This window comes from Paenibacillus sp. HGH0039, from assembly GCF_000411255.1.
Classification (GTDB): Bacteria; Bacillota; Bacilli; order Paenibacillales; family NBRC-103111; genus Paenibacillus_F.
The window spans coordinates 2673238-2730908 of the sequence record NZ_KE150413.1 but is presented as its reverse complement, the minus strand read 5'-3'; the positions used below and the strand labels follow the sequence as shown (position 1 = coordinate 2730908).

Genomic DNA, 57671 nt, shown 5'->3' with positions numbered 1-57671 from the left:
CGTACTCGTGGACAATCTTTGAAAGCTTACCCCCGCATGACCTTCCAATTAACGATACAAGGAGGAAGCGAAATGAATTATCGTTTGGTAGAAAAGGATGCATTCCGGATCGTCGGGTTGAAAAAAAGGGTACCCTTGATCTATAACGGGGTTAACCCGGAGATCGCCGCTATGTGGGGAAATTTGAATATGGAAACGATCACGCTGCTGAAATCATTGTCAAACGTGGAGCCTTCCGGGCTCATCAGCGCATCCGTAAACTTCTCGGAAGGACGCCTGGAATCCGGGGAACTCGATCATTATATCGGCGCGGCAACGACGAAGGACTGCCCGGATCACTTGACACAGTTGGAAGTTAAAGCTTCCACCTGGGCGGTATTCGAAGCGGTCGGACCTTTCCCGGAGACGCTTCAAAATGTTTGGGGCCGTATTTATTCCGAGTGGTTTCCATCCTCCGGCTATGAAAGTACAGAGGGACCGGAACTGTTATGGAACGAAAGCAAAGACACCAGTTCCCCGACCTACCGAAGCGAAATATGGGTCCCTGTTGTGAAACAGTAAGATTTAATTAAGAACGATGCAAAAAGAGGCCAATAATTTGGCCTCTTTTTTGTGTCTATATAAGTTGAACTACTGTTTTTTCACATTCCGATATACAATCGAACGAGCGTCAAAGCGACGGCTGCATATTTGTTCTCGGTTCTATACCGTAGAGCGATCGCCAATTTGTCAGATAAACAGTTCTTTTATAGCATGGACAGCACGGCTTTGGGAACTTTACAAACGACGCTGTAGGCGGAGTTGAACACATTGGCCACCTCGTATTCCACAGCCTGACCCATGAGCAGGCTTGCTTCCGAGACAGTCAGGCCGTAGTCTTTCGTCAGCATAGCCAGCATTTCCGTCGTTGCATGCTGCAGCGCTTGATCAAGCGGCCTGGCGTTGCCGATGCAAAACCAGTGCGTGTCCGATTCGCCTCGCGGCCAACCGATCGTTTTCCCCTTCAATACCTGAACAGTGAAGCGGACGTCGAGCGATATTTCCACACCGGTGCCTACAATTTCCCCGCAGCCTTGAGCGGCATGCCCGTCCCCAAGATGGAAGAGCGCCCCCTCCGCAAAAACCGGAAAATAGACGGTAACACCGGCTATAAGGCCTTTATAGTCCATATTCCCCCCGTATTCCCCGCTCGTTGCCGTTGAAATCGCCTGATCTTTCGGAGGAGCAACGCCAAAACAGCCCAGAAACGGGCGCGCTTCCAGCTTCAATCCGGCCAAGCCGGACGTTGGCTTTTCCAAAACAACCAAAGCTTGCTCAGCATCCACAGACCAACGCACAATGTCGAATGGCGGCAAAGCTGCGGCAGCTATCGGATCGACGACGTTCGGCGCCAGCACGTTGAACGTCCAGCCCCAATCCCGGCTCGGCACCATCGACTCAAGCCGTACGGCAAGCGTATCGCCGGGCTGCGCCCCTTCCACATAGAATGGTCCCGTCATCGGATTGCCGCGCCCGGCCACGCTTTCCCCTCTGTAGTCCCAGCCTCTGGCGTCTACTGTGGATGTCACGACGGAATCGCCGTCGGCAATTTTGAGTACGGGCTCGTGTGCCCCTATGGTGTTATGGTAATGCTTGGGTTGAAAGTGGTGTACAGCCATCGTTTCGCCTCCTTTAGATCGAGGAATTTTCCTTGGCTTTCACTTTGCTTGAGAGCATCGACAATTTCGGTGTTTTCAGTATAAGGGCAACCGCTAACAGCATGCAATCGTTAATGGCGAACATAATCGTGATGGACATTTGCGAAGATCGACTTTGCGTCAGACTTTCATGTAAAAAAACCATTCGTTCAACTTATATAGTTACCGCCCGTTTTTTTCCTCAAACAATTCCAATCTCCAGTCCGTATTCGTATATCGCTTCCCGATTACTGTTCTGACAAGCGTCAATTTATCCGGGATGGGATTTAAAGCAAGATAACGAAATTCATACGAGTCGAAACTATTTTTTGCTTAAAAAAAGAGCCCCGTTTAGCAACGGGGCTCCTTCACGTCCGGTTTGCGCCATAAGAGCGCAGCGGGTGCGATTGATATAAATAAGTGCGATTAGATCTTCATGACGCCGCCAGTACTGGCGTTGGTTACCAGCTTGGAATAACGGGCCAGGTAGCCGGTTTTCACTTTCGGCTCGAACTCTTTCCAGCCTTTGCGGCGCTCTTCCATTTCTTCGTCGCTGACCTTCAGCTCGATTTTGCGCTCGATCAGATCCAGTTCAATGATGTCGCCGTCCTGAACGAAGGCGATCGGTCCGCCTTCGGCCGCTTCCGGCGAAATGTGGCCGATGCTGATTCCGCGGGATGCGCCGGAGAAACGGCCGTCCGTGATCAGGCCGACTTTGGCACCGAGGCCCATGCCGACGATCTGCGAAGTCGGAGCAAGCATTTCCGGCATGCCAGGGCCGCCTTTAGGTCCTTCGTAGCGGATGACCACCACGTGGCCTTCTTTGACTTTGCCGTTAGCGATGCCGTACAGCGCATCGTCCTGGGAGTCAAAGCAGATGGCCGGTCCGACATGGCGTCCGCCTACGGAAGGGTCCACCGCGCCGACCTTGATGATGCTGCCGTTCGGCGCCAGGTTGCCGAACAAGACGGCAAGGCCGCCACGCTCGGAGTGCGGGTTATCCAGCGTGTGGATAACATCCTGGTTCAAAATCTCCGCGCCGGCCACGTTCTCGGCAAGCGTCTTGCCGGTTACGGTGATGCAGTCGCCGTGGATAGCGCCCGGCTTTTTGAGAAGCTCGTTTATAACCGCGCTTACGCCGCCGGCTTCGTGGATGTCCTCGATGTGCCAGTCCGATGCCGGAGCGACTTTGGACAGATGCGGCACACGGTTCGCCACTTCGTTGATGCGCTCGATCGGATATTCGAATCCCGCTTCATGAGCGAGAGCAAGTGTATGGAGAACGGTATTCGTCGAGCCGCCCATTGCCATATCCAGCGCGAACGCGTTGTCGATGGCTTCTTTCGTGACAATGTCGCGCGGCTTCAGATCGAGCTTGATCAGCTCCATAAGCTGCGTCGCGGATTGTTTCACGAACTCTCTGCGCTCGGGAGATACGGCGAGAATCGTGCCGTTGCCCGGCATAGCCAGTCCAAGCGCTTCACACAGGCAGTTCATGGAGTTCGCCGTAAACATGCCGGAACAGGAACCGCATGTCGGACAGCCGTATTGTTCAAGCTCAAGCAGAGCTTTATCGTCGATTTTACCTACCTGGTAGGCGCCGACGCCTTCGAATACGGAAGTCAGGGAGATCGAACGGCCGTTGCTGTCTTTACCCGCTTTCATCGGGCCGCCGCTTACGAATACGGTCGGAATGTTGACGCGAAGAGCGCCCATCATCATGCCCGGAGTGATTTTGTCGCAGTTCGGGATACACACCATACCGTCGAACCAGTGCGCGGAAACGACCGTCTCCAGAGAGTCCGCGATAATCTCGCGGCTCGGAAGGGAATAACGCATGCCGATGTGGCCCATGGCGATGCCGTCGTCCACGCCGATCGTGTTGAATTCAAATGGCACGCCGCCCGCTTCGCGGATAGCTTCTTTAACGATTTTACCGAATTCTTGCAGATGAACGTGACCCGGTACGATATCAATATAAGAGTTGCACACCGCGATAAACGGTTTGCCGAAATCCTCTTCCTTGACTCCAGCCGCGCGCAGCAGGCTGCGGTGCGGCGCCCGGTCGAACCCCTTCTTGATCATATCGCTTCTCATGCCTTGTTTAGCCATCTATGATTCCTCCCGCTTCTATCAAGTGCATTGCCGTTTTACTGCATTAAAAGGAATTGTATCACGGATAATCCTTTTTTGCCTATCTTTTTTACAAAGGAATGTCGAAAAATATCAATCGAAAATTTTTGCGCGCTCCATTGAGGAGAGCTTGCGGCCCGCGATGTCCAGAACGATCTTCCCTCCGGCGAGGCCCCAAATGCGGCTGGCATACCGCTCCGCGAACTCCACGTTGTGCAGGGAGCAGACGACCGTTACCTTCTCCCGCTTGCATAGCTCGCGCAAATCTTTCAGCACGCTGTTGGCGGCTTCGGGATCGAGACCGGATACCGGCTCGTCCGCAATGACAATTTTCGCGCCCTGCACGAGCGCTCGCGCGATCGAAACTCTCTGCCGCTCTCCCCCGCTCAAATCCTCGACCTTTTTCTCGGCTTTATCGAGCAGGCCGACTTTCTCCAGATAGTCCATGGCAAGCACATGCTCGTCCCGGGCATTCGTGCCGGTTAACACGCGCATGACGGACTTTTCGTAAAACCGTCCTTTCAGCACGTTCTTGACGGCCGTCTGCTTCCGGTCCAGCGCCGGGCTTTCTTCGATAAACGCCCAATCCCGCTTCAGCTTGAACTTCTCGGCGATCCCGAGCGACGTAATGTCCCGGTCGTTATAAATGAACTGGCCGTCGTCCCATTTTTCTTGCAAAGCGATGCACTTCAGCAGGGTCGTTTTTCCGCTCCCGCTTGCGCCGACAAGCCCGATCAGCTCGCCTTCGTCGATTTGTAGCGATATTTTGGAAAGGATCTCCTGTCCCGTGGTCAGCTTCTTGGTCAAATTGCGTATCGTCAACATCAGCCGTATGCTCCCTCGTCTCCGTTAGGTGCACACGCTTACAACTGCGTGCGTCAGCCTTTGCTAGTTTCACCTATTATAGCAAAAACACGGTCGATGAGGAATCGTTTCGTCAGGCGGACGTGCGAAACCCTCCCGCCGGTGTCCGAAAGATGACATCCGCAGAAGGGTCCGCAGCTACCACTTATGAACATTTAGCTTCCCGGATTAACCGGCCGGATCGCCGGAATATCACGGAAAACGTACTTCTTCCTTTACTTTTTCAAACTTGCGTTAAGCTGATCGCATTCGGCGGCGGTAACGTTCTGGCCGCACACCGCAATCTGATCTTTCGGCTTGCCGTCCGAAACATCGCTGACCAGCTTATTGCCCAGGATATGGTTCAGCGCGTTGAGGTTATAGCCGTTGTCCTGCTCAAGCTGCCATCCGAAAATACCGGCAAGCCCGTTGTCCTTGGCATACTGCGTCTTAAGCGCGACGGTGCGCGGCGTTTCGACGGTGATGAACGAGCCGATCGGATTCACGAGATAATCGGCATTGGCCGCTTTGTCGGTGTAAAGCTTATAGCCGTTCTTAGGCTTCAGATCTTTATCCAGGTAATTCTGATAAAGGTCGTAACCTTCGACGACTCCGGCTTCCCATGAGCCTACGCCGGCGATGCCGAGGATCAGGCTTTTGCCTTTCCAGGCCAGGTCTCCGAACGTCGATTTACCGATTAAACCGTTCGTGTATTCCGTAATGTCTCCGTTTTTCATCGCTTTGGAGCGGTGATAGTTGGCGATGCCGATCATGATTTTATTGGCCGGAACGCCGTATCCTTTAAGCAGCTTGACGGTTGTATCCAGAGAAAGATCCACATGCTTGCCCGTTGCGGGGTCCTTGGAATTCGGGTTGGGATACAGCGGCGTGTGATGGCCAAGCTCCCGTTCCCAGGCTCCGCTCAGATCATAGGTCATTGCATAGAGACGGTTGAGGTATTTGCTCGCTTCGGCCCAGTCGATCTTGGCCAGTTTTTCTTCCGTAGCCGGAATCGCGCTCGACAGGCGGTATTCTTTGCCGGTTTTCTTAGTGAGCCAGTCGAGACCGGCCCGCAGTTCTTTCAGAAGCTTGATGTAGTTCTCGGGATCGTCCTTGCGTGCCATCCCTATGACGGCACCGTCGGAAGCGGGATATTCCCAGTCGATGTCGACGCCGTCAAAGCCGAATTGTTCCAGGAAGCGGACGACGGAATCGACGAACGCTTTGCGGCGCGTCGTATCGGAAGCCATCCACGGAAAGCCTTCGCTCAGCGTCCAGCCGCCTACGGAGAGATCCAGCTTCAGGTTCGGGTTCGTTTTGCGGAGCTGGTAGAGCGCGCCGAAGACACCTGCGACATCGTTCGGATCGAGATCGTACATGCTCTCGGTTCCCGTAATTTTGCCGCCTGTCTGACCGGGAAGCGTCCGCAAGAAAGCGGCTTCAAAATCCGCGATAGCCATCGCTCCGTCAGGCAGGTTGCTCTGCTTGCACGTCCGGTTGACCGATGCCGGCGCCGTGGTCGGGAAGCCCGGGTCCTGCGTGTTCTGGGCAGCCGGGAAGCAGACGCCCGCGAAGCCGTAGACAAGCCGGTTCACGTTCTTCACCGGAAGCTTGCTGAAATCGAACCGGCGGCCGTAAATGGCCCAGTCACCGAGATACTCGACGACTTCCTGGCCGGCGCTCATTTCGTAGGTGTTGTGCTGCAGCGGCAGGGTGCCGGACGGAAGCTTGGCGACACGTCCGCCCGTATCGGCGTCAAAGCCGGGATGGTTGCCGCCGGGATCGGTGGCGGGATCGATGCCGCCTTTGGTGCCGCCCGTTCCCGTGCCGGAGACGGGATGTCCGGCGCCGATTGCGCCCGTCGGGTTAATTTTGCCGGCGTTGGTGTTGCCGGTTCCCGGGTTCGCCGTGCCGTAATCTATGTTGTTCGGGATGGACACCGGACAAAGATCGTTGCTGATTTTGCCGGCTACTTCCCACATGTTATAGATGGTGTCGTCCGGCGCAATGCCGTGTACATCGGAAATGGCTCTGTATGCCTTTCCTTTATAACCGACAATTTTGCCTTTGGCGTAAATTTTCGAAGCGCTCCAATCCGGCGCGCAGAAAGGCGTCGTCGGTTCAGGCTTGGTCGGATCCGTCGTATCGAGCTTCCAGAGCGTCGGCGTCGTAGCCGGCTCCCAGCCCACAAGAGCGGTATGAGCTGCAAGGGCTTTATACGTCTTGCCGTTGTAAGTGACGAGGTCGCCTACTTTATAGGCGGTTCCGGCCTGCCAAGCGGGTGCTCCCGTACCTGGGCTAGGACTTGGACTCGGGCTTGGATTAGGGCTTGGATTAGGGCTAGGACTTGGGTTAGGGCTGGGACTCGGATTGGGACTTGGACTTGGGCTGGGACTCGGTGTAGGGTCCTCCGATTTTTTCCACAGCGAAGCCACGTTCGGAGGCTCCCAACCGTTCAAGGAAGTATGAGGCTGCAGGCATTCATACGTAACACCGTTGTAGGAAACAAGATCTTTCGCTTTGTAAGCCGTGTTCGGCGCCCATTGGGCGGCCGCTCCCGATGATGTCGAGGGGTAGAGGGGAAGTAAACTGAGCAATAAAGTGACCAGCAGCAGCAATGGGAGTAATTTCTTACCGTACGCTTGCGTTGCGTGCATAAAATAACTCCTTCCACTATTTAAGTTTTGTGCGGTCCTTGCCTTCCCTGGCAGGCGTAAAGATTCTTCGTCTCCTTTCCTGTAAATTGTATAAAAACTCCCGGAATTTAAGGAGCTTATACCGGTGTGGGCGCAGAAGCCATGATCCTATTTTTAAATATGGAAGCGTTTTCCACAAGGGGGACATTCGCATCATGGAGGGGGAATTATATCCATTTTACTGGAAATTAAAAAGAAGCCCGGAAGGCTCCTTTTTATAAAGCGGATATACGGATCGGATTCGGCCGCATCAGGAAGAACTTTCTATTTGGCAGCGGGATTCGGCCGCCCGGTTTCTTCTTGTTTCATCACATGAATGCCGGCCAGAAAAGCGGAGATAAGCAGCTTCTGGCTCACCTCCACCGAAAGCGCGATTCCGAAGCCTCCGGAACGCTCGATGGACGAGAAGCCGTGCAAAATGCTGCGAAGCCCTCTTGTCGCGTGGATAGCCGAATCCCCTTCCAGTCCGTAGTAGCCGAGTACTCCGACGATAAGGCGGACAATCTCGGCCGAAATACGCTCCAGCTCGCTCTCCTTCCGGTCGGGTGCGCGGAGAGTGGCTTCGTAAAGGCCGGGATGTCTGCGGGCAAAGGCCGCATAAGCTTCCCCGAGGGCAAAGACGGCCTCATCGCCTGCCAATCCTTCGACGGCAGCGGCCAAGTCGCCGTGAAGAATCGACAGACTGTAGAGAGCGAGTTTGGCTCTCAGTGCGCCAAGTCCTTCAATATGATTGTACAAAGAAGGCGAACGCACATGGAGCTTCTGTGCCAGCGAAGCCAAGGTGACGGCTTCAAAACCTTGCTCGTCGGCCAGCTCGGCAGCCGCTCTGAGAAGCGTTTGTTCATCGAGACCGATTCTAGGTGACATTTTAATGAGAACTCCTTCCATTTAGCGAGACGGCGAGATTGCGTTCGGCAGCGGCAATGGCCAGATCCAGCTTGGCGGCCGGGTCGGACAGCATTGCTCCATGACCGACCGCAAGCAGAGCCGGCGAATAGCCGCGAAGCTTTTTGACGCTTTCCAGCGCTTCGTGTTTGTTCCAGGTAGCGAGAGCCGGAAACGGGAAAAGCAGTTTAAGTTGACCCGAAACCGCTATCCCCGCTCTGAGCTGCAGGGCATCGCCCGCGATGACGGCATTGCTGCGGACATCGAGGAAGCTCATGGAACCCGGCGTATGACCCGGTGTGAACAGAGCAAGCAGGGAACCGATTCGGTCGCCTTCCTTCAGCAGCACGTCGGGGACGGTCGTCACTTTCTTCGGAACGGCCCCGCGCACCGGCATCTGAGGCTCATCCGGATCAAGAGTCGCGTCTCCCTTGAGCAGGCGTGCGTCACGGGCGGAGATAAACACCTCCGCTTGAGGCAGTAGACGCTTAAGTTCGTCGAGAGCGCCGACATGATCCTCATGCGCATGTGTCAGGACGATCCGTTTAATCGGTTTGCCGATTCCGCCGGCCGCTTTCATAATGCCTTTGGCACTGAAAGGCATCGCCGCGTCTATGAGCGTTAATCCGTCCTTTTCTTCCACCAGGTAACAGTTTACCGGAAACATCCGGGGTAAAAAAGCCAGTTGGTAAAGATCGCCTTCACGAGTTATTTTCATTGAAATGTTCCTCCGCTTCTCAAAACTAATCTTGTTAGTTTTATAATAACTAATGCCATTAGTTTTGGCAAGCGAAAATTTTAATTCCATTATCCGCCTGACAATTAAAAGCAAAAAGACCCCTGAATTATCAGGGGTCTTGCAAGCTAGCCTTGCCGAAGCTGAGCTTCCTTCGCCTTACTTCGCCTGCGATTGCAGGCTGCGGTTCCAATGGCGGTGCTGGGCTACGGCTGCCGCGAAATCACGGCTGAAGCCGGCTGCTTCATCCGCGCGATCTGCCGCCAGCACGCCCGGCTGAATTTCCGGCGTGGCCGTTGCCGGCGGACTACCGGCAGCCGATCCGGCGATTCCCGCTGCGGCGAGAAGCTCTGCGCCTTCACCAACAGCACCGATGGTCTTGTAGTGCTGGAAGGCTTCTTTGATGAAGTCCGCCGTTTTGGAATCCGCCAGAAGCTCATCGGCGCTTTGGCGTCCCCCCGGTATATAGACGGCATCAAACAGCACGGAATCGGCCGTGAGAAGGGAATGATCCACTTCCAGCGGATTTCCGCCGTCGCAAACGATCGTGCCGAGCTGCACGCTGACCACTTCCGGCACGAGACCGGCCGCCTTCAACGATTGGAGCATGCCGCTCACTTCTTTGCCCCGGAAGCCGTTGCCGGCCAGCACGGCCACTTTGCGGGTCAGAGGCGTTTTTACCGTATTCATCTGGCTAAGTGCCGGAGAGGACAGCGTCACGCCGGTGTCGGAAGTGTCTTCCGGCGCTTTGGCACCGATTCCTGCGGCAATCTGCTTCGCCAGATCCACACTCACCTGACCGAACATATCAACGGCCCGCTGGCGGATTTCTTTGGTTTTCACTTTGCCGAGCTCAAACCGGAACGCGTTCACGATATGCTGCTTTTCCACATCGGACATACTGTTCCAGAACAAGGTAGCCTGGCTGAAATGGTCCTTGAAGCTGTCGCTGCGCGCCTGGATCTTGCGGCCTTCCACCTTTTCCGCGTAGTGAGCGTAACCGCCTTCTTTTTCCGATGCGGGCTCGGGAGAATTGCCTGCCAGCGAGTTTTTATGATAGCTGACCGGACCGCGGTTGATCGTCATCCGGTGCATGCCGTCGCGCTGGTTGTTATGCACGGGAGCAACCGACCGGTTGATCGGGATTTCGTGGAAGTTCGGACCGCCCAAGCGGGAAAGCTGAGTATCCGTATAAGAAAACAGTCTGCCCTGAAGCAGAGGATCGTTCGTAAAATCAATCCCCGGAACGACATGGCCCGGATGGAAAGCGATTTGCTCGGTTTCCGCGAAGAAATTGTCGGTATTTCGGTTCAGCGTCATTTTACCGATGATTTTCACCGGAACCTGTTCTTCCGGCCAGATCTTGGTCGGATCCAGGATATCGAAGTCAAACATGAATTCGTCTTCTTCTTTGATAATCTGAACACCGAATTCGAATTCCGGGTAGTTGCCCGTCTCAATGGCGTCCCACAAATCCCGGCGGTTGAAATCGGGATCTTTACCCGCCAGCTTCTGCACTTCGTCCCACACCAGGGAATGTACGCCCAGCAGCGGTTTCCAGTGGAATTTGACGAAATGCCCTTTGCCCTGTTCGTTTACGAACCGGAACGTATGTACTCCGAAGCCCTCCATCATCCGGAAACTGCGCGGAAGCGATCGGTCCGACATCGCCCACATCACCATATGAGCCGTCTCGGTATTGGAAGTCACGAAGTCCCAGAATGTATCGTGCGCAGATTGAGCCTGCGGAATTTCATTATGAGGCTCCGGTTTGACGGCATGGATAAAGTCCGGGAACTTCATGGCGTCCTGAATAAAGAAGACAGGCATGTTGTTTCCGACGAGATCGTAATTGCCTTCTTCCGTGTAAAATTTCGTAGCGAAGCCGCGGACGTCTCGGACGGTATCGGATGAGCCCCGGGACCCGGCAACCGTCGAGAAACGGACAAAAACGGGCGTTTTTACGGAAGGATCCTGCAGAAATTTCGCTTTTGTATACTCCGTCATAGGTTCGTATACCTGGAAATAACCGTGTGCTCCAAATCCCCTTGCGTGTACGATGCGCTCCGGAATACGCTCGTGGTCGAAATGAGTCATTTTTTCCCGGAAATGAAAATCTTCCATCAAAGTCGGCCCGCGCACCCCGGCCTTCAAGGAATGCTCATCCTCGCTGACCCGAAGTCCCTGGTTGGTCGTCAACTTCTGCCCGGTGTCGTCCACCCTGTAGGGTTCAAGCTGTTTATCCTTGCTTTGTTCGTTTACAGGCTTGCGCTGATCGTCTTTTTTCATCGGACAACCTCCTTTGATTTGTTCAGGAAATGAACTCTTCTACTTAGTAACCTGTTTCAGATAAAGCCAAACCGAAATCGCGATGAGAAAATATGACATAACCTTCCACATCGATCCTTCCTACAGAAAGCTTGCGCCTAAAGTTACAAATAAAAAAATCCCTGCCTGGTCAGCAGGGATTCCGATCACTGAGTTTCGTCTAGTACAAGAAAGTGCGGGAGATAATGACCAGCAGAATGAAGAGAACCAGAATAGCCGCTGTGCTAGTACCGAGGCCGAAGCCGCCTACTCCTCCACCGTAACCCATTCGTCAACACCCTTTCTTTGTTTGGGATAGGATATCTTATGCAGCAAGTAACTTTTGTTTTGGACTCCTCTCCCGGTTCCCGGAAATTTCCGCAGGAACTTGGCGAGCCGGGATCGGTATTCCGGCCAGGTCGGCATCAAACTACCAGAAATGGTCATGACATTGACCTACTAAGAGGGAGGCTCTCCTTTTACAATAAAATAAATTCGCCCCGCAGCGGGCCCGTCAACCTGGAGGTTACATCTTGATGAAGCTGTCTTTAAGTATGTGGAGCATGCACCGAACAACTCGTGAAAATCAGGGGACCGTTTTGGATTTTCTCACTTTTTGTCAGCAGGAAGGCATCGGCCAGGTCGAACTTCTGGATGTCTTCTGGAAAGACAAAGAAGCCGAAATTCCGGCGGTTCTTGCCTTCTTGGAAAAAAACGGAATAACCTTGTCCAGCTATGCCGTCGGCAACGATTTCGTAAAAGGAACTCCCGGCGAAAGAGCCGAAGCGCTGCGCGTTGTAAAAGACGGGATCGAGACGGCAGACAGGCTGGGCACGTCGGTTGTCCGAGTTTTCTCGGGAAATATGTCCGACGCCTATACGTTTGATTCCGCTCTTGAGTGGATCGTATCCGGACTTGGGGAAGCGGCGGCTTTAGCTGAACAAGCGGGCATTACCCTCTGTCTGGAAAATCACGGCAAGCTGGCAGGTAAAGGGGATCAGGTCCTGGAGATTTTAAAACGAGTCGGCTCGCCTGCCCTGAAATCGACCTTCGATACGGGAAACTTTCTGCTCGTAGATGAGAAACCGCTCCATGCGCTGGATGTTCTTCTTCCTCACATCGGGCACGTACATATTAAGGACTTTGCCGAGACACCCGAAGGACGATATAAAGCACTGAGCGGTAAAACGTATGAAGGCGTCTTCGCCGGTGAAGGGGACGTCCGACTCGACGTGATCGTTTCGAGGCTGAAGGAAGCCGGGTATAACGGCGCCTATGTCCTCGAATACGAAGGAACCGGAGACGAAGCCGAAGGAATCCGTAAAAGCTACGAAAATTTCAACCACCTTGTCCAAACCAAAGGAGATTAAACCCCATGACACCCATTCAACTAGCTGATGTCGTCATTATAGGCGGAGGAACCGGCGGCTTCGCTGCAGCGCTTGCGTCAGCCGAGTCGGGTAAAAGCGTTATCCTGACCGAAGAAACCGTGTGGATCGGCGGACAGCTCACTAGTCAGGCGGTCCCCCCCGACGAACACCCGTGGATCGAAAAATTCGGCTGCACCCGTACATACCGCAGGTTCCGCGAAGATGTCCGCAATTATTACCGGGATTATTTCCCGATGAAGCCTGAAGCCAAAGCGATAACGGAGCTTAATCCGGGCAGCGGCTCCGTAAGCCGGTTGTGCCATGAACCGAGAACGGCACTGGCCGTTCTCCAGCAGATGCTGGCGCCTTATGTTCACAGCGGTCAGGTGACCATCCTGCTCCGGCACATTCCGGTAAATGCGGAAACGGACGGGGACGCGATTACATCGGTTGAAGTAAAAAGCCTGGACAGCGGTGCTCTGACCATCCTGAAGGCCCCCTACTTCCTGGATGCAACGGAATGCGGCGATCTGCTGCCGCTAGCAAAGGCAGAGTATGTGACCGGCGCGGAATCTTACGCGGAAACCGGAGAACCGAACGCGGTAGTCGGAGATCCTCTTCCCGGCGATATGCAGGGCTTTACGTACTGCTTCGCGGTGGATCATCTGGAAGGCGAACATCACGTCATCGAGAAGCCCGAGATGTATGACTTCTGGAAAGCGTACAAAGCGGATTTCTGGCCGGATCGCCTGCTTAGCCTAGTAGGTGTCAAGCCTGCCACGAACGAGCCGGTCCGGTATGAAATTTTTCCGGGGACGGAACACTTCTCCCTCTTCCGGTACCGGCAGATCGCGGACATGGAGCACTTCCGTGAAGGAACCTACCGCAGCAGCATTTCGCTCGTCAACTGGCCGCAGAACGATTACTGGCTCGGTTCCATTATCGACGTCCCCGAAGAAGAGAAGCAGAAGCATCTGTACCAGGCCAAGCAGCTATCGCTCTCTTTCCTGTACTGGCTGCAGACGGAAGCGCCCCGTCCGGACGGCGGCATCGGCTACCCCGGCCTGCGTCTGCGCAAAGATGTCGTCGGCACGGAGGACGGCCTGGCGATGTATCCTTACATCCGCGAGTCGCGGCGGATCAAAGCGGAGTTTACCGTGCTGGAGCAGCACGTCGCCACCGCCTGCAGACCCGACGGCCGGGCCGAAGCGTTCGCGGACAGCGTAGGAATCGGCTGCTACCGCATCGACCTGCATCCGAGCACGGAGAACCGTCCGTATATCGACGTCTCGTCCCTGCCGTTTCAAATTCCGCTCGGCAGCCTCATTCCGGTACGCGTGCGCAACCTGCTGGCCGCGGGCAAAAACATCGGCGTCACGCATATCACGAACGGCTGCTACCGGCTTCATCCCGTCGAGTGGAATATCGGCGAAGCGGCCGGGTACTGCGCCGCCTATTGCATCGACAACGGCATGACGCCGAGCGAGCTTCGCGGCAATCCTGACGAACTGGCCAAATTCCAGTCGCACCTGGCCAAAGCCGGCATTGAGCTGGAATGGCCTGCCCTTCGGCCGGTCTAATTCCCCCTGCGAGTCCGACCCGACCTGATCGGGCAGGATGATCTCCCGCTTGCATTTTATGATGAGAGCCTTGGGGAGATTAGTCAGTCCGCCAAATTCGGTAAGCCTTCAGATCTTTCTGGAGGCTTTTTTTGGTAAGATAAAACACTGAACTCACGTTTTTTTGTTATAATCGAAAAAAAATGATTTTCCTTCAGGAGGTTAATGAATGGCCGGCTCTCTTTCCGATGATTTATTCATCGGCTCCATTATTTCCCTGTTAATCTGGGGATGCACCAGCGGCATTTTTACGAGGTTTAATCTGACCCATACGGAGGACAGGTACATACAGCCTCCGGACGCCGAGGAGTACTTCTCTCCCAAACCCGACAAAAAACCTCTCCTGCACGCTTTCCGTTCCTTCTATTTTATTACGGCCGTACTCGGTTTTGCCGCCTCCGTTGTCGTTTCGTACTTTGAATTTTAACCCTTCACAGCTTCTTTTTTTCTCTGCACGCGCGTTTTCGATGCTGATTACTCCCCGGATGAAAAGGGTAAGCTGAAAATTGGGAGTCCATGCATCCTAATGGGATCCCTACAACGAAAGCCCGATACGGAGGTACGACCATGAGCCGCCGGAAACTGCAGGAAAGACTCAAAATGAAAAGCGTGGAACCCCAGCACGGAGAACAGTTCAACCATTTGCTCCGCTATGTGTTCCAGGTTACGAACCATGATTTACAAACGTTCGGCTGGGAAGACCGCGAAATCGCCCAGGCGAAGCTTCCGGTGCTGAAGCAAGCCGATGTCCTCGGCTGGTTTGATGAAGACAAGCTGATATCACAGCTGGCCGTGTACCCGTTTCAAGTGAATATTTTCGGCCGGATATACGATATGGGCGGTTTGACGGGCGTCGGCACTTATCCCGAATACGCCAATATGGGGCTTATGAACCAACTGATGCGGCAGGCTCTTACGAACATGCGGGGACGCAGGCAGTCTATCTCCTATCTGTACCCGTACTCCATCCCGTACTACCGCCGCAAAGGCTGGGAAATTATTTCCGATAAAATTTCGTTCGAAGTCAAAGACACGCAGCTGCCGAAGCTGAAAACCGTCCCCGGCAATGTGGAACGGGTGACGATCGAACACCCCGATATCCAAACCGTGTATCAACGCTTCGCTTTACAAAACCACGCCGCCATGCTGCGGAATAATTTGGCCTGGGAAGAATATTTGCGCTGGGATCTCGACGACATGACCGTAGCCATTTATTACGATGCGGATCATGAGCCTTCCGGGTTTTTGCTGTATTGGATTGCGGGCGAAATTTTTCATATGAAAGAAATGGTTTTTCTCGATGAAGAAGCCCGGACGGGCCTGTGGAATTTCATAAGCGCTCATTTCTCCATGGTCACCTATGTAAAAGGCCATACCTACAAGGACGAACCGATGTCCTTCCTCTTGGAGGACGGGGATATCAAAGAAACGATTGCGCCTTATTTCATGGCGAGGATCGTGGATGTGAGCCAATTCATTGAACAGTATCCGTTCCAGGCGCAAGGGGAAGAATGCAAGTTAACCTTCAACCTGCATGATCCCATGCTGGAATGGAATCAGGGTACGTTCACTTTGACAGTGGACAAAGAAGGTCAAGGCCGGCTGGCCGACGGGGGCGGAACTCCTTCCGCTTCCTTCGATATCCAGACGCTGACCACGATGCTGATGAGCTACAAGCGGCCTTCTTACCTGCAGCGGATACGCCGGTTTCACGCGGACAGAGAGTCGGTTCAGCTGCTGGAAAAGCTGATTACGAACGAGCAGCCTTATTTCTCGGATTACTTCTAAGTGTCACGGTTCCCGCCGCAAGCTTCTATAAAAAAACACGCCAAAAAAGCCGCTCCTTGCCGGAGCGGTTTTTTTGGCATTCCGCCTTCTAATCATCCAGTTCCACTTTCGCCAGCGGCTTCAAAGCCGGCCCCTCGATAACTTCACCCGTGTAGGCGAAACGGGAGCCGTGGCAGGGACAATCCCATGTCCGTTCGGACGCGTTCCAGTCCACTTCGCAGCCCAAATGCGTACAGGTCGTGTCGACCACGTGCAGGCTTCCTTCGCGGTCGCGGTAAGCGCCCGCTCTTTTTCCCCGGACCCGTACGACGGCTCCTTCATCCTCACGGAGTTCGCCGGCTTCTGTCGTGGGAAATTCGAGCTTGCCGGCGATTAGCTCTTTGGCGACGTTCGCGTTTTCCACCACAAAGGTTTTAATCGACGGGTTCGCGTGAAACCGGGAGGGCGAGAACAAGTCCGTGTAGGGGCTCTCTTCCCCGAGAATGAGCTTCGCGTTCAACTGGGCGGCGGCAATGCCCGTGCTCATTCCCCACTTCTTATAGCCCGTGGCGACGTACAGATTCGGAACGTCATCCAGCTCCTGTCCGATGTACGGGATCGTATCCAGCGTGTACAGGTCTTGAGCCGACCAGCGGTACGCGATTTCTTTCACCCCGAAGGTTTCTCTCGCGAATTTCTCGAGCGCTTCGTAATACTGGAACGTGCAGATGCCCTGGCCCGTCTTGTGGCCTTCTCCGCCCACGATCACCATCGGCTCGCCGTTAATCAGCACGGACCTCAGGGAGCGCTTCGGCTTATCGGCACTGAGGTACATGCCTCCGAGGTAACGCTTGTCCGTTTTGACGGCGAGCACGTAAGAGCGCTCTGCGTAAAGGCGCGCAAAATACAGCCCGTGCAGGTTGTTAAAAGGAAAGTGAGATGCGGATACGACATGCGAGCTGCTGACGGTAAACCCGCCGCTTGTTTTGAGAACGGAGGGACTCCCCGGCTCGTATCCGGTAACGGTGGTTTCCTCGTAAATCCGCCCGCCTTTGCGCACGATTTCTTCAGCCAGATGAGTCAGAAACGGGACCGGGTTGTATTGGGCCTGATTTTTCATCACGACCGCCCCTTTCGTTTCGAAAGGGAGATCGGTTTTTTCTACATAGCTGCCGGGGATTCGCAATTTCTCGTAAGCTTCGTATTCTTTGAACACTTTGTGCAGAGAAGAATCCGTATCGGTGTACACAAAGGCATCCTGTTCTTCAAATTGGCATTGAATGTGGTGTTCCTTGACCAGATGACGGACGAACTGAAGAGCGTCTCGGTTCGCCTCGTAGTACAGCCGCGCTTTTTCTTCGCCAAAGTCGGAAATGTACTGATCGTAGATCAAATCGTGCTGGGCTGTAATTTTGGCGGTCGTATAACCGGTCGTCCCGTGTAAAATACGTCCCGCGTTCAGAACCGCGACTTTTAAGCCTTTCATGGCCAGCAGGTAGGCCGTCGTCAGACCGGTTATTCCGGCGCCGACGATAGCGGCGTCTACCCGGATATTTTCGTTCAGCCTGGAATAGGAGGGGATTTGGGCGGAAGCCAGCCAGTACGATTCCGGAAACTGGGGGAAAGCGGCGGCTGATCTCGAGTTCGTTTCGTTCACGTGGATTAGCTCCTTTTACCAATATTCTCCTAACCTCTCCAGAGTGACCTCATTCTATTCGTTCCCGCACAAAGTAAAAAAGCACCCTGCCGGATGCTTCTAAGGCTAATCAGGCGTTATCCACCTGCATAATGTCCATAAAAGGAACTTTCGTCAGCTGTTCGCCGTCCTGAACGTGTACGAGTCTCGTCCGGGGATCCATGACCGTAATTCTGCCGTAGACCTGCTCCTCCCAGCCCCATACCGTGAGAAGAATTAAAGAATCCTCGTCCTTCGCTTCCACCAGCCGGTTACCGAGTTCTTCCAGCTCGAACTCATCCCGGGTCGGACGTTTTACTTTTGCCTTTGCCATTATACCTCCTGAATGACGGTCTTACCTTCTGCCGTTTATCTTTCTATCTTACCATGTTTATGGGTTTCTTCCAACGGTTTGGAAACTCACGTTCCTATTTTCTTCTCGCGCTAATGTAAAAAAAGCCTCTGCCCGGTTTGCACCGGACGAAGGCTCGGATTGTTGGACGGCTTATGTTTATCGGTCCGTAAGCATCTGCAGCCAACCTTGATCTGCTCGGTTAAGCTTGAGAAACGGCCATTGTTTCCCGGCACTGTTTGGCGGCCGCAACCATGTTGCGCAGGGCGGCCACGGTTTCCTCGCCGCCTCTCGTTTTGAGTCCGCAATCGGGATTGATCCAGAAGAGCTGCGGGTCGAGTACGCGCAGCGCCCGCTCGATCATGCTTACCATCTCTTCGACGGAAGGGACCCTCGGACTATGAATGTCATAGACACCGAGTCCGATTCCCTTCTCGTACGTGTGCTGTTCGAAGCTTTCGATCAGCTCGCCATGGCTGCGGGAAGTTTCGATGGATATGACGTCGGCATCCATATCGCGGATAGACCCGATCATGTCGTGGAATTCGCAGTAGCACATGTGGGTATGAATTTGCGTCGTGGCCCGCACGTTCGCCGTTGTGCTGCGGAAAGCGTTGACCGCCCAATCGAGATAAGCTCCGTGCTCATCTTTCTTAAGAGGAAGGCCTTCACGGACAGCGGGCTCGTCGATTTGGATCATTTCGATTCCTGCTTCTTCGAGCGCTTGCACTTCTTTCTCCAGCGCAAGCGAAATCTGATAGGCGACCACGTCTCTGGACAGATCGTCCCGGACGAATGACCAGTTGAGAATCGTAACCGGTCCGGTCAGCATCCCTTTGACGGGACGTGTCGTGAGCGACTGCGCGTAGACGGTTTCCTCGACAGTCATCGGCTGCGTAAACGCCACATCGCCGTAAATGACCGGCGGTTTCACGCAGCGCGAGCCGTAGGACTGCACCCAGCCGTTGCGCGTAAAGGCGAAGCCGTCCAATTTTTCGCCGAAAAATTCCACCATGTCCGTACGTTCGAATTCCCCGTGAACGAGAACGTCCAGATCCAGTTCCTCCTGAAGCTTGATCCATTTATCGATCTCACTGCGGATAAACGCTTTATACTGCTCGTCCGTCCATTCCGCTTTTCTCCATTTGGACCGCGCTTGTCTGACTTCCGCTGTCTGCGGGAAGCTTCCGATCGTCGTCGTCGGGAGAAACGGCAGCTTCCACTTCTCGCGCTGAAGGGTCCGTCGCTCGCCGAAGCCCTCGCCGCGTGCCGCCGGCACCTTTTGAAGCTGCAAAGCGGCCGCCTGGACGGCTTTGTTGCCGCGAGCTTCGGAAGACCGGAGGGCGGCAAGCGCTTTTTCGTTCCGCTGAAGCGCTTCGGCCGTTTCCGCCGTTTGGGATACCGCCGCCTTGGACAGCAGGACGATTTCCTCCAGCTTCTCGTCGGCGAAGGCAAGAGCGTCTCTCAGCACCGGATCGAGCTTATCTTCGTGAACGGTGGACACCGGCACATGCAGAAGGCTGCTGGACGTCTGGAGGATCACCCGCTCTTCCGGCACCACGGCTAAAATGTCGCGAAGCGTATTCAGCTTCTCCTTCAGATCGGAACGCCAAATATTCCGGCCGTCCACGATACCCGCTCCCAAAATTTTGCCTTCGGGAAATCCTTCGCTCTTCAAAAGCTTCAGCGTCTTCTCGCCGCCGTGTACGAAATCAAGCCCGATCCCGCTTACGGGCAGCTTTACGACTCTGTCGTAATGTTCCACGGATTCGAAGTAGGTCTGGAGCATAATTTTCAATCCCGGCGCCGCCTCTGTCAGCGTTTTGTAGATCGCTTCGATCCGGTTCATATCCTCTGCGGATACGTTTGTCGAAAGCACCGGTTCGTCCACCTGCACCCATTCGGCGCCTTCCTTTTCCAGCTCGCGCAGCACTTGGCCGTACAGCGGAAGCAGCCGGTCGATCCAGGCATCGGTTTCCGTCTCGGCGTACCCTTTGGACAATTTCAAAAACGTAAACAGTCCGAGAAGCACGGGCTTGCCCTGGATTCCGAGCGCTTCTTTGGCTTCGCGGTAAGCTTTGAGAGGCTTGTTCTCGACCAGTTCGGGCCTCGCGCCCTGCAGTTCCGGCACAATATAATGATAGTTGGTGTTAAACCATTTCGTCATTTCGCATGCGGCCGCCCCGTCCTCACCTCTAGCCATCGCATAGTAGGTGCCCGGAGATACTTCACCGCCCTCGTATTGAAACCGTTCCGGGACGATTCCGAACATCGCGGAAGTATCCAGTACGTGGTCGTATCCCGAAAAATCGTTGACCGCGATAAGCTCAATGCCCTTCTCCAGCTGAATGCGAAGATTTCCCAAACGGACTTCGGCCAGCTTGTCCGTCAGCTCCCGCTCCCCGATTTTACCGGCCCAGAAAGACTCCAGCGCCTTCTTCCATTCACGTCCCGCTCCGATCCTCGGGTACCCTAAACTGCTGCTTTTCAATGCGTTCATGATCTTGACCTCCTGATAGTCGCTTGAATTGGATGTTTGCATAAGTTCTCTGTTTCATTTGCTTGTTTGTACGCGAAAAATAAGAAAAGGACGTCATTACCCCTGAAGCATGCAAGGATAAAGACGCCCTCTGTTTGTATAATCAGCGGCTCGTACTTTAACACCTCCCTATCTCCCGTAGGTAAAGCAGTGCTGTCAGAACAGGCAGGTCTCCTGGCTCCAGAATCATCATCTTCGGCTGCCTTCCCGGTCTAAGACCAGTGGCATAATCGCCTTGACTCCTCTGTTACAGTGGCGGGACCGCGCCGGTTTTTCACCGGACTTCCCTTTTAAGCTCCAGTTCCCCCGAGGGGCTGGGCACCTATTCCCAACATATTCAATTGGTTAACTTAGAAATGACTATACACAACGCGGCATGTTTATGCAAGCTTTATTCTGACGGAATGCCGAAATATTTAAGCAGAGCTTCCTTGTAGGCCGCGTCGTTTTCAGGCACGAACGTGCGTACGCCTTCGGGCGTAAACAGCTTAAACTCCTTGCCGGAGACCGAATTGCGCCCCTCACGGGTCCGTACGGCAACCATCGCATCCTTCGTGAAAATAGAGTCCGGGCTGTGCTCGCACCAGAAGCTGGCCATGACAAAATCTTTGGGCAGCTGCGGCTCCTCGGTAAACGAGTAAATGCGCCTCCAACTGCCGTGATGCTTCTCGCTCAGCACCCAGCCGAATACGGGGTCCCGCTCCATGGCGTATAACTCCTCGCCCTGCCGCTGTTCGAGCTTCTCGGCAAGACGGACGGGTCTCCGGGGCACGATGCCCCCGACACCTACGTCGCATAAGTAGCTGACTCCCTCCGCCTCCACTTTCAATACGTGATGGCGGCGTTTGGGCGGCAGCTGCGTCTCGTCTCGCCAGAACCGGGCGACATAATCGGTCACGGGGTATCCGAGCTGGCGCAGCAGCCAGCCGAACAGGGCGTTCAGCTCGAAGCAGTAGCCGCCCCTCCGCCGATCGACGATTTTGTGGCGCAGACGCTTTATGTCCAGAGACAGCGGAACACCGTTCAGAATATCCAGATTTTCATACGGAACGGTATGCAGATGCTGCTCCTGCAGCAAAGCCAGCGCTTCGTAACTGCCGTCCAACGGCCCTTCGTAACCGATTCGGTTGAGGTAAGCCTCCACTTCAGGTTTCAAAGCTTCTCTATCCGTCCTCACGAGACATCCTCCTTTACGGCAGGTTCACAGACCGTGATTTCTTTGGTGCGGAGATCCACAACACGGCTGCGCACATCGCATTTGGAAATGAACAGAGGCTCGCCGTCCCGGTCTATCCAATACGCGATAGGCAGTGAAACTTCGCTGCCGCGAAAGGATCCGTCCGCATGACTCGTCCCGATGACCATGGCATGATGCCGGGAGGCGATTTCTTTCGCTTTTGCAACCCATTCATCGAACTGCTCTTCACTGAACATGCCGACGCCGATCGGCTGAACAAACAAATCGGTCCGGGGGCTGTTCGCTTCCTCCACCTCCCGCAGAACCAGCTCGTCACACAAAATCGGGGTGATGAGTAGCCCTTCTTCCTTTACGGATTCATATCCGCTGTATTTGGCCCGGTCCATCACGATTTCTCCTTCCCGGTTAATGATCACGGCCCGGTCTTTCGGATTTTTCGATCCGCTTATAACAAGAGTGCGCGTACGGGCCGCAAGCTCACACGCCAGAGATAGATTCGTATGTAAGTATCCTTCGGGAAAAACTGCCGCAGTTATGTCGGGATACATCATAAATTCCGCTTGCAGTTGCTCCAGGTTCCGCTCCAGCTTAGGCTGACTGACGAGAATTTTCAATCGCACCACCTCCGGCTTATTCTTAAAGATTTCAACAACTTGGTGAAATATTCCTCCATGTTCACCAAGTTTTGATGAGTTTCCGCTCAATTGGCATCATTATTTATTGCATTATCTGCCAGAGAACTCCATAATAGGAATCTGAGTTCTTTTTTCTTTTAGAAAGAGAGTGCGGCCCGTGAAAGATATCCTTGTCCATTTATTCATCATGACATTTCCCCCTCATATTTACCAGATTTTTATGCTTACGCGTTTTTACAAAAGAGAAAAAAAACGAAACCGATTTCTGATGGGAATCCTGATGGGGTTTTCCGGCCTTTTCAGTATAAGCTATCCGGTCATGTATCTCGTTCCTGATTTTTATTGGGATTTAAGAGGCGTACCTCTTCTGCTCGCTTTTATATACGGAGGGTATTACGGAGGGTTTACGGCGCTCGGGATGATGCTGATCTTTCATGGGATTATGTTCCCGTCTTTCGGAGTTTCGGACGTCATCCTCTATGCGGCAGGTTTTCTGCCCGTCCTGTTCAGGGCCCGTGACTTCCACCAGTATCCTTCGCGCAAAAAAATCGCCCTGTCGCTCTTGTACACAAGCATGGGCGCTGCCGCGCTGCTTATCTGGCTGTCTTATATCGTTTCGCATCACGGTTTTATATGGAAGGATCTGCTGCCGCAAGTAAGTCTTCTCGTGACCGCACAGCTTCTGCTGCCGGTGCTGCTCATCCTATGGTTTCAGCATATGCTCCGGCATGACCAGATGAGTATCGAAATCCAGAAAGCCGAGAAGCTGCAGCATCTCAGCGATCTGGCCGCCAGTGTCGCTCACGAGATCCGAAATCCGCTTCAAGTTACGCGCGGGTATATCCAGATTTCCCAGAAAGAAGCCGACGAGAAGCTCGGCCGTTATTTAAACATCGCCATCGGAGAACTCGATCAGGCCGAGAAGATTATCTCGGAGTTTCTGCTCTTCGCTAAACCCGAATTGACGGAAACGGGCCTCATCCATCTCGGCGATTCGCTTCAGCAGGCCGTGACGATGCTTGAACCTTATGCCAGCATGTCGGGAGCCGTAATCGAGCTTTCCTGCGAAGACGATATTTTTATAGAGGGAGACTCTTCCAAGCTCAAGCAGGCGTTCGTCAATCTGATCAAAAACGGAATCGAATCGACCCAAACTGACGGTCTGATCCGCATACACGGTTATGTCCGGAAGCACAAAGCCATTATTACCATCACCGATAACGGCAGCGGTATGACCAAGGAAGAAATCGAAAGACTGGGGGCTCCCTTCTATACGACGAAAAGCAAGGGGACCGGGCTCGGCCTGATGGTCACGACCCGTCTGATCGATGCCATGCGCGGCAAAATGCGGTTCTCCAGTGAAGTCGGCACCGGGTCGGAGGTCATGATCACCTTCCCCCTGACAACAAAAAACAGAGTATCTATTTCCGGAGAATAGATACTCTGTTTTTTTATACGTGCGCGAGATGCTGGAGGGTTTGGCGGAAAATTTCTTTCACGTGATCGTCGTCCAGGGAGTAAAAGACGGTTTTACCGCTTTTGCGCCGCTTAACGATCCGGACATTCCGTAAATACCGGAGCTGATGGGAGACGGCGGATTGTCCCATTTCAAGCACGACACTCAGATCGTGGACGCACAATTCCTGCTGGGAAAGCGCATATATGATTTTGACGCGCGTAGGATCTCCGAGAGCTTTGAACATCTCCGCCATGTTGACAGCCATAGATTCGTTCATTTTCGCATGCTCCAGAGCAGTCCCGTCCGTTTCCGTCCCCGCGCAGGATTCGTCGCAGAGGTCTTCGATTGGTTTTTGCATGATCCATTCACCGCCTTCGTTTCCATACGGCTTATTATATCAAAAACATTACGGTTAAGGGAGTCCCTTCTCCGCTATGCAAGAAGAAAGTGCCCCGCACCCGGTGCGGAGCACTTTCTTCTATTGGTTAAGATAAAGAAGAGGGCTTCTTCTCGATAAGAACGGTCAAGCTGATCAGCGTTACGAAAATGGTGGCTCCCATATCCGACAATATGGCGATCCACAAGGTCAGCAGACCGGGAATAGTCAGAAGCAGGGCGATGGCTTTCAATCCGAGCGCCAGGCTGATGTTCATCTTGATCACCCGGTTCACCTGCCGTGCCACAGAGATAGCTTCGGGCAGTTTGCCGAGGTGATCCTGCATCAGCACGATATCGGCGGTTTCCACCGCGCTGTCGGTTCCTTTGCCCATCGCAATGCCGAGCTGGGCGGAAGCGAGTGCCGGAGCGTCGTTGATGCCGTCCCCGATCATGGCAACCGTACCCTCGGCGGCGAGCTCCTTGATTTTGTCGACCTTTTGTTCGGGGAGAAGACTGCCGTAATATTCGCTTACACCGACAGCTTTGGCGACTTTCTCCGCGGTTTTCTGGTGATCTCCGGTCAGCATAACCGTTTTATGAATGCCCGCTTTATGCAGGGCGGCGATCACTCCGCGGCTTTCCTCCCGGATCTCGTCGGATATTCCGAACATACCGAGCACCTTTTCGTTATCGGCGACTATAACTAAAGTAAGTCCTTCTTCCTTCAGCGAGTCGATTTGCTGCTGGATATCCGCCGGAATCCGCAGATGTTCCATGCTCTTCTCGTTGCCGAGCCAGTACCGCTCTCCTTTGAAGCTCGCCACGACTCCCCTTCCGGATACCGTCTCGATAGAGTCGGCTTCTTCGGCCCGGATGCCCTTCGCCTCTATCTCCTTCATGATCGCTTTGGCGAGAGGATGCGAGGAAGATTTCTCGATAGCCGCGGCGGCGAGGTAAAACTTGCGCTCATCCAGAACCACGGACTTCTCCACGTGCGGCTCCCCTTTGGTCAGCGTGCCGGTTTTATCGAACGCAAGCGTATCGATTTTGCCCAGCTGCTCCAGGAACACGCCGCCTTTGATCAGAATGCCGTGGCGGGCATTGCGGGTAATGCCGGATACGATGGCGATCGGCGAGGACAAAATCAGGGCGCACGGACACCCGACGATCAGAACGGCCAGCCCCTGATAAAGCCATGTCGACCAGCTTCCCCCCAGGAAAAGCGGAGGGATGACGATAACGAGCAGCGAAATGATCATGATGAGCGGCGTGTAATACTTGGCGAAGCGGTTGATGAACAGCTCCGTCGGCGTTTTCGTCTCCTGGGCTTCTTCGACCAGATGCAGGATTTTCGCCAAGGAAGAATCCTGATACGCCTTCTCGATGCGGACTTTAAGCAGCCCTTCGTTGTTGATGCTCCCCCCGAACACCTTCTCGCCGGGCGCTTTTTCCACCGGGAGGGATTCGCCGGTTATCGCGGCTTCGTTGACCGAGCTTCTGCCTTCTTCCACGATGCCGTCAGAAGGAATTTTCTGTCCGGAGCGAACCTGAACGAGATCTCCGATCTTCAGAGACGCGATCGGGACGACCGTTTCTTGGCCGTCCGTCAGCAGCACCGCTTCTTTCGGAGCCACCTGAAGCAGCGTTTCCATGGACCGGCGCGCTTTCTCCATGCCCATTCCTTCCAGCAGCTCGTTCAGTCCGAACAGGATGGCGACAAGCGTCGCTTCCTTCCACTCGCCGATCACGATGGCTCCCACGAGCGCGATGGTCATCAGCGTATCAATATTGAATTTCAGGCGGAACAAGTTTTTAGCGCCTTTGATGAACGTCATGTAGCCGCTCAGTGCCATAATGATCAGATACAAGGGGATGGATACATAGCCCGGCACCCGTCCGTCCGTGAAAAACGCGATCGCGAAAAGCACAGCCGAAACGATAAGATTACGGGTAATCGCCCGGTTGGATTGCCCTCCATGATCATGATCGTGCCCATGATCGTGACCGTGCGAGTGGCCGTGATGGCTGTGCCCATGCCCCTCGTGCGCATGCCCGGCCGCAGGCTGGGATTTGACCAGATAAGCCCCGTCATTGCCCAGAATTTTCTCGACGGCAGGCATGGATATGCGGCTGTCCACGGTCAGCTTGCCGCTGTTATAGCTGAGTCTGGCTTCCGCCCCGTGTTCCAGCTTCTGAATCTGTTCTTCCAGCTCGCGTGTACAGTTGGCGCAGGATAAACCTTTTACGCGGTGCTCCTCCATCTCCATTCCTTCTTTCCAAACAAACGTTTTTTATAAAGTATGCAAAATATGAGTATATGTTCATATAATAAATTTCCGGAAACGTAAAGTCAAGATGCTGGAAGTTCGTGGGATAAAAAAGAGTTGCCGAGCCCGTATATCGACTGCTGCGGTCATGTCTATCCTAGAGACTGAAATCCGCAGAGATGGTAGGATAAGAAAAGAACAGGTCATGAGGAAAACGGAGGGTAATGTTCCATGACGGAAGCCTTGTACAAGCAGTACCATTCTCTTCTTTATTCCATCGCTTACCGGATGCTCGGAACCCTGAACGATGCTGAAGATATCATCCAGGATGTTTATCTGGAGATCCAGCAGCAGGATCTGGTCCGTATCGGGAATATGAAAGCTTATTTATGTAAAGCGGTAACCAACCGCTGTATCAACTTTCTCCAATCCGCGCGCAGCCGCAGAGAAATCTATACCGGCGAATGGCTTCCGGAGCCTGTATCCGCCCTGCCGGGTCTTGACCCCGCCGAACGGATAGTGCAGGAGGAAACCGTCTCCTACGCGCTGCTCGTCATGATGGAGCGGCTCAATCCGGTCGAGCGTGCGGTGTTCATCCTGCGTGAAGCGCTCGAGTACAGTTACCGCGAGATTGGAGATACCCTCCAGAAGTCCGAGGAGAACTGCCGCAAGATTTACAGCCGTGTCAAAGCGAAGCTTGTCCGGAAGGAGGCGGAGCCCCTTCACAAAAGCGAACGGGAGGAACAATTTGTGAAGCTGTTTCTCGACGCGGCCAAAACAGGCGATTTCGCAGACTTTATCGCTCAAATGACTGCGGACGCCGTTCTGGTTACGGACGGCGGCGGCAAAGTCCGCTGCGCGCTGCGTCCCATTTACGGCTCGCACCGGATCCGGGCGCTGTTCGAAGGCATATGGCCGCGCGGTTATTTCAGCGGCTCCCTGCTCCCCGCCCGGATCAACGGAGAACTGGGCTTCGTCCTCATTCGCGACGAACGTCCGGTTCTTGCGATCAGCATGACGTGGGACTGGGAACAGAGCCGGATAGATCGCCTGTTCATAGTCAGCAATCCGGATAAGCTGCACGGAATCCGTCTATAGAGTTACCCTTGAGGAAGGAGGCGAAAAACTTTTTTTGTCTCCTTTCTTTTTTTTGTCACAAAACGGCCTCCTTATCTGTTATAGGTCTGAGTGCAAATAGGAGGAGGAATATAAGATGAAAACCCGTCTTCAAATGGATCAGCTGATTCCGAAAGGTTATGCCGCCATGGTGGGGCTGGAGCAGTACTTGGGTTCCACAAGCTTGGACAAATCGCTGAAAGAACTGATCAAAATACGCGCATCCCAGCTGAACGGCTGCGCCTTCTGTATCGACATGCACGCGAAAGACGCGCGTAAACACGGGGAAACCGAGCAGCGAATTTACGCCTTGAACGCCTGGCGCGAAACGCCGTTCTTCACGCCGGAAGAACGTGCGGTGCTCGCATTGACGGAAGCCGTTACGCTCGTTGCCGAGACCCATGTCCCGGACGACGTTTACGACGAAGTCCGTCTTTATTTCGACGAAGTTCAGACATCCGAGATAATTATGGCCATCGTCGTCATAAACGCCTGGAATCGGCTGTCCGTATCGGCCAGGAAGATGCCTGCCGCGGACTGATCCCCAGCACCTGCCTTCCTTGAAGGCGACTACCCAGACTCCCTTGTTTCTATGACAAGGGAGTTTTTGCTTTGCGCAGGCGCCTCGATAGCAGGCTATCGAAACCTTTTGTCAGCCTCCCCTTCCTTAAGCTTGTCCGGCTTTCCTGCATAACTTGCAGATATTTCCGCATTCTAAAGAAAAAGGATACCGGACGAATAAAAAGGAGGGGTACGCGTGGAAATGAAAGGTCTGATGTACGAAAATATACAACAACTTCTCGTGGGAAGCGAGGATACGATTTATCAGCCTTTTCTCCTATACGAACGCTCCTGCGTGCTCATTTATATCCAATCGATTGTCGATGTGAAGACACTTCAAGAGAAGGTCGCTTCCGCTCTCATTACCGAAGCCCAGGGCGACCATGATTGGGACGAATTCCTTCAACTGCTGGACGAAGGGACTTTGTTCCCGCTGCCCGCGAAGCTGGTTTACGCCTCCCAGGATGCCGTCCGGGAAATCGTGCACGGAAAGGCGGCGCTCTGCATCGAAGGCCTGGGCTGCGCTTATGTGTTCGATGTGGTCAAGTATCAGAAAAGGGCGGTTTCCGAGTCCCAGAACGAGCTTGTCGTTATCGGGCCCCAAGAGGCGTTTATCGAAGATATCGTCAGTAACTTGTCCCTGCTCCGGCATAAAATCAAGCACCCGGATTTGAAAACCGTTAAATATATCGTGGGCACTTATACGCAGACGACTGTCTATATGATTTATATCGAAGGACTCTGCAAGCCGGAAATTTTAACAGATCTCGATAAGGGAATCCGAGAAATTTCCATCGACGGGGCACTCGGGATCAGCTACCTTTCGGAGCAGATGAAGAAAGGAAACAAAACGCCCTTCCCTCAATTCCAATATACGGAACGGCCGGACTCCGTCGCCGCTTCCTTGCTGGAAGGCCGTGTCGCTCTCATGCAGGACGGGACACCGTCCGCGCTTCTCGTACCCGTGACGCTCTTCTCCCTGCTCCAGTCTTCCGAGGATTACTACCAGAGCTATTTATCGGCAAGCTGGATACGGCTGGTGCGGATCTTCTTTGCCATGATTTCGATGCTCCTGCCTTCGTTATACGTGGCGATCACTACGTTTCAGCCCGAAATCATCCCGTCGGATCTGCTGCTTACGATTTCGGCGGCCCGTGAGAATATTCCGTTCTCCGCATTGACGGAGGCTCTTATCATGGAGCTGACCTTCGAAGGGCTGCGCGAGGCCGGGACGCGCATTCCGAAGCCGGTCGGCCAGACGATTTCCATCATCGGCGCTATCGTAATCGGACAGGCGGCTGTACAAGCGGGGATCGTATCCGCTCCCATGGTCATCGTCGTGTCCATCACGGGGATCGCGTCCTACATCATTCCCCATTTCGAGCTGGGCCTGGCCTTTCGGCTGCTGCGTTTCCCTCTCCTGCTGCTCGGAGGGACGACGGGCCTTATCGGTGTTTTCATCGCCACCTTCATCGTGTACGGTCATCTCACGAGCCTAAGGTCGTTCGGTGCCCCTTACCTGAGTCCGCTGGCGCCTCAGGTGCTCAGAGACTGGAAGGACATCTTTATGCGTGTGCCTTCGCCTTTTATGACCAAGCGTTCCAAAGCGTACACCGACAGAAACTTCAGGAGGCAGAAATAACATGAGCCGGATAAGGATTCTCCTTGCTCTGCTTCCCCTGCTGCTGACGACAGGCTGCTGGTCGAAGGTCGAAATCGACGAACAAACGTTTATTTTTGCCATATACATCGATCAGGGGGAAACTCCCGATAAGGTAGAAGTTACAATCAGCAGCCCGCTGCCGAACCGCCTTACATCCGGTCAACAGGCCGGCAGCGGCACTTCCCAAGGACAACCATACGCCATTATCAGCAAGCAAGGCACTTCGATTCCGCAAGCCCTCATGCTCATTCAGCGAGATCTGACCAGGAAAATTAACTTCGGGCACACCCGGATCGTTACTGTCGGTAGACAATACGCGGAGAACGGGATCAAAGATCTGCTGAGCTGGATGCAAAGAGAACCTACTTTTCATATCAGCACAATTGTGAATACAGCCCCGGGCAAAGCAAGAGAGATAGCGGAACTTACGCCCGTTTACGAAAAAATGCCGGCGGAAGTGATGCTCAAAATGTCCCAACAACGAGCGATGCTGGATACGAACGCCAAGGAGTGCTTGATAGCGGAAGCTTCCGGTCAGGGGGTCGCAACCAATTACTTGTCTATGGGCATAATGAAAATGGCTAGCGAGAACGAAAAGGCCGAGCCTTGGGCGGGTATTCAAGGAGTAGCCTTATATAACAACGATAAGCTCACGGGGGTACTTCCGAGTGCGGAAGGGAGAGCCCTAGCCTGGGCCTTGGGCAGATTGGGCAGGCAAGTTTATACCCTATCCTGGGACGACGGCCAAAGTAAGGCGGACATCCTCTTTAATCAATTGACGAGCAAAAAATCGGTCCGGATGGGGCCGGACGGTCCCCGGTTCACGCTGACTCTTACAGGCGACGGAGATCTGATCCACAAAAGGGATCCCATGAACCGCGACGAGAATGAAATGAAAACTATCCTTGAACAGAAGCTGCGTGAGAAAATCGTAAAACAGTTGAAAAGCGCATTCAGCAAAACACAGCAAGCAAAGTCGGATGTCCTGCAGCTTGGCATGCTGCTTGATTGGAATTATCCGAAATTTTGGGAGAAGAAGCGGGAAAACTGGACCGATTATTATAAGAACGACCTCGATATCGAATTTAAATGCGAGATAAATGTGAAACAGACCGGAATTCAATCTTAACGATCTCAAGCCGGTCCGTCATTCTACGGGAAGGAAAATCCGCTATGATCGCTGTGGCTTTTTTCGCTATCGGCTTGCTGGAATGGATTAGAACCAACCCCAAACCTCCCGGCGACACCGTCAAATTCTGGGTGCTTTTCTCGGTGCTGGGCTGTTGGAGCGTTCTGGCCTCCGTCTTTACGTGGTGGCCCCAACCCAATCAGCTCATGCATCTGCTGCTTGGCTGGCTGGAGTAAGCTTCTTATTTCTGATTGAAGGAGGTGATCGCATGCGCTCGACGTCCTGGCAGACGTTCCGGTTTGCAACGATTTACATGATTTCTCAGCCGATCGCTTTTCTTATTACCCCTCTGATTTCAACCTCCGGCTATCAGGGCTGGATCTCCCTGCTTCTGGGAGGGCTTATCAGCGCTTTATTCCTCTGCTGCACGGTCTATATCGGTCGCTTGAGCCCTGGCGTGCCTTGGGTTCAATCCGGTGAACAAATGATCGGAAAATGGCCGCACCGCTTCTTTCTGTTCGTTGTCCTGTACTGGTGCGTTTATTACGTTTCTATTGATCTCGAAAGCTTTACGCTGTTCTACGGATCGATTTATATGAGAGAAACGCCTCAATGGTTCCTGCAGCTTATCATCGGACTGGTGATCGTGATTACGGCGCGCTGGGGATTTGTCTCGATTGTCTATATGGCGGACGGGCTTTTCCTCATTACGCTACTCGGGATCGCCATCATTTTGGGCTTGTTTACGGCGAACGCCAATTTTCAAATGTTCCCCGCTTTATGGACCCATCACAAAATGGGCTTGGCGTTCCGGGATACCTTTACCGCCGTTTCCTGGTTTGGCGAATGGTTCGTTTTTTTATTTATGGTGCCCCATCTGAAATTCGGGCCTAAAACGCTTCGCAACCTCCTCTCGGCCTGTCTGCTCGTGACGTTTGCCGTCTCCTTGCAGTGGATGCTGACTTTGTTTAATTTCGGTTCTTACTACGGAAGACGCATTCAGTATCCCCTGCTCGAATTGATCCGAAGTTCAACGTTAAGCGGATTTCTCGGCAATGCGGACCCCCTGCTGATCGGTTTGTGGACGACCTCCATGTTCATTCATGATGCGTTTCTCCTGTATGTAGCGACCAAATGTGCGGCACAGCTGTTTAAATTTCAAACGAGAAAAGCGATCCTTCCTCTCCTGGGCGGAACCGCAGTTGTCGTGGCACTTCAATATTCCCGGGACACGACCCGTTTTCTGTCCGATACGAACTCCCTTTCCATCGTCCTGTTTTGGGTGCTGGTGGATGCTCTGCCCGTTTATTACGCAGTTATTGTTTATGTGAGAATTAAATTTAGCAAAAAAAAATTCCAAATCACTGAATAAACTAAATGTTTTCTCCGATTCTACTTAGCACTCCATACAAAATCACTTTACGCTGTGATATTCTGTAAGAGCGCTGCCTTCGGTTCAGGCGCTTATTCCCAATGAATACTGGAGAGATATCATGTCAACTTCTGCCGCAAAATCATCCGTTCTATTGGATTTTTACAAAACCGAGTACAACGACGGACTCCGTTCCTTTTATTTGCCGGACGAGCAGCTCCAGTTCAGCGCCCTGCCTCATGAAGTGCTGACGGCGGCTGCCCAAGATCCTCACCGCTATCCGGTTGTCATTTTGGCCGATTCGAAACCGGTCGGTTTTTTTGTCTTATACGACGGCGAAGAAATCGCCCTATACTCGGACGACCCGCAGACTATCGTACTGAGAGCTTTCTCGGTTAACCATGCGGAACAGGGAAAAGGCTACGCCAAGCAGGGACTGCTTCTCCTCCCCGATTTTGTGAGAAAACAGTTTCCTCTGGCTCGGATTGTTGGCCTCGGGGTCAATATGAAAAATAGTCCGGCACGGAATTTGTATTTAAAATGCGGGTTCGAGGATCACGGGCGGACCAAGATCGGCCCGCTGGGTCCCCAGCACATTCTTACCCTGCCGCTGTAATCAGGACAGATGCGGCAGCCGGCGGCTATGCCTGATTTTTGAAACGAAAACGGCGGCGTACTTTTTTGCATAAAATTTCGGAATTTTAGCGGGCAACGCTGCTATTACTGGAACAGTGAAAGAAATTTTGGAGTCTGATCGACTAATTAATCTCATTAATTAAAAGGTTAATTAATCTCATTAACTATGAGGATTATTTAATAAGGTTAATTATTTAAAAGAGCCTCCTAGGCTCTTTTTTCTTATCTCTCTATCTGTATCGCCCGTCCAAGAGATTTCAAACCACTATTGTACAGCATGGTTAAATTTCGATCCCGGCCGAATAGTGGATGTGCTATTGTAGAAATAGGATATGCAACTGCATGGGAGGGACGCGAACATGAAAGCTTCACCAGATACGATAGCCTTGGCAGGCTTAATCGGAGAACCGTCGAGGATGCAGATGCTGCTGGAGCTTCTGAGCGGCAAATGCATGCCGGCCAGCGAGCTGGCCGGAGCCGCCCGCATCACTCCCCAGACGGCCAGCTCGCACCTGGCCAAGCTGGTGGAAGGCGGCCTGCTCACGGTCGAGCTCTCGGGGCGACACCGGTACTATAAGCTTGCTGGCCCGGAGGTCGCCGATGCGCTTGAAGCGCTGAATACACTGGCGCGGCCAAAGCCGGTCAAGTCGCTGCGGGAGTACGACCGGCTTAATCATCTGCGCTTCGCCCGCACCTGCTACGACCATCTCGCGGGGGAAGCGGGAGTCGCGCTGGCGGACCGCCTGCTAGAGACGGGCGTCATCGGCCAGTCCGGCCGCGACTTTACGGTTACGGAGAAAGGCGAAACCTTTCTCCGAGCCTTCGGCATAAACTGCGCGGAGCTCCGCAGAAGCCGGAGACAATTCGCCAAGTGCTGCCTGGACTGGAGCGAACGCAGGTACCACATCGCCGGAAGCCTTGGCGCCGCCCTGACGGAGCAGTTGTTCCGGCGGGAATGGATCGAGCGGATCCCCGGCGGGCGGGCCGTCCGGATCACGGACACAGGGCGTGACGGGCTGAGGCATTTAGGGGTAGACCTGAATCTGCCGTGAAAACGCGCTGAGCTTGCATGAATAATTCGACGGGGGCCGAATCGTACATCATGTATACTTCTTGCGAGGTGATAAGAATGATCAAACAAGAAGTACAGGAAACGTTTCGGACGATTCGGCCTTCGATTCTTTATTTCGGAACGCCGGTCGTTCTCCTCACCACTTTGAGCGAGGACGGAAGCACGAATATCTCCCCGTTGTCGTCCGCCTGGGCGCTCGGCAGCCGGATTATTCTCGGCATCGGAAACGGCGGAAAAGGGCTTGAAAATTTGTCCCGAACAGGTGAATGCGTAATCAACCTGCCGGACAGCTCGCTGTGGGAACAAGTTGAGAAGCTGGCCCCGCTGACCGGCAAATCCCCCGTCCCCGACAATAAACGCGAGTTATACCGGTTCGAGAGAGACAAGTTTGCGGCTGCCGGCTTCACCCCTCTTCCGTCCACATGCGTGAAACCCCAGAGAATTCAGGAATGTCCCCTGCAAATCGAAGCCGCTCTCGTTCAGGTGCACCCGAGCGAAGGCTTTTGCATCGTGGAAACCGAGTCCCGCGCCGTTCACGCCGAAGAACGGATCGTGCTGGGGGAACATTATGTGAACCCGGCCGCTTGGAATCCGCTCATTTACAGTTTCCGGCATTACTTCGGCTTGGATGCGGAGAAAGGCAAGTCTTTCAAGTCCGAAACTTGAATCGGCATCCGCATAGACTGGACACGTCCTACTCTACCGTCCATTCCACCCGGAACGTTCCTTCCGCGTGATCTCCCGTAAGAATAAGGGTGGAAATGCCGGATTCGGGTGCGCGGATGCGGATTTTGTTATCTCCAGGCGGATCTCCGGGCACCTGCTTTACGTCCGTAAACCGGACTCCGTATCCGCCGTTTTTCATCGTCCACGAATAGGTTAACAGAGCTGTTTCTCCCTGTTTTATAGGAACCGGAACAGCTTTTTCCCCGTTGAAATAGGCAAAGCTTACCTCGTAAGACGAATGGGTCCGAATCTCCCGCCACTGTTTCGTCTCCGTGAAATCGCCCCCTGCAAATACTAGCAGAACAGCCGGTATACATAGTCCTGCCACCGCGGACATTATCTTCGTTCTTCTGTACAATGAATCCGCCGCATAGAAAAAAAGCGCGCAAACCGAACCGATTAGTCCGGGAATCGCTATATAAAGGGTATTGAAAAAAAACACGGCAAACGGAGCAAATCCTCCGGCACCGTATACGATCATCCTTACCCCAACCTTTGCCTGCGGAAAAAATTTGAACAGAATCAGCTCGACAAGAATGGAATACATAACGGCATATCCATAAACAAGCCACCAAAGATAGGGAAACCTCGCCGCTTCCGAAATTTGGTATAAACCCGCATCATCTGCAAGGGCGATGATCACAAAAATGGTGAACAATGTACCGGCTGCGGCCAGCTTGGAAAGAATAAAGCTCCAGATCCGTTTTCTCTTAATCCCCTCTCTATCTTTCATAGGTGCTCCCTCTTTTTTAACGGCAATATCAGCGTGTTCGTCGTTAATCGGAAAATTTTTCGCCTGGAAGTAACGTCCTTCAACGTCTCCCTCATGCCGAGAATACCAAAAGACCCGCTGGTCAAACAGTTCTAACTTTTATAGGTCCTCCCGTCCCGGCAGCAAAAAGAAGCACCTCTTCAATCCGGTTTTTCTTACGACCGTCATGAAAGGTGCTTCTTTTGAAATTCCGTACAAATCGGGCTGCGCTGCCTGCCGGAGTTTAGCTGTGCACTTCGAAATCCGCTTCAAAGGAACGTACCACTTCCGGCAGCCACCTCTGCTCCACAAACTCAATATGCCGCGGAACGGCTGTATACTCGTCATAGTCGCTCTGGCTGGAAAACTCCATCGAGAACGCGTACTGATAGTCGTTTTCCAGGCTGATCTGCCGTAAAACTTGAAGCTTCTGCACCTGCGGTATGGAGGCGAGCAGTTCTCTTCCGTCGCTCAGAAATTTTTCCGCTTCGGCCGAACCCTCCTCATGCTTCAGGTTGAATAAAACCAGATGACGAATGGTGCTCATTTAAGTTCCCCCGTTCATTCGGTTTAGTCGTCCGTTTCTATTTCAAACGATTACGGATTATAAGGTTTGTTCGCGATCCCGGTTTACAGGACTGCCGGGCGGCCTTTTATCGGGCTTGGGCATTTTGGCCCGCATGACTTTGTAAATCATCGCCGGCTTAAACAGTTCGGTCGGTTTTTCTACCATGTGCAGGATGCGGATAAACTTCCCGTACACGTCCTGGTCATACTCCGACAGACGGTACAGCCTGCGGACGTACCACTGCATAAAACCGAGGCCCCCCGGCTTCTTTCCTTTCGTATTCGGATAGAGGAACGCATCGGAGGTCGCCGTCATCCACGTAGGATCAACGAGCGCCGACAACCGCTTGTGGAGAGCGACCGGAATCGCTTCGGCCTTGATCTTGCCCGCACGCACTTCCTGCATAACTTTCTGCAGTTCCAGCGCTTCCAGGCAAGCGATGCTGATGCCTTGCCCGAAAACCGGGTTAAACCGGCAGAAGGCATCCCCGATGACGACAAGTCCTGACGGGAAACGGTCGAGTTTTTCGTAATGCCGGCGCACTTGGCTCGGAAACCGGTACACATGAATATCGCCCGCTGGTTTAAGCGATTTGATATGGTCATACAAATGCGGATGTGTAAGGGACTTGGCGAAATTCAGGAATCCCTGGTCATCGCGCGGCGGATGATTTCCGTCTCCGTATCCGACGAGGGTAACGGACCAGCGGTCGCCTTCAATCGGGAATGTCAGCCCGCCTTTGGACACTTCCGGCGGATTCGGAAAAACGATCACGGACTTGTAATCATGGCTTACGGAAGGATCGCGCTCGTACATCCGTGTGGCATAAGCCAGATTGATATGCACTTCGGATTGCGGGAGGGCGTCAAAGCCGTGTTTCAGAAGCTGATCCGGCGTTTTAGTCGCGGAACCCGCCGCATCGACGATCAGGTCCGCCTCCAGACGCTCGGATTGCTTGGTAACCAGATTCTCCGTCTCGACACCCGTAAAGCGGTTCTCGCCGGGACTGCTGATATACTGAACGACTCTGTGCGAATAAGCGAATTCGATGTTGGAGCGCTGCAGCAGCCGCTGATGAACTCGCCATTCCAATAGAGGCCGGCTTTGGGAAACAACCTCGAATCCGCTGTTGAACCGGACAAAGTGAAAGTTCTGATAAACCCAGGAAATGTCCCGGATAAAATCGAGCCTTTCGCCACCGTGCCCCTCCAGCTCCTGCATAATACCGGGAAAAAACTTGTCGAGCGTATTTTCTCCGCTTTTTAAAAGCCCGTGGGTATGATAGCTCTGCGGTGTGCCTTTGCGAGGGTAAGGCCCCTCCGGCTGAGGGTCCTGCTCGATAATCGTCACTGTATCGAAGTAATCGGACAGAACCCGAGCCGCCAGTTTTCCGGCCATGCTGTTGCCGATGACGATTGCTTTGCGCGGCTTGCCCTGCTCCTTCTTGAAATCATTCATTCCGCCACACTTCCTTCCCGTCTAAAAGTCCCCAACTGATCCACCGTTCGTTCAGGTGCTGCTTTTGGTTACGGTCTGCCGATAGGCTGAATTGCGGTCCATCCACATCAGCGTAACGGCGAACAGGACGCCGATCAAACCGATGGCTACGCCGGACAATGGTGCTCCCCGGAGTCCGAGCGCGGTATTGATGGCAACTCCGCCCACTGCGGCTCCGATGGCACTGCCTACATTAAAGGCGGAAATATTGAGAGAAGCCGCCAGATCCGCAGCGTCTCCGGCTTTCCGCAGGACAAGCATATTCAGCGGTGTTACGATAGCGAAACCGGTAAGTCCCCAGAGGAAGGAGAAAATCACCGCCAGGATAGGCACCTGTCCGAGCAGGGCGAAGGCCGTCATCGTAATGATCATGGCTGCCAGCGAACCGAGTAATGTTTTCATCAGGCCCTTATCGGCCAGCTTTCCGCTGGCGATGTTGCCGATGGCGGAACCGATCCCGAACGCGAGCATAATGGGAGAAACCGCCGTCGGGGTGAAGCCTGTAATTTCTTCAAGGTAAGGCGCGATATACGTATACCCGGCAAACAAGCCTCCGGAGCTGAAAACCGTCGTCATCAAGGCGACAAGGGGTTTGGCACGGAAAATTTCACGGGTTTGCTTAGCCATCCCGACGGCTTTGCCGGACTTGATCGTAGGGACGAGCCATGCCATTCCGACGACGCAAATCGCCGCCGCAACCGTTAAGGCATAGAAGGACATCCGCCAGCCGTAGCTGTTGCCGATAAAGGTTCCTACCGGAACGCCCAATATGGTGGCTACCGTCAAACCGACGGTTAAATAGGAAATGGCGCTGCCTTCTTTTCCCGGTGGCGCAAGCCGCTGGACCACCACGATGGCCACGCCGACAAGCGTCCCGTGGGAAAACGAGCAGAACAGCCGGCCGACCATCAGCAGATAATAGTTGGTCGTAACCGCGCTGATCAACGATCCGGCAACGAACAGTAGAAGTAGTGCGATCAACAGCTTCTTCTTCTCGACTCTTCCCGTCGCGGCCGTAATCAGGGGGCCGCCGATCGCGACGCCGAGTGCGTAAACCGTAATAAGCAGTCCCGCGCTCGACACATTCATGTTAAAATCCCGGGCAATCTGCGGCAGCAGCCCCATCGGCAGAAGCTCGGCGGTACAAATAATGAAAATACTCACAGCCAGGAAATAAACGGCCAGCGGCATCCGGGTCCGTTCGGGTCCTTGAATCCCGGCACCGGAAGCATGAGCCGCTTCCCCTTCTTTGGGTTGTTTCGTAGACATGGTGCTCACCTCTCTCTATCCGTTTGACTAGTATGTCAGTGATTAACGAGACCGACGGCTTCTTTAACTCCCTCGGCCCGTTTGTTCAGCGCAGGCTTGACATCCAGCAGCGCATAGCGGATGCTGTCGCACAAAGCCTGCCAGCTGGCTTCGATAATGTTTTCGGAGACGCCGACCGTGCTCCAGGACTCTTCACGGTCCGAGAATTCGATCAAAACCCTGACTTTCGTGGCGGTACCGTCTTTATCGTCGAGCACGCGGACCTTATAGTCCGACAGGTGCATCGTCTGAAGACTCGGATAGTGCTGCATCAGGCATTTGCGCAGTGCGTTATCCAGCGCGTTGATCGGCCCGTTGCCTTCGGCGGCGTTGTATACCGACTCTCCGTGTACCTTGACCTTCACAACCGCTTCGGACAAAATCGCCTGATCGACGGATTTGACGACGGTTATTTTAAACGACTCCAGGGTTAGGATTTCTTCCAGATTCCCGTGGACACTCCGGATTAGAAGCTCTAGGGAAGCGTCGGCTCCGTCGAACTGGTAACCCTGATGCTCAAGCTCCTTTACACGTTCGATAAGGATCTTCGTATTCGGGTTGTTCGCTTCCAGCTCCAGACCGAGCTCCTGAGCCTTGAAAACAAGGTTGCTCTGGCCGGAGAGCTCGGAAACCAGAACCCGCTGCCTGTTCCCCACCAGTCCGGGCGCTATGTGCTCATACGTGCTCGAATCGCGCAAAATAGCCGAGACATGGACACCGCCCTTGTGAGCAAAGGCCGCATGTCCGGCAAAAGGCTGATTGACGGGCATATGCATGTTCGCAATCTCGCTCACGTAACGCGCCGTACTTGTAAGTCCGGCAAGCTGCTCCGCGGTTATAACCGGCAGACCCAGCTTGAGCTGGAGGTTCGGAATAACCGAGATGAGATTTGCGTTGCCGCATCTTTCGCCGTAGCCGTTGATCGTTCCCTGCACCTGTGCGGCGCCCGCCATAACGGCGGCAATCGTATTCGCCACGGCGAGCTCGCAATCGTTATGGGCATGAATGCCGAGCGGGCAGTCCAATTGTTCTTTCACGGAAGCGACTATCGCCGCGATTTCGTGCGGAAGAGTTCCCCCGTTCGTGTCGCAGAGAACGATCCAGTCGGCCCCGGCTTCGTAAGCTTTGCGAATGGTCGACATGGCGTAAGCGCGACTGCTCTTGTAGCCGTCGAAAAAATGCTCCGCATCGTAGATCACACCGATCCCGCTGCGTTTAAGAAACCGGACCGTGTCCTCGATCATCTTCAAATTTTCGGAAAGCGTCGTCTGGATCGCCGTTTGGACCTGAAAATCCCACGATTTACCGAAAATCGCCGCCGTGCCTACCCCGATATCCAGCAGCTGCCGGAGGTTCGCGTCACGCTCGGCCGAGCTGTTCTTGCGCCTGGTGGAGCCGAATGCCGTAATTCTGGCCTGCTGCAGGTTCAACTCTCTGGCACGGATAAAAAATTCCACATCCTTGTGATTGCTGCCGGGCCAGCCTCCTTCGATGAAAGAAATACCCAGCATATCCAGCCGTTTGGCGATTTTCAGCTTATCCTCGACTGTCAGGCTGACGCCTTCTCCTTGCGTGCCGTCCCGCAAAGTCGTATCCAAGATCGTAATCCGATTGTCCATATCTCCCTCCCGCTTGAAAATCTCCGCCGACCTCTGCCGGGGACCGCCTGCCAGACAGCCCCCGGTCCGTTTTCGGCTGGGATTATTCCGGCTTAACTCCCTCGACGGCAAGCATATACATCGTCTGAGAGATCGCTTCCGTCTGCACCCACTGCCGGTACTCGGTTTCGGCGGCCGCCCGTTCCTGCTCGGACAAGTAACCGTCCGCAACCATCTGGACACCGCGGGTTGCCGCAACGTCCGCCCAGATTCCGGCTTGCTGGAGGAAGTTCCCGTCTTCACGCGTCACGGTTTCGTGCTGTTCGCTGCTCCGGATATCCACGAGCCCCAGGTCCGCGAAAACGCCGGGAAGCTCGTCGGCTATCCCGTTGCGCATTCCCGCATCGGAACGCCATTTCAGAAAGGCCGCATAGAAGGCCTTCATGCTTAGGGGCGGCTCCGGCTGCCAGCTGATCTTGTCGTGATTATAGTCCAGCACGATCACTCGGCCGCCCGGCTTCGCGGCTTCGATGAGCTGGCCGAGCGCCTGCCGGGGATCGGCCAGCCATTGAAGCACGCGGGCCGTCGTCACGATGTCGAATTCGCCCCTGTACGGCAAATAGTGGATGTCCGCCGTTTCGAAGGCAAGCGGCGCCTGCCCGCCGAAGGTTTCCCGGGCGTAAGAGATCAGTCCTTCGTTATTGTCGATTCCGACGACACGGCCTTCTTCACCGACCGCCTCCGCGATGCCTTTCGTAATGGCTCCAGTCCCGCAGCCGGCATCGAGTACCGACTGTCCCGGCTCGAGAAGCTCAGCCAGTCTCCGGTGCGAGGATCCCACCGTCCTTGCGTCGAACACGCTCCGCACACTGGCCGCGGAACCGTCCAGTCTGGCTCTGTTTTCCGTTATTCCACCGCTCATAAGCGCGTCTCCTTTCGTACGTACCCCGCTTTTAATACCGGTTTTTCAGAAAATAACTGACGATTTCTTTCATATCCTCGGAAGACTTCCGGCTTGTCGTGAGCTTCCACGTTTTGTACCTGGCGAGCTGTCTGAATTTAGGCGCGGATACGACCGAACCCACGATCTGGATGTCGAGAAGCAGCGGCCGCTCTTCATGAAGAAACGATTTCGCCGCCTCCTGAAGCTCCTCTACCGTTGTCACACGGATCGTATCGATCAGCATCGACTCGCCAAAGGCCACATAGTCAATCGGCTTATACGACGTTCCTACCACGTTGCCTTTGTAGTACGATTTCTGCGCGTTGTTGATGGACTCGAACTTCTCGTTGTTCAAGTTGAGCCAGAGCACCGGTATTTCGTGGGACGTGGCCGTCGCCATCTCCATCGCCGTCTGGCGGAAGCCGCCGTCACCGAAGATCGAGACGACATACGAATCGGGTTTGGCGCATTTGGCTCCGATCGCGGCCGGAGGTGCATACCCGATAGCCGCCCCGTTCAAGCCTTCGATATACGTGCCCGCGCCTTTCGAAAGCAAGTGGGTTTCGGTCCACGAGACCGGGTCCGTTACCCAGATCGTTTTATCGAGCGGAAGCAGTTTTTGGAGCGTTTCGATGACTTGCACCGGATGCAGCTTGCCTTCGACGGCGGAGACGTAAGACAAATCCTTCTCGCGGTCGGCATCGGCAAATTTGTGCTTGGACTGCCGCAGCGCCGCCGTCGCTTTCTCCCACGAAGCGTCCTCCAGCAGGTCATACAACGCAAGCAGGAAAGTTTCCGAGTCCGCGGCGATCCCTATGCGCACCTTGTAGTTTTTGCCGATCTGCTTCGGGTCGATGTCGACCTGCACCAGCGGAACTTTATCGAAAATGGAATCCCAGCCCTGCGTCGTAAACTCGCTCATGGACACGCCTACCGCGATGACGAGATCCGCTTCCCGGTACAAATAATAATTAGCGGCCGATTTCCCGTGCAGCCCCGTACAGCCGAGCGCATGAGGATGATTCTCGCTGAGAATCCCCTTTCCTCTGAGCGTTGTGGCTACCGGAATTCCCAGGTCGGCAATCTGTTCGACGACTTCTTCGTTGTGGCTGTAGTTTGCACCGGCTCCGAGCAGCAGCAAGGGCTTCTGCGATTCTTTCAGCAGATTTCCGAGCCGGCTCACTTCTTCTCCGGCCGCGTCAACGATTTCAGTCGGTTTCGGGAAGGCGAACGGCTCAAACCCTTCAAAATGTATTTCCGTGAACTGAACATCAATCGGTATGCAAATATGTACGGGCCCTTTGCGTCCCGACCACAGGTGCATCTCCGCTTCCTTCAACGTATCGAGCAGGTGGTCCGCAGACTCGACCAGTTTGGAATACTTGGTCACGTTGGACATCAAAGCTTCCAGATCGAACGTGCGCCCCTCGCCGACGCACTCCTGGAGAGCGCCTTTCCCGTAAGTCGATATGGGAACCTGACCGGTCAGAAGTATAACGGGCTGCGAATCTGTGAAAGAGTTCACAATGCCGCTGAGCGCATTCGTGGCTCCTATCCCCGTCGTCGTGATGACGCAGGCGGGCGTTGCGCCGGCTTTGGCAAAACCGTCCGCCATCAGCGCCGCACCGTACTCGTGCTGAGAAAGCACAAACCGGATTTCCTTGCGCGAAATTTCGTCGATCATCGGTAGCACATAGCTTCCGGGGATTCCGAAGACCGTATGGATGCCCATCCGTTTTAACCAAAGCGCGACAATTTCCTTGATATACATCGTTTTATTCCCCTTCTTCTAACGGAAATGGAAGAATAACCGGACGGATGCGAAATCCCGCTCTAGACATCAAATTTCAGCGGTCCCTTGCCGGCAAGATAATCGTCCAGCCCCGTAAGGGATGCCATGCTTTTGCCGCTTAAAATCTCTTTCTTCAATTCTTCTTCCCTCTGTTCGACATAAAGGGCTCCCTGAAGAACCGCGTTTAAATATTTGCGCTTAATGAGCAGCAACCCGTCGTTATCTCCGAAAATCCAGTCCTGCGGCTCGATGACGATATCCCCGGCCTGAACCGTGTCCGGCACTTTCGTCGCAGGCTTAACCGCCGTTTTGGCCGATACGTAAGTGACTTCCGTAGAGAAGACGGGAAAGTCCAGCTTGTTGATATCGTCGATATCCCGGACGGCGCCGTTGATGACAAGACCGCCCAGCTTCCGGCGGATCGCTTCCAGCACGTAAATATCTCCCGCGAGCGCTTCGGAACGTTCGTTCACATTGTTCAAAAACAGGACGCTGCCCTGAGGTGCCTTGCTGAGCGCCTCCAGACCCGGCAGCATGTCGTTGTCCGTGTTGACCGTATACACAGGCCCGCACAGCTTAAGATGACGCGTCCGGTTCTGAAATGTCGTCGGAAACGGAACGGTATACTTCTGGGAAGCATCGTTAAGCTGAGCGCAGCCGATGTTGGCAAACTGGCGTCTGACCTGCTCGATCGTAGATAAGTCGATGCCCTTCTCTTCCGTAATCATGTTCAGCACACTCCTTCAGGGTTATAGGGTATGAACCGCGCCTGCGTGCGTCAGCACATCGGCAAGCTGTTTGATGGCGTACACCAGATTCGTCTTCTCAATCGTCAAAGGCGGGGCGAAACGGATTCGTTGTCCGGCAGGGCCGCCCGTGAAAATCAGAATTCCGCGTTCGAGGCACTGCTGGACGATGGACTTCCCGGAAACCCCTTCGACTTCAAAGGAAAGAGTCGGACCCGTCAGATGGACGTCCCGCAGCAGCGGAAGCTCGAAAGGAAAATGCTCGCGGATCAGCGCCTCGATCTCGCCGCACAGCTCTTCGGGTCGGCTGGCGTCGATATATTCGGCGACCGCCATGGCCGCGAAGCAGCCCAGCGACGAAGTCTGGAACGTATGCGCGAGAAACAGCGAGCCCGGGATCGATTCCTTCAACGAGCCCCGGTATACGACGGCGGAGAACGGATACAGCCCGTTAGTCATCGACTTGCTGAACAAGTAAATGTCCGCTTCTATTCCGAGATGGCAGGACACGCTGAGGTGACCATGACGGTAGAAGCCGCACTGGATCTCATCGGAAACGACGACCACACCATGCCGCCTGGCTTCGGCGGCCGTATCGGTTAGCCACTTCGCCGGGAGGGGGATGTAGCCGTTGGCTCCCTGCACCGGCTCATAAATAAAAGTCGAAATCGTCTCCCACGGAATATCCGTCTGCCCCGGCTCGATTTCGATGCAGTGCTTTTCAAGCTCGCCCAACAGAGACGTTTGCTGCAAGGCAAAATTTTTGTGCACACTCGTAACGGCAAGCGCATCAAGGCCCAGTCCGTGGAAGGAGCCTTTGAGGTAGGCGATTTTGCCTTCTCTCACGCGTTGGCCGATGGAAAGTGCCGTAGATACGGCCATACTGCCGCCGACTTGAAACAGGAGCTCGTAACCGGGAGCCTTGAGCTTGCCGAGAAGCCACTGTGCATACTGCTCCGCTTCTTTCGGGTAAAAGCAGGCCGCAATATCCGAGCGCAGCTCGCGGAACGGAGCGATATCCGGGTTGCAGTGACCGAAATTCACCGATGCGTAGGCGCTCATGCAGTCGATATAATGCTTCCGTCTTCCTTCGCGGTCTTCCAGGATCAGAAATTCGTTCTTGGAACCGGCCAGATAATAATCCGCACCATAAATTGACTTTTCATCAAAAACGCTCAACGTCATGGGCTCAGCTCCTTCAATTTTTAGTCAATAGCGTTCCCATCCACGAATGGGGAGCCGGAAAGAACGTCAGGATGGAATCTCCCCTGGAAATAATTCCAGCCGTCTTCATATCCAGAAGATTGATAAACACGTCTCCGGCCGGACAGTGAGCCGTTCTCGGGATGTTCAGGCTGAAAAATTTTTCGTACGGAATTTCCCAGTACACCGAAAGGTTTTTGGAAATCGTGAAATTAAAATTGTTCGTCACCACATGATGAATGCTCTCTTTCGGCAGGTTGTTCGCTTCGAGAACCCGCGAGATGACTAGACGGGAATTCGTAAGAAAACTGTCCTGCAGCCCTTTCTTCTCCTGGCCGTACATCAGCCGCCATGAAGAAGAATCCTGAAGCGTTTGAAAAGGAGTCATTGTAAACTGGGGATTCCGGCCCGTCACGATGCAGGAAACGGCTCCATCGCTGTGCAGGCCGATCACGCCGGGGATGATGCGCACGATAGGTCCGTAATCGAGGATTTTATCCGCGCTCACGAGCAGGACGTTCGTGCCGTTCGCTTCCGCAAACTGCCCCGCCAGTTGAAGGGCTGCCGCAACGCTTGCGCAGTACTGCATGAATACCCCGTAAAAAAACGCGCTGCCCAGTCCAAGCTCGTCTAGAAGCCGCCCGGCGAAATCCTCTTCGTGCAGCTCCTTGCAGTGATGATTGCCGGTAGCGAAGAAAACGGCGCCGACCGAACTTCTATCCAATCCGCTTTTTTCCAGAGTAGCCGTGGCCGTCTCCAGCGCGAGCTGGTACATGGTCTTATCGGACCCGCAGTATTGACGGACCCCGTTGATCCGGAATTTGGCTAAATTTTCTTTGGAAGTATCCATCTCCGGGATCTCCGTCAAAGGTTTGTAATCGCCCAACACATAGTGCACATGACTGATTCCGACCATAGCTAACCTCGTTTCTTCTCTATCGCATCCTGCTTTACGAAAAGGTAAGCAGAAGCTTCTGCGGTATACGGAAAGTTTGTCCTTGAATGACAGGACGCTCCTTTTGGGCAAGCTTTACTCCGCTGAACCGGTTGAACAACTGCAGGAACGTTTCCTCAAGCTCCAGCTTCGCCAGGTTAAACCCAAGGCAATTGTGGGAGCCCATTGAGAACGATAAATTCGCTTTTTCTTTGCGGGAAGGAATCCACTGGGCCGGATTATCGTACATTTCCTCATCCCGGTTGGCGCTGGCCAGAAGAAGGATAACAAACTTCCCTTTCGGGATGACAACCCCGTCCAGCTCATAATCTTTTTTGCATATCCGGGTCGTCGTATGAAGAGGAGGCTGCCAGCGCAGGCTTTCCTGAACAGCAGACTTCAGATACTCGCCATCCTCCATCACGCGCGCCAGCTCTTCCGGTTTGTCCAGCAGAATGGCCATGATATTGGCAATAGAGCAGGCCGTCGTCTCGGAACCGGCGGACAGCAGAAGCAGAATGTGCCGGTTCATATCTTCCTGAGTCCACTGCCCCTTCTCCACAGCCGCCCGGAAATGGGCGATCATACCCCGGGAAGTTCCGCCACGCACGAAGTTCTCGATGTAAGCGTACAGTTCATCGCTCGCTTCCAGGGCGGCCTGAAAATGGCTTTTGGGATTATCCAGATGGATAATAATCGGCCGCATCTTGTGATAGACCCACATGGCATCCTCCGCCGGCAGGCCGATTGCTTCCATGATGATGGTCATCGGAATGGGAATCGCGACTTCTTGGATAAAATCGACCTCACGGCCGGAAGGAATTCCGTCTACAATCCGCTTAATGACCTGCCTGACGGCGTCTTCCATCCCTTTTTGCATCGCGCTGGGTTTGAACTGGTTGCTCATGATCGGGCGTCTTTCGCTGTGCTTCTTGCCGTCCATATCAATGATCGTGGAGCCGAACAGATGACGGGTCGTCCGGAACGGATGCTCGACCGTAAAGTTTTCCGTATCGAGCAGGATCTGCTTGATATGTTTAAACTTGCTGAGGAAGTAGCACTGCTGTTTTTCCGACCAGTGAATCGGCTCCTCCTGTCTTAAAGCGGTATACAGCGGCCAAGGATCCTGCCGGAACTCGGTGGACATATAATCAATGACGAGAGGAGTCGCTTCGCTTCTCATAAGATCACCATCCTCAATTGGAGGAAACCAGATGATCTTGGAAGAAGGTTTCGTAAATCGATTTCAGCGTATAAAACTTGCGGATATCATAATCTTCGATCACGATTTCGCGTCCGACCTGTTCCTCCAGAAACACAATCATATCCACCATCGACAAGGAGTCGATATAACCGTGCTCCAGCAGATTATCGTTCTCGTCGATCTGAAGGTCTTCCACCTGATTCGTTTTTTGAATGTGCTCCACAAATTTTGCATACACGTCTTCTTTAGTCACAATCCATCATCTCCTTAACGGGTTAGGGTTGGAATCTGCATTGCTTTAAGCGCCTTCCGGTCGACTTTGCCGTTTGTGTTGAGAGGGAATTCTTTGAGGAAGCTGAAACGCGAAGGAATCATGTAAGACGGCAGCATTTCCGCGCAATAAGCCCGCAATTGCTGCTGTACGGTTTGAGTGTTTTCCTGATCGGTCAAGACCATAAAAGCGTGAAGCTCCGTTTTGTTCCCCTCGTGTACAATCAGGCATACGCCGTCGACCTTCGGATGTGAAAGAAGTCTTCTCTCCACCTCCTCCAATTCGACCCGGTAGCCCATGATTTTGACCTGGTTATCGGTCCGGCTGACATAATAAAATTCGCCGTTCTCGTCCATGTACGCCAGGTCTCCGGTTTTGAACACTTTCTCTCCCGTGCAGGGCGTTTCCGGATGAGGGACCAGCCGGCTGCTCGTCAATTCTTCCTCCAGCCAGTAGCCTGAGAACAGACAAGCTCCCCGCAGATAAATTTCACCGGTGATTCCCGGCTCGCGAATGATAATGCCCGCTTCATCGACGAGCAGCATTTCGGTGTTGTGCATCCCCGAACCGACGGAGATCGATTCCGTGTCAGGGAGCGGAAGGGGTAAATCCTTAAACGAACACGCAATGGATTCCGATTGCCCGAAACAGTTAATAATCCGCTTCAAGCCGAGCAGAGACTGCAGTTTGCGAAGATCCCGCGCCGAGCAGTACTCGCCCCCGTAGAGGATCGAATGGAGATGAATGTCTTCGACAGGCTGGCGCTCATGAGCGAGGACATTCTTCCAGATGGAAGGAACGCCGCTCATCAAGTCCACCCGCTGCTGATGCAGATGCTCCAGAAACCGTCTGGGCTGGAAAATGAGCGAACGGGGCACGATGACGAGGGTTCCCCCTGTGCCGAATGCCAGCCCCATATCCACCAGGCTGAAATCGAACTGCAGGGACGATACCGAACCGACCCGCGTGTTCTGCGGCAGGGCGCACTGGGCGTTCATCCCGTCGAAATAAGACACCACCGCCCGGTGCGTCATCATGATGCCTTTGGGCTGACCCGTCGTGCCCGAGGTAAAAATGAGATAAACGAGATTTGTATCCAGCAGTTTGGAATCGGTTGAAAGATCGTCCGCAGCTTGGCTTACTTCCGGCACAAGCAAATGGCCTTCATCGAGGTAGGCCTGCCCTGCTTCCGCTTGCGGCGAAAGCTTCCGGGAACGGCCCTTTTGAATATGCAGTCTGGCTCCCGTGCGCGTGAGGATGGATTCGAGCCGCTCCTGAGGAGTGTCGGGATTCAAGGGAATGAAAACGAATCCCCGGATCGAGCACGCAATCATAACGGCAATCGCTTCCGCAGACGGGTCGAGTTCGAGCACGACCCGGTCTCCGGTACGCAGACCGGCTATTTTCAGCCGTTCCGCATAATCACGGGATTTATCGGCCAGACGGGCGTACGTCCACTTCTCGGAATGGTGCACAATAGCTAAGGATTCCGGGGTTTTCTCGGCAAATTTCAAGAAATAATCATGCAGAAATTTAGGTTCGTCAGAACGATACATACAGACCTCCACTTAGCGTCAAGTTCGTGTGCCTATTCATCAGCTGAACGAAGCGATGAGTTCTCGCATGGCTTTTTGCCGTGGTCCCGTCACATCCTTTGCGCATTTAGTCGGGGTGTTCAGAGGGATTGCTGTCCTTAAATTATCACTACCCCTACCGAAATTAAAATGTGGTCACCCACATAAAAAATGTGGTTTTGTTTCCATCAAAAAAGGCTCCCTGCACCGGATAAAGCCCGGCGGGGAACCTTTTTGCTCACTTCATTTGCATAATTTTCTTTACGGCGCCTCTACGCGAAGACACCTCCAGCTTATCGTAGATTTTGGTCAGCCGACTCTCTACTGTCCGTATGGTCACGTTCAGTTCCTTGGCCATCTGGGCGTTGGTATACTCGAGGGCAATCAGCTCCAGCGTCTGGATTTCCACTTCCGTGAATACCGACGAGATATGATTTAACAAATGATAGAAAGAATACGGCAGGAAGAAATGCCCGTCTAGTGTGCACTCGATCACTTGAGCCACCTGTTCCGGTTTCGTATCCATATTCAGAATATTGTTGACTCCCGCTTCCATAAGCGTATGGAAAAACAGGACGTAATTGTATTCGGACAGTACGATGATCCGCAGATCCGCGTAGGTTTTTTTCATTTTCTTGATCCATAAAATATCACAATGCGGGGAGTCACTCATAAGCATAACGACAACGAACGGTTCGGGCAGCACGCCCAAGTGAGTAAAAGACGCCGATTTCATTCCCGTGTCGATTCCGGCAATCTGAAACTGATCGGACTGGCTGAGATAGTCCGCAATCGCGGGATTTTTCCCGGAACTGTTATCCACAATGAAGACATGAATTGGCTTGTTTTTCTCTCTCATCACACATTCTCCGTTTTTGATTCTTATTTTTAAACCGTTCCATCCTCTTGTTCTGCATCCGTCCTAGGACATAGCGGATCAACTCCTTGTCTTGTGGAGTATCGTGAACGGCTTGACCAGGAGTGTAGTGAGCATACGGATAGAAAGCCGGAGCCTCAATAGATTTGGTTCTCCGGATGGAAAGCCTCCAGATTTTCCTTGACTCTCTGCAGGAATTGGCCGGTCACACGGCCTTCGAGGATCCGGTTATCGCTGGAGAGACAGAGATTTGCCATGGATCGGACGGCAATCATCTCGTCGACGACCCGGGGTCTTTTTACAATCGATTCGATCGTCAGAATAGCGGCCTGGGGGTAATTGATAGTCGGAGAGGAAAGAATGGAACCGAATGCGCCCGTGTTGTTGATCGTGAACGTTCCGTCCTGCATATCGTCCAGAGTGAGGCGGCCCGTCCGTGCTTTCTGCGTAAGGCTTGCGATTTCCAGAGCGATCCCCGAGACGCTTTTCTGGTCCGCGAATTTGATAACGGGGGCAAGGACGGAATCTTCCGTCCCGATAAGCAGGGAAATGTGGACATTGCGCTTCATGATGATTTTATCGACGGCCCACACGGAGTTCATCACCGGATAATCCTTGATGGCCGATACGACCGCTTGAATAAAAAAAGCCAGATAAGTTAGATTAACGCCTTCCCGGCGCATAAAGTCATCTTTAAGCTTCGTCCGGAGCTTTACCAGATCGGTTACATCCGTCTCAATCGATGTCAAGGCGTGGGGAATTTCCCGGACGCTTTGCAGCGTGCGCATGGCTATCGTATGACGGACGGGCGTGACTTTGATAAAATCCTCCGCCTCGCCGACTGTCTCCGCTTCCGTTTGACCAAACGGGGTAGGAGGATTGTCCGACAGATGGATGCCGGTGCTTCTAACGTGAACAGGCTTTTCTTTCGATTCCGTATGGCTTGTCTCGCCTTTCTCCATATGCTCCCGCTCCTTTTCCAAACTCATAACCGGGACAGCCGCCTTTCTTTTGTATAATCAGCATACCTATCCTTCCATTAATGGCTATGACTGCCTTTTATTGTTTAGAAATTGTACCCCACACGTTTACAGCCTGTCAATTGATTCGCAAGCATCCACAAAGTCTCCTTATATCCGACAAAAACCGCCAAATCTCTCTCAATAAAAGAAAACATCTAGCTAGGCAGCGATTAAATTGGATGCAACTGGTAATTTCAAGAATATATGATACAATATAGGAATAAGTATTAAATAAGTCCTATTCTTGTTTCAGGACGCACATTCTAAGGTGGGCCAACCCGATCCCGGACAGAAAAAAAAGCCCTGCCGCTAAGGCAAGGCTAATAGACCCGTTTGTAAACTTGCGTAAAGCGTAGAGATTTAACCGTGTTCAAAAGCCGGCTTGTTATCCTTGTCGAAAACAACCGCTTTTCTCTTCCGGCCCGCCTTAGAAGCTAAATACGGAAGCAGGTAATAATCAAGGCCGAATCTTCCTGCGTTTGCCCCTGCGGCAGCCACGAAAAACCCGAGCAGGATCATCCACGGATTCGAGCTCACCGTTCCCGCAAACATATACATAAAGTTCATCAGCAATCCGAACGTGGCCGCTACGGCCGTCAGACCGCCAAGTATCAGACCGAGACCGACCAGCAATTCACCCCAGGGAACCAAGATGTTAAACGCTTTAACGCCCGGCAGCGCCACATTTTCCAGAAAAGCCTGGTAGGTCGGATACACAAGCTCATTAGTCGCCTTGTCCATCACCGGCTTCGCGATGGCGCCCTTCATAAAACCGCTTGCATCGAAACCTCCCGTAAGTTTGCCCCACCCCGCACTTGCCCACTTCCACCCAACATACAGACGAAGCAACAACAGCAAACCCGAAGCGTAAACATTTGTTCTTAACCAATTCATCAAAATGATCATCTCCTTTTGGTATGGCTCCGCATGAACATGTCAGAGCTGTGATTTGGCGAAAATCTCCTTCCAATAGATCCAAACTGGATATAGATACCCTCCTTTCCATGTAATGGTAAAAGATGCCTTAATTGTACTTGATTTTTAAAACGCTATCAATTTATTTTTTGCCATTAAATAATGGACTATCTTGACGCTTACATGGAATGTGAAGCACAAATCCCGCCAATTCAGGCTGGAATAAAAAAAGCCCCGTATTAGCCGGGGTAAATTTAATGTAAATGCCCTCACTCCCGAATCTCTTCCCGCAGAGGTTTTACATGATCGGGAATATCGGTCATTCTGCAAGGCACCAGCTGCGCCCGGAACGTTCCTTGATAGCCGAAGACCGGACCGAAGACGGGATTGCTCACATTTACGGAAATTTTATAAGCGTCTTCGGCGTCATCGAACCACTCGCATACTTCGGCCGTCCCCGTCAAACCTGCGGGAAAAGGAAACTGGAGCCAGCCTTCATAAAACCGCTGATCTCCCGACCGGATACGGATACCGCCGTTGGGAGCCGCCGCAAGTTCAAGATCTACAGCGAGATGCTGCTTGTTCCCCAAGTAATCGACTATTCGCCGGCGCCGGCTGCTGTAGATCATCGTGGCGTCGAAATGCCGGACCCTGGACCTGAACGTGAAGTGCCGGTTCCAGGTTACCGTCTCCCGGCCGTAGCCGTCCCGGTAGGCGAAATTTTCGATAGTGAAAGGAATTTCGGTGCCGCTCTCCGGAAACATGATGTGCCGCGAAGTGCCGATCAGCAGCGGGAGGGCCGTCCACTTGCTGGCCCAGATGCGGTGCATCACGCCTTCGCCAATCGAAGCAACGCCGTCCCCGCTGCTGAAGCCGAACCGCTCCCGGATGCGGGGATGCAGCCTGCCGAATTCCTCTCCTAACGCCCGCTCGTATATGGATGCCATTTCAGTTCCCCTTCCTTGTGATTGAAGCGCGGCTTGCGCAAGCATCTTCCGGCTTGCGGCAGTTCCCGCCTCGACCAGAACGCCAGCAGGCACAAGCCGGCCATCGCTCCGCTCAGGGTCAGCGGATTAAACGGCGCCTGCAGCAGCTGGGGGCTCCGGGCGAGGGCGATTGCGGGCAGCATCAGCAGCAGCGCCGCCTGCAGGATGTACACGCCCGCCTGTCTGTGTGCCGCCGCCGCAAGCAGGCCGATGCCGATCTCGCCCGCGCCCAGCAGGGCGAGTACAGGCTTTTCGCCTCCGGGGAACCACCCGGCCGCCTGCAGGATGGCCATCTCGCCTCCCCCGGGGAAGAGCAGCTTTGGCACCAGCCCCTGGTACACCCACAGCAGTGCGAGTAGTCCCGCACTGACATAGTGCATCAGGGCGCGCTGGATGCTGACCGAAGGCGGAATGCCTTTTTCCAGCCAGATGCGGAGCATGTCAAAGCTCCAAGCGGTCGCATAGCCGAAAAGCGGGCGGAACAAGAACCGGTCGAACCAGCGGCCCGCCGCTCCGAAGCGTGTATCGTACGTATAGCGCGTCGCAAACGTCACACCGCCGCCTTTGGGCGAATACTTCCAGTATCCGCTCCCGCTGCGGATCAGCGAGATCCGCTGGGGGGAGCCGAACTTCAAGCCCGACATGCGTTCCCCGGTCAGCAGGTTCATTTTGGTTTTCGTTTCGCCCGTTCCCGCGATATTCATTCCAAAGCCGATTCTTGTCCGGTAATGAAACCGCTGGGGCTCTCTATCCCCGCTTCGGGGCAGGTAGGCAATCTCCGTAAAGCGCAGATCCCACTGCTGATGCAGTTCCGGAGTCTGAGTCGCTTTCCACAGCGTTTCCATGTCCGTTTGAATGTCGAGCTCCACATAGATCGGTTTTGCCGTCATTCTTCACTCCTCCTCCGCGTCCGGACGCTCTTCAGATTCCAGTCCCGTCCGTTTCCCGCCCTTCGTCAATAAATCTCTTCCGGATGTCCGAATCGGGGAGAAGACAGTTCTCCCTCCGTCCGAACCACCTGTAACGGCCCCGCGCAATCCAAGCGTAAACCCGGTCTCTTGCCGAAACGGGCACGATTGCGGCCAGGCTCAGTACCGGCCAGAACCCCGGCATGCAGCGGAACACGCGCAGAGCCGCCGCGGACTTCGTATATGCCCGGCCGTCCTGGATCAGCACGAACGTATCCGGGTCGCCGGCCGCCAGGCCCTGCGTCTTCAGAAGGCGTCTGCCCGCCTCCGACTGGATGGCTGCGAACCGAAACCGCCGCGAGGGGTCCCTGCGGATCACGAACCGGGTGATCCCGTGACACAAGATGCAGGATCCGTCGATCAAGAGGATGACGGAATCCTTCCGACAAGCCTTTTTTCGTCTCCCCATAATCCCGCTCCCCGGCAGCTGTTTTCTATCTTCGCTGTCTTAACGCCAGTATAGGGCAGAATGGCGCTTTTGCTCAGTTCTAACTTATTTAGAACGCAGCAAAAAGAGGTTCTACAAATCATAGAACCTCTTACCTGCCGTCCCGTCGGTTGATGAGCTCAGTCCGACTGTTTATCTCGCGAAATCCCCCGTCGCCGCACTTTTTCCACGGCTTCTTTGCTGCTTTTGACTCCCAATTTTTTAAGCATTTTGTTCACCTGGTTTTTCAGAGTGCTCTCCGCCTTCACAAGCTTTTTCTCGATCTGGGACTGCGTGTAGCCTTCTTCGATCAGCTCGTATACTTCCCGTTCTGCGGCCGTCAGCTTCTTCAACTGCTCCTCCCTTTTCAACCGGGAAAATTCCCTCAGAAGAGCGTCCATGGCGGCGGGATGGCGATAGGCGCTGCGTATGGCGTGCGGCACTTCACGGAACCTCGTTTTTTCAATATAATTGACGGCCCCCGCGGTAAAAGCTTCCGTCATCACATGTTCGTCCGACATGGAAGTCAGCATAATGATTTTGACCGGGCGAAGTTCCAGTATTTCCACGGCCGTATAGATGCCGTCAAGTCCGCGGTCGGTCAGCTGAATGTCCATCAGAACCACGTCGAAATCAAGTTTCGCCGCCATACTGACCGCCTCATCGGGATGAACGGCCGCGCCGACGACGAGAAGATCGTCTTCCTTATTTAAATAGGAAGTCATCGCTTTGATCCAATCCGGATCATCCTCCACCAGCAAGACTTTAATGAGTTCCATCGGGCTTCTCTCCGTTTAGTTGAACAATTTTGTTGCGCGGAAAATAAAGACGCACGCACGTTCCGGCTCCCGGTTTGCTAGAAATCTCCACCGAGCCTCCGGATTTCTGCATCACGTTATACACGTACGACAAACCGAGTCCGTAATTGACCGCTTTTTTCTTAGTCGTATAAAACGGCTCAAATACGCGCGACAGCCGGTCGGAAGGAATTCCGCCGCCTGTATCGGCGACGCTCAGCACCGCACCGTGACGGGCCGATGCCAGCGTCACGGTAAGCGTCCCGCCGTCCGGCATCGCTTCGGCCGCATTGCCGAGCAAATTGCCGATGACCTCCGTCAGATGCACGGGATCGAACCGGACAACCGGACGCCAGTCGAAGACGGTCTTGACCGTAATTCCCTGCCGCGCAAATAACTGTCCGTGCCGGCGGACAACTTCCATGGCCAGCTCGTCGAAAGGGACCGGCCGTTCCTTAAGCGCAATCTCCTTCGTCCGGTTATGAATGCGCCCTACCATATCGAGCATGTGATCGGAGGCGACTGCGATAATCCGCAGATGTTCCTTCGCTTCCTCGTCCTTCTCGTCCAGGCCTTCCTGCAAATTCACCGTGCTGAGCGCTATTTTGCCCAGCTCGTTCTTGATCGAATGGTTGAGCAGCGTCGTACCGGATGTGACCGCCTGCATGGTCGTATCGAGCGAATCCCTTTCAAAACGGAGCCGGATGCCCAATACGCCGTATACAAAAACGCAGAGCAGCGCCACCGCGAACGAATACATCATAAAGACGGAGACATAGCTGAAAAAGTCGAATTCCGGCGAGAACACCCGCGCCACGTTAATAAACAGCAGTACGCCAAGCAGTGTGGGAACGATGATTAGCGTCGTGATGAGCCGGTTTCTTTTGCGGACGGGATTCCCTTCTCTCCGGAGAGAAAGGACGAGCAGCGAACAAGCGCCCAGATAATATGGAGCCGTCCACAAAAGCAGCGGACCGTAATGGATGGCAAACGCATCCCGCGCGACCGTATAGATCAGCATGACCGGAACGGGCAGAAGCAGCAGTACTTTGGCCGCCCTCCGGGCCCGAGGCCTGTTTTCCAATACGCCCGAGTACACGAGACTAAAGACAAGCACTCCGTAAGGCGTCAGGGTATGATTGATAAATTCCGATGCGTGAGCGAGTTCCGTAAAGCCTTGCTGCTTGAGCAAGCCGGTCAAGCCGCCTATGGAAGCGCTGAAAAGAAAAAACGCCGCCCACCGGTTCGTCTCTTTATGAAGGTGCGGAATCAGAACAATTAGCGATGCCAGTGAGAGAGCCAGAAAATAATAAAGCATACGATCACCTTTATGGAAGCAGTTATGTTTATCCTACCATATTCCTCCAAGGAAATCCGATCACGGATAGCTTTTACGGAAAATTCTGATAGTATAGAAGGAAGGGCTCCTACCGGGAGTCTTATTTTTACATAAGGAGGCACACCCCTATGACGACAAACTGGAAAGAAAGGCTGACCGGCATTACCGGCGCGGATTTGGGGATGGAAGGAGGAATCTACTATGAACCTTAGTCTGACAGGTTCCCGGCATCAGCTCATCAACCAGCTCGTCTATTTCGACGAGGAACTGCATCAGTTTCTGGAGCTCTATTTCCCTTCCCCGACGAAATCGCGAACCTATACCGAAGAGCGGCTTCAGGAGTATTCCGAAGCTCTCACCGATCTGATCAGCGAATTCAGCGAGGAGCTTCTGCATTCCAAGGTGCTTATTGGCAGCAAGGTACAGATTCGCTACTTGGATGATAACCAGTCGGATACGTATTCGATCGTTTTCCCTTCCAAAACGGACCCTTCCAGCAACCGGATTTCTTTCTTATCCCCTATCGGAAGCCATCTCCTGCTGGGGACGCGGGAACAGACGTTTACGATCCAGACACCGTCCGGCGAATACAGTGTGCTGATTGAAGATATCCGGTATATGAACGCCGGAGACGTTTAACCGGTATACGATTCGTATCGACGGTTTGAAAACAAGCAACCTTCTAGAAATTTTTTCCGTCAGGAAGGTTGAGGTGAACTAAAACGATGAAAACTAAAAAGAACATGATTGCAGCGCTGACTCTAGGATGTTCTCTGCTGGCTGCTTCTTCCGCTTCTGCGTTCTCCGACGTTCAAGGAGCGGATGCCGCCGTTATCGCGTCTTTGCAGAACAAAGGAGTGATTCAGGGCGTGTCGGAGGACAAATTTGCGCCTCAAGGCAAACTGACGTCCGTGCAGGGCGTACATTTAATTGTCAAGGCACTCCAGTTAAAGGCAGCGGACGTAACTTTGTCTAACCCGAACGCGCCCTGGTATGCCGAATCGCTTGAAATCGCCGCAAAAAACGGAGTTCCCGTCGGACTCGCGGCAGACCCGTCGGCCGAGCTGACCCGGGAACAGTTCGCACAACTTCTGTATAAGGGAATCCAGGCGACCGGGGATTATCCGCTGATCAAAATGTA

General features: G+C 53.7%; 53 protein-coding genes and 1 riboswitch (2 of these 54 only partly in view). Of the genes, 17 read left to right on the top strand and 36 right to left on the bottom strand.

The annotated features are described in order from the left end of the window. Positions 1-561, top strand: the 3' portion of a protein-coding gene (locus HMPREF1207_RS26765; protein ID WP_009673892.1) for an AraC family transcriptional regulator. It extends 309 nt beyond the left edge of the window; the window shows 561 of its 870 coding nt (coding positions 310-870); its start codon lies beyond the left edge, outside the window; its stop codon occupies positions 559-561. 185 nt (positions 562-746) lie between these two features. Here the strand turns inward: HMPREF1207_RS26765 and HMPREF1207_RS26760 are convergent, their stop codons facing one another. The 8 genes from HMPREF1207_RS26760 to HMPREF1207_RS30030 all read right to left on the bottom strand — a co-directional run bounded on the left by HMPREF1207_RS26760 (position 747) and on the right by HMPREF1207_RS30030 (position 11565). Then, entirely contained in the window at positions 747-1658 is a 912-nt protein-coding gene (locus HMPREF1207_RS26760) for an acetamidase/formamidase family protein (RefSeq protein ID WP_009673820.1), read from the bottom strand. Positions 1659-2102: 444 nt separating this feature from the next. Further along, positions 2103-3788, bottom strand: a complete 1686-nt coding sequence (ilvD, locus tag HMPREF1207_RS26755; protein ID WP_009673633.1) for a dihydroxy-acid dehydratase — start codon at positions 3786-3788, stop codon at positions 2103-2105. Positions 3789-3902: 114 nt separating this feature from the next. Next, positions 3903-4634, bottom strand: coding sequence for a phosphonate ABC transporter ATP-binding protein (locus tag HMPREF1207_RS26750; protein WP_009673909.1), 732 nt, complete (start codon positions 4632-4634; stop codon positions 3903-3905). 254 nt (positions 4635-4888) lie between these two features. Then, positions 4889-7309: a glycosyl hydrolase family 18 protein gene (locus tag HMPREF1207_RS26745; RefSeq protein WP_016424172.1), complete on the bottom strand. Its 2421-nt coding sequence runs from the start codon at positions 7307-7309 to the stop codon at positions 4889-4891. A 303-nt stretch (positions 7310-7612) separates the two neighbouring features. After that, positions 7613-8215: a TetR/AcrR family transcriptional regulator gene (locus tag HMPREF1207_RS26740; protein ID WP_009673877.1), complete on the bottom strand. Its 603-nt coding sequence runs from the start codon at positions 8213-8215 to the stop codon at positions 7613-7615. 1 nt (position 8216) lies between these two features. After that, a complete protein-coding gene (locus tag HMPREF1207_RS26735; RefSeq protein ID WP_016424171.1) occupies positions 8217-8951 on the bottom strand; it encodes an MBL fold metallo-hydrolase in 735 nt (244 codons plus the stop codon). 177 nt (positions 8952-9128) lie between these two features. Next, positions 9129-11258, bottom strand: coding sequence for a catalase (locus HMPREF1207_RS26730; RefSeq protein ID WP_009673769.1), 2130 nt, complete (start codon positions 11256-11258; stop codon positions 9129-9131). Between the two features lie 199 nt (positions 11259-11457). Continuing rightward, a complete protein-coding gene (locus HMPREF1207_RS30030; protein ID WP_016424170.1) occupies positions 11458-11565 on the bottom strand; it encodes a hypothetical protein in 108 nt (35 codons plus the stop codon). A gap of 247 nt (positions 11566-11812) precedes the next feature. Here HMPREF1207_RS30030 and HMPREF1207_RS26720 point away from each other — a divergent pair, with 247 nt between their 5' ends. The 4 genes from HMPREF1207_RS26720 to HMPREF1207_RS26705 all read left to right on the top strand — a co-directional run bounded on the left by HMPREF1207_RS26720 (position 11813) and on the right by HMPREF1207_RS26705 (position 16053). Continuing rightward, positions 11813-12646, top strand: a complete 834-nt coding sequence (locus tag HMPREF1207_RS26720; protein ID WP_009673612.1) for a sugar phosphate isomerase/epimerase family protein — start codon at positions 11813-11815, stop codon at positions 12644-12646. A gap of 5 nt (positions 12647-12651) precedes the next feature. Then, a complete protein-coding gene (locus HMPREF1207_RS26715; RefSeq protein WP_009673901.1) occupies positions 12652-14226 on the top strand; it encodes an FAD-dependent oxidoreductase in 1575 nt (524 codons plus the stop codon). 208 nt (positions 14227-14434) lie between these two features. Then, positions 14435-14692, top strand: a complete 258-nt coding sequence (locus HMPREF1207_RS26710) for a hypothetical protein (protein WP_009673812.1) — start codon at positions 14435-14437, stop codon at positions 14690-14692. A 140-nt stretch (positions 14693-14832) separates the two neighbouring features. Beyond that, positions 14833-16053, top strand: a complete 1221-nt coding sequence (locus tag HMPREF1207_RS26705; protein ID WP_009673602.1) for a GNAT family N-acetyltransferase — start codon at positions 14833-14835, stop codon at positions 16051-16053. 88 nt (positions 16054-16141) lie between these two features. Here the strand turns inward: HMPREF1207_RS26705 and HMPREF1207_RS26700 are convergent, their stop codons facing one another. The 5 genes from HMPREF1207_RS26700 to HMPREF1207_RS26680 form a co-directional block, all read right to left on the bottom strand. Then, on the bottom strand, positions 16142-17689 hold the full coding sequence (locus HMPREF1207_RS26700) for an FAD-dependent oxidoreductase (protein ID WP_009673885.1): 1548 nt from the start codon (positions 17687-17689) through the stop codon (positions 16142-16144). A 109-nt stretch (positions 17690-17798) separates the two neighbouring features. Continuing rightward, the gene (locus tag HMPREF1207_RS26695; protein ID WP_009673767.1) at positions 17799-18041 is read right to left on the bottom strand and encodes a YolD-like family protein; all 243 of its coding nucleotides are present in this window, start codon (positions 18039-18041) and stop codon (positions 17799-17801) included. Between the two features lie 220 nt (positions 18042-18261). Continuing rightward, the gene (gene metE, locus HMPREF1207_RS26690; RefSeq protein WP_009673680.1) at positions 18262-20559 is read right to left on the bottom strand and encodes a 5-methyltetrahydropteroyltriglutamate--homocysteine S-methyltransferase; all 2298 of its coding nucleotides are present in this window, start codon (positions 20557-20559) and stop codon (positions 18262-18264) included. Between the two features lie 186 nt (positions 20560-20745). Further along, positions 20746-20939: riboswitch (cobalamin riboswitch) on the bottom strand. A 50-nt stretch (positions 20940-20989) separates the two neighbouring features. Further along, a complete protein-coding gene (locus HMPREF1207_RS26685) occupies positions 20990-21775 on the bottom strand; it encodes an arylamine N-acetyltransferase family protein (RefSeq protein WP_009673620.1) in 786 nt (261 codons plus the stop codon). Further along, on the bottom strand, positions 21772-22416 hold the full coding sequence (locus tag HMPREF1207_RS26680) for a hypothetical protein (RefSeq protein ID WP_231392140.1): 645 nt from the start codon (positions 22414-22416) through the stop codon (positions 21772-21774). Before HMPREF1207_RS26680 ends, HMPREF1207_RS26685 begins: the two co-directional genes overlap by 4 nt. A 172-nt stretch (positions 22417-22588) precedes the next feature. On the opposite strand from HMPREF1207_RS26680, the gene HMPREF1207_RS26675 reads away from it, so the two are divergent. Continuing rightward, positions 22589-23869 (top strand): ATP-binding protein, encoded by a 1281-nt coding sequence (locus HMPREF1207_RS26675; RefSeq protein ID WP_016424168.1) that lies wholly within the window; start codon positions 22589-22591, stop codon positions 23867-23869. A gap of 13 nt (positions 23870-23882) precedes the next feature. Here the strand turns inward: HMPREF1207_RS26675 and HMPREF1207_RS26670 are convergent, their stop codons facing one another. Together HMPREF1207_RS26670 and HMPREF1207_RS26665 are read right to left on the bottom strand one after the other, a co-directional pair. Beyond that, positions 23883-24248, bottom strand: a complete 366-nt coding sequence (locus HMPREF1207_RS26670) for an ArsR/SmtB family transcription factor (RefSeq protein WP_009673801.1) — start codon at positions 24246-24248, stop codon at positions 23883-23885. Positions 24249-24375: 127 nt separating this feature from the next. Next, entirely contained in the window at positions 24376-26529 is a 2154-nt protein-coding gene (locus tag HMPREF1207_RS26665; RefSeq protein ID WP_009673912.1) for a heavy metal translocating P-type ATPase, read from the bottom strand. A 237-nt stretch (positions 26530-26766) separates the two neighbouring features. On the opposite strand from HMPREF1207_RS26665, the gene HMPREF1207_RS26660 reads away from it, so the two are divergent. From HMPREF1207_RS26660 to HMPREF1207_RS26620, 9 genes are all read left to right on the top strand, one after another. Then, positions 26767-27633: an RNA polymerase sigma-70 factor gene (locus HMPREF1207_RS26660; RefSeq protein ID WP_009673552.1), complete on the top strand. Its 867-nt coding sequence runs from the start codon at positions 26767-26769 to the stop codon at positions 27631-27633. A 115-nt stretch (positions 27634-27748) separates the two neighbouring features. Beyond that, entirely contained in the window at positions 27749-28192 is a 444-nt protein-coding gene (locus HMPREF1207_RS26655; RefSeq protein WP_009673696.1) for a carboxymuconolactone decarboxylase family protein, read from the top strand. 216 nt (positions 28193-28408) lie between these two features. After that, positions 28409-29854, top strand: a complete 1446-nt coding sequence (locus tag HMPREF1207_RS26650; RefSeq protein WP_009673796.1) for a spore germination protein — start codon at positions 28409-28411, stop codon at positions 29852-29854. A gap of 1 nt (position 29855) precedes the next feature. Beyond that, positions 29856-31004 (top strand): Ger(x)C family spore germination protein, encoded by a 1149-nt coding sequence (locus HMPREF1207_RS26645; RefSeq protein WP_009673900.1) that lies wholly within the window; start codon positions 29856-29858, stop codon positions 31002-31004. 44 nt (positions 31005-31048) lie between these two features. Further along, positions 31049-31240 (top strand): hypothetical protein, encoded by a 192-nt coding sequence (locus HMPREF1207_RS26640; protein ID WP_009673605.1) that lies wholly within the window; start codon positions 31049-31051, stop codon positions 31238-31240. Between the two features lie 32 nt (positions 31241-31272). Beyond that, positions 31273-32376, top strand: coding sequence for a GerAB/ArcD/ProY family transporter (locus HMPREF1207_RS26635; protein ID WP_009673913.1), 1104 nt, complete (start codon positions 31273-31275; stop codon positions 32374-32376). A gap of 121 nt (positions 32377-32497) precedes the next feature. After that, on the top strand, positions 32498-32992 hold the full coding sequence (locus tag HMPREF1207_RS26630; protein WP_009673670.1) for a GNAT family N-acetyltransferase: 495 nt from the start codon (positions 32498-32500) through the stop codon (positions 32990-32992). Between the two features lie 379 nt (positions 32993-33371). Beyond that, positions 33372-34064 carry an ArsR/SmtB family transcription factor gene (locus tag HMPREF1207_RS26625; RefSeq protein ID WP_009673908.1) on the top strand — a complete coding sequence of 231 codons (693 nt, stop codon included), beginning with the start codon at positions 33372-33374 and terminating at the stop codon, positions 34062-34064. A gap of 77 nt (positions 34065-34141) precedes the next feature. After that, a complete protein-coding gene (locus HMPREF1207_RS26620) occupies positions 34142-34750 on the top strand; it encodes a flavin reductase family protein (RefSeq protein ID WP_009673649.1) in 609 nt (202 codons plus the stop codon). 28 nt (positions 34751-34778) lie between these two features. Here HMPREF1207_RS26620 and HMPREF1207_RS26615 read toward each other — a convergent pair whose 3' ends face one another. The 21 genes from HMPREF1207_RS26615 to HMPREF1207_RS26515 all read right to left on the bottom strand — a co-directional run bounded on the left by HMPREF1207_RS26615 (position 34779) and on the right by HMPREF1207_RS26515 (position 56509). Further along, positions 34779-35543: a hypothetical protein gene (locus tag HMPREF1207_RS26615; RefSeq protein WP_009673727.1), complete on the bottom strand. Its 765-nt coding sequence runs from the start codon at positions 35541-35543 to the stop codon at positions 34779-34781. Between the two features lie 262 nt (positions 35544-35805). Beyond that, on the bottom strand, positions 35806-36108 hold the full coding sequence (locus HMPREF1207_RS26610; protein ID WP_009673837.1) for a Dabb family protein: 303 nt from the start codon (positions 36106-36108) through the stop codon (positions 35806-35808). Positions 36109-36165: 57 nt separating this feature from the next. Next, positions 36166-37587, bottom strand: a complete 1422-nt coding sequence (locus tag HMPREF1207_RS26605; RefSeq protein WP_009673879.1) for an FAD-dependent oxidoreductase — start codon at positions 37585-37587, stop codon at positions 36166-36168. A 51-nt stretch (positions 37588-37638) separates the two neighbouring features. After that, positions 37639-38895, bottom strand: coding sequence for an MFS transporter (locus HMPREF1207_RS26600; RefSeq protein ID WP_009673660.1), 1257 nt, complete (start codon positions 38893-38895; stop codon positions 37639-37641). 35 nt (positions 38896-38930) lie between these two features. Next, positions 38931-40553 carry a citramalate synthase gene (gene cimA, locus HMPREF1207_RS26595; RefSeq protein WP_009673718.1) on the bottom strand — a complete coding sequence of 541 codons (1623 nt, stop codon included), beginning with the start codon at positions 40551-40553 and terminating at the stop codon, positions 38931-38933. 82 nt (positions 40554-40635) lie between these two features. Further along, entirely contained in the window at positions 40636-41454 is an 819-nt protein-coding gene (locus HMPREF1207_RS26590; protein WP_009673615.1) for a methyltransferase domain-containing protein, read from the bottom strand. A 31-nt stretch (positions 41455-41485) separates the two neighbouring features. Continuing rightward, positions 41486-43246, bottom strand: coding sequence for a thiamine pyrophosphate-binding protein (locus HMPREF1207_RS26585; protein WP_009673811.1), 1761 nt, complete (start codon positions 43244-43246; stop codon positions 41486-41488). Positions 43247-43308: 62 nt separating this feature from the next. Next, positions 43309-43995 (bottom strand): RraA family protein, encoded by a 687-nt coding sequence (locus tag HMPREF1207_RS26580; protein ID WP_009673861.1) that lies wholly within the window; start codon positions 43993-43995, stop codon positions 43309-43311. Positions 43996-44016: 21 nt separating this feature from the next. Further along, positions 44017-45198, bottom strand: a complete 1182-nt coding sequence (locus HMPREF1207_RS26575; protein WP_009673740.1) for an aminotransferase class III-fold pyridoxal phosphate-dependent enzyme — start codon at positions 45196-45198, stop codon at positions 44017-44019. A gap of 13 nt (positions 45199-45211) precedes the next feature. After that, on the bottom strand, positions 45212-46132 hold the full coding sequence (locus HMPREF1207_RS26570; protein ID WP_009673648.1) for a 3-oxoacyl-ACP synthase III: 921 nt from the start codon (positions 46130-46132) through the stop codon (positions 45212-45214). A gap of 34 nt (positions 46133-46166) precedes the next feature. Then, the gene (locus HMPREF1207_RS26565) at positions 46167-47333 is read right to left on the bottom strand and encodes a cytochrome P450 (RefSeq protein WP_009673551.1); all 1167 of its coding nucleotides are present in this window, start codon (positions 47331-47333) and stop codon (positions 46167-46169) included. A gap of 13 nt (positions 47334-47346) precedes the next feature. After that, complete coding sequence (locus tag HMPREF1207_RS26560; RefSeq protein ID WP_009673659.1) at positions 47347-47607, bottom strand: acyl carrier protein; 261 nt, start codon at positions 47605-47607, stop codon at positions 47347-47349. 14 nt (positions 47608-47621) lie between these two features. Beyond that, a complete protein-coding gene (locus HMPREF1207_RS26555; protein ID WP_009673807.1) occupies positions 47622-49181 on the bottom strand; it encodes an amino acid adenylation domain-containing protein in 1560 nt (519 codons plus the stop codon). Between the two features lie 256 nt (positions 49182-49437). After that, positions 49438-50058, bottom strand: coding sequence for a response regulator transcription factor (locus tag HMPREF1207_RS26550; RefSeq protein WP_009673854.1), 621 nt, complete (start codon positions 50056-50058; stop codon positions 49438-49440). 155 nt (positions 50059-50213) lie between these two features. After that, the gene (locus HMPREF1207_RS26545; RefSeq protein ID WP_009673573.1) at positions 50214-51065 is read right to left on the bottom strand and encodes a 2-oxo acid dehydrogenase subunit E2; all 852 of its coding nucleotides are present in this window, start codon (positions 51063-51065) and stop codon (positions 50214-50216) included. Between the two features lie 393 nt (positions 51066-51458). Next, the gene (locus HMPREF1207_RS26540) at positions 51459-51998 is read right to left on the bottom strand and encodes a DoxX family membrane protein (RefSeq protein ID WP_231392184.1); all 540 of its coding nucleotides are present in this window, start codon (positions 51996-51998) and stop codon (positions 51459-51461) included. A gap of 284 nt (positions 51999-52282) precedes the next feature. Next, positions 52283-52960: a DUF4166 domain-containing protein gene (locus HMPREF1207_RS26535; RefSeq protein WP_009673828.1), complete on the bottom strand. Its 678-nt coding sequence runs from the start codon at positions 52958-52960 to the stop codon at positions 52283-52285. After that, a complete protein-coding gene (locus tag HMPREF1207_RS26530) occupies positions 52933-53889 on the bottom strand; it encodes a DoxX-like family protein (protein ID WP_009673793.1) in 957 nt (318 codons plus the stop codon). Before HMPREF1207_RS26530 ends, HMPREF1207_RS26535 begins: the two co-directional genes overlap by 28 nt. A gap of 31 nt (positions 53890-53920) precedes the next feature. Beyond that, entirely contained in the window at positions 53921-54376 is a 456-nt protein-coding gene (locus HMPREF1207_RS26525) for a thiol-disulfide oxidoreductase DCC family protein (protein WP_009673878.1), read from the bottom strand. 158 nt (positions 54377-54534) lie between these two features. After that, a complete protein-coding gene (locus HMPREF1207_RS26520) occupies positions 54535-55173 on the bottom strand; it encodes a response regulator transcription factor (RefSeq protein WP_009673824.1) in 639 nt (212 codons plus the stop codon). After that, the gene (locus HMPREF1207_RS26515) at positions 55160-56509 is read right to left on the bottom strand and encodes a sensor histidine kinase (protein WP_009673548.1); all 1350 of its coding nucleotides are present in this window, start codon (positions 56507-56509) and stop codon (positions 55160-55162) included. Before HMPREF1207_RS26515 ends, HMPREF1207_RS26520 begins: the two co-directional genes overlap by 14 nt. Before the next feature lie 222 nt (positions 56510-56731). On the opposite strand from HMPREF1207_RS26515, the gene HMPREF1207_RS26510 reads away from it, so the two are divergent. Next, positions 56732-57169, top strand: a complete 438-nt coding sequence (locus tag HMPREF1207_RS26510) for a GreA/GreB family elongation factor (RefSeq protein ID WP_009673694.1) — start codon at positions 56732-56734, stop codon at positions 57167-57169. 86 nt (positions 57170-57255) lie between these two features. Next, positions 57256-57671: the 5' end (the start) of an S-layer homology domain-containing protein gene (locus HMPREF1207_RS26505; RefSeq protein WP_009673739.1), read on the top strand. 457 nt of this gene lie beyond the right edge of the window; the window shows 416 of its 873 coding nt (coding positions 1-416); its start codon is at positions 57256-57258; its stop codon lies beyond the right edge, outside the window.

Coding starts and splice junctions, on each gene's coding strand:
- HMPREF1207_RS26570 (WP_009673648.1), bottom strand. CDS start 46,132: ATGGTCGGAATCAGTCATGTGCACTATGTGTTGGGCGATTACAAACCT.
- HMPREF1207_RS26585 (WP_009673811.1), bottom strand. CDS start 43,246: ATGTATATCAAGGAAATTGTCGCGCTTTGGTTAAAACGGATGGGCATC.
- HMPREF1207_RS26750 (WP_009673909.1), bottom strand. CDS start 4,634: ATGTTGACGATACGCAATTTGACCAAGAAGCTGACCACGGGACAGGAG.
- HMPREF1207_RS26665 (WP_009673912.1), bottom strand. CDS start 26,529: ATGGAGGAGCACCGCGTAAAAGGTTTATCCTGCGCCAACTGTACACGC.
- HMPREF1207_RS26735 (WP_016424171.1), bottom strand. CDS start 8,951: ATGAAAATAACTCGTGAAGGCGATCTTTACCAACTGGCTTTTTTACCC.
- HMPREF1207_RS26660 (WP_009673552.1), top strand. CDS start 26,767: ATGACGGAAGCCTTGTACAAGCAGTACCATTCTCTTCTTTATTCCATC.
- HMPREF1207_RS26575 (WP_009673740.1), bottom strand. CDS start 45,198: ATGACGTTGAGCGTTTTTGATGAAAAGTCAATTTATGGTGCGGATTAT.
- HMPREF1207_RS26720 (WP_009673612.1), top strand. CDS start 11,813: ATGAAGCTGTCTTTAAGTATGTGGAGCATGCACCGAACAACTCGTGAA.
- HMPREF1207_RS26515 (WP_009673548.1), bottom strand. CDS start 56,509: ATGCTTTATTATTTTCTGGCTCTCTCACTGGCATCGCTAATTGTTCTG.
- HMPREF1207_RS26760 (WP_009673820.1), bottom strand. CDS start 1,658: ATGGCTGTACACCACTTTCAACCCAAGCATTACCATAACACCATAGGG.
- HMPREF1207_RS26600 (WP_009673660.1), bottom strand. CDS start 38,895: ATGTCTACGAAACAACCCAAAGAAGGGGAAGCGGCTCATGCTTCCGGT.
- HMPREF1207_RS26580 (WP_009673861.1), bottom strand. CDS start 43,995: ATGATTACGGAAGAGAAGGGCATCGACTTATCTACGATCGAGCAGGTC.
- HMPREF1207_RS26545 (WP_009673573.1), bottom strand. CDS start 51,065: ATGAGTTTGGAAAAGGAGCGGGAGCATATGGAGAAAGGCGAGACAAGC.
- HMPREF1207_RS26705 (WP_009673602.1), top strand. CDS start 14,833: ATGAGCCGCCGGAAACTGCAGGAAAGACTCAAAATGAAAAGCGTGGAA.
- HMPREF1207_RS26610 (WP_009673837.1), bottom strand. CDS start 36,108: ATGAGCACCATTCGTCATCTGGTTTTATTCAACCTGAAGCATGAGGAG.
- HMPREF1207_RS26625 (WP_009673908.1), top strand. CDS start 33,372: ATGAAAGCTTCACCAGATACGATAGCCTTGGCAGGCTTAATCGGAGAA.
- HMPREF1207_RS26630 (WP_009673670.1), top strand. CDS start 32,498: ATGTCAACTTCTGCCGCAAAATCATCCGTTCTATTGGATTTTTACAAA.
- HMPREF1207_RS26645 (WP_009673900.1), top strand. CDS start 29,856: ATGAGCCGGATAAGGATTCTCCTTGCTCTGCTTCCCCTGCTGCTGACG.
- HMPREF1207_RS26520 (WP_009673824.1), bottom strand. CDS start 55,173: ATGGAACTCATTAAAGTCTTGCTGGTGGAGGATGATCCGGATTGGATC.
- HMPREF1207_RS26635 (WP_009673913.1), top strand. CDS start 31,273: ATGCGCTCGACGTCCTGGCAGACGTTCCGGTTTGCAACGATTTACATG.
- HMPREF1207_RS26565 (WP_009673551.1), bottom strand. CDS start 47,333: ATGAGAAGCGAAGCGACTCCTCTCGTCATTGATTATATGTCCACCGAG.
- HMPREF1207_RS26745 (WP_016424172.1), bottom strand. CDS start 7,309: ATGCACGCAACGCAAGCGTACGGTAAGAAATTACTCCCATTGCTGCTG.
- HMPREF1207_RS26550 (WP_009673854.1), bottom strand. CDS start 50,058: ATGAGAGAGAAAAACAAGCCAATTCATGTCTTCATTGTGGATAACAGT.
- HMPREF1207_RS26555 (WP_009673807.1), bottom strand. CDS start 49,181: ATGTATCGTTCTGACGAACCTAAATTTCTGCATGATTATTTCTTGAAA.
- HMPREF1207_RS26535 (WP_009673828.1), bottom strand. CDS start 52,960: ATGGCATCCATATACGAGCGGGCGTTAGGAGAGGAATTCGGCAGGCTG.
- HMPREF1207_RS26730 (WP_009673769.1), bottom strand. CDS start 11,258: ATGAAAAAAGACGATCAGCGCAAGCCTGTAAACGAACAAAGCAAGGAT.
- HMPREF1207_RS26525 (WP_009673878.1), bottom strand. CDS start 54,376: ATGGGGAGACGAAAAAAGGCTTGTCGGAAGGATTCCGTCATCCTCTTG.
- HMPREF1207_RS30030 (WP_016424170.1), bottom strand. CDS start 11,565: ATGGGTTACGGTGGAGGAGTAGGCGGCTTCGGCCTCGGTACTAGCACA.
- HMPREF1207_RS26740 (WP_009673877.1), bottom strand. CDS start 8,215: ATGTCACCTAGAATCGGTCTCGATGAACAAACGCTTCTCAGAGCGGCT.
- HMPREF1207_RS26605 (WP_009673879.1), bottom strand. CDS start 37,587: ATGAATGATTTCAAGAAGGAGCAGGGCAAGCCGCGCAAAGCAATCGTC.
- HMPREF1207_RS26620 (WP_009673649.1), top strand. CDS start 34,142: ATGATCAAACAAGAAGTACAGGAAACGTTTCGGACGATTCGGCCTTCG.
- HMPREF1207_RS26695 (WP_009673767.1), bottom strand. CDS start 18,041: ATGGCAAAGGCAAAAGTAAAACGTCCGACCCGGGATGAGTTCGAGCTG.
- HMPREF1207_RS26640 (WP_009673605.1), top strand. CDS start 31,049: ATGATCGCTGTGGCTTTTTTCGCTATCGGCTTGCTGGAATGGATTAGA.
- HMPREF1207_RS26715 (WP_009673901.1), top strand. CDS start 12,652: ATGACACCCATTCAACTAGCTGATGTCGTCATTATAGGCGGAGGAACC.
- HMPREF1207_RS26655 (WP_009673696.1), top strand. CDS start 27,749: ATGAAAACCCGTCTTCAAATGGATCAGCTGATTCCGAAAGGTTATGCC.
- cimA (WP_009673718.1), bottom strand. CDS start 40,553: ATGGACAATCGGATTACGATCTTGGATACGACTTTGCGGGACGGCACG.
- HMPREF1207_RS26710 (WP_009673812.1), top strand. CDS start 14,435: ATGGCCGGCTCTCTTTCCGATGATTTATTCATCGGCTCCATTATTTCC.
- HMPREF1207_RS26590 (WP_009673615.1), bottom strand. CDS start 41,454: ATGAGCGGTGGAATAACGGAAAACAGAGCCAGACTGGACGGTTCCGCG.
- ilvD (WP_009673633.1), bottom strand. CDS start 3,788: ATGGCTAAACAAGGCATGAGAAGCGATATGATCAAGAAGGGGTTCGAC.
- HMPREF1207_RS26530 (WP_009673793.1), bottom strand. CDS start 53,889: ATGACGGCAAAACCGATCTATGTGGAGCTCGACATTCAAACGGACATG.
- HMPREF1207_RS26670 (WP_009673801.1), bottom strand. CDS start 24,248: ATGCAAAAACCAATCGAAGACCTCTGCGACGAATCCTGCGCGGGGACG.
- metE (WP_009673680.1), bottom strand. CDS start 20,559: ATGAACGCATTGAAAAGCAGCAGTTTAGGGTACCCGAGGATCGGAGCG.
- HMPREF1207_RS26510 (WP_009673694.1), top strand. CDS start 56,732: ATGAACCTTAGTCTGACAGGTTCCCGGCATCAGCTCATCAACCAGCTC.
- HMPREF1207_RS26615 (WP_009673727.1), bottom strand. CDS start 35,543: ATGAAAGATAGAGAGGGGATTAAGAGAAAACGGATCTGGAGCTTTATT.